The organism is bacterium, assembly GCA_026129405.1.
GTDB lineage: Bacteria > Desulfobacterota > Binatia > DP-6 > DP-6 > JAHCID01.
The window spans coordinates 520001-576940 of the sequence record JAHCID010000003.1; the positions used below are offsets into that span (position 1 = coordinate 520001).

The following is a 56940-nucleotide window of genomic DNA, read 5'->3' on the forward strand; positions in this document are numbered from 1 at the left end:
ACCCTGCACCAAGACCGGGCCGCCATCGGCGACGTCGAACCGCCCGGGCATCTGATGCAGGAACCGGTCGAGCACCTGATCCGGGCGGACGCCGAGGATCGAACGCTCGGGACCGCACATGCCGGCGTCGCTCAAATGGGCGGTGCCTTTCGGCAGGATCGCCTCGTCCGCCGTCTGGACGTGCGTGTGGCTTCCCAAGACCGCTGACACCCTGCCATCGAGGAACCACCCCATGCCGACCTTCTCCGAGGTCGCTTCGCCGTGCATGTCGACGAGGACGACACGCGCCTGCGCCGTGACCTCCTCGAGGATGCCGTCGACCGCGCGGAACGGGCAGTCGGCGGGCGCCATGAACGTACGGCCGATCAAATTGATCACGGCTACCGGCACGCCGCTGCGACGCGATTCGCGCACGACCCAGCCCCGCCCCGGGACGTCGGGGGCGAAGTTGAGCGGTCGCAGGATGCGGGCGTTCTCGCCCATGTACGGAATGATGTCACGATGCTGCCAGATGTGATTGCCGGACGTGACGACGTCGACCCCGGCGTCCTGGAGCTCCTCGGCCCCACGGGCATTGAGCCCCTTGCCGTTCGAGGCATTCTCGCCGTTCGCGACGACGAACTCCACGCCCGCCTCGCTGGTCAGGCGGCGAATGATGCGAGCGATCGCTCGCCGGCCAGGGCGGCCGACGACGTCGCCGAGGAACAGGATACGCATCGTCAGTGGGCGATCTCACTCGCGCGCGTTTCGCGGATCACGGTCACCTTGATCTGCCCCGGATACGCCATTTCCTGCTCGATCCGCTTGGCAATGTCACGCGCCAGCATCGACGTCTGGTCATCCGGCACCGACCCCGGGTCGACGATGATCCGCAGCTCGCGCCCTGCCTGCACCGCGAACGAGCGCTCGACCCCGTGGAACGAATTGCTGATCCGCTCGAGGTCCTCGAGCCGCTTCGCGTAGCTCTCGAGCACCTCGCGCCGCGCCCCGGGGCGCGCGCCCGACAACGCATCCGCCGCGTCGACCAGGGGTGCCAAGATCGTCTCCGCTTTCACCTCCTCGTGGTGCGCCGCGATCGCGTTGACGATCTTCGCGGACTCGCCGTACTTGCGCGCGATCTCGCCGCCGACGATCGCGTGCGAGCCCTCGACCTCGTGCGTGAGCGCCTTGCCGATGTCGTGCAGAAGACCTGCCCGGCGCGCCTGCTTGACGTTGAGCCCCAGCTCCGCCGCCAGGGCACCCGCGATGAAGGCCGTCTCGATCGAGTGCCCGAGGACGTTCTGGGCGTAGCTGTAGCGGTACTTCAGCATGCCGACCAGGCGCACCAGCTCCTGGTGGATGCCGTGGAGTCCGAGCTCGATCACTGCACGCTGCCCCGCCTCGCGAATGCTCTCCTCGAGCTCCTGCTCCGCCTTGCGGACGACTTCCTCGATCCGCCCCGGGTGGATGCGCCCGTCGGAGATGAGACGATCCAACGCCAGCTTCGCCAGCTCACGACGGATGGGGTTGTGGCACGAGATCACCACCGCCTCCGGGGTGTCGTCGATGATGAGATCGACGCCCGTGGCGGCCTCGATGGCGCGGATGTTGCGACCCTCCCGCCCGATGATGCGTCCCTTCATGTCGTCGCTCGGCAGCGCCACGACCTTGACGGTGCGCTCGGCGACGAACTCCCCGGAGAGCCGCTCGATCGCGATCGAGACGATCTTCTTGGCCCTGCGGTCGGCCTCCTCCCGCGCTTCCATCTCGATCTGCCGCACGTACTTCGCGGCTTCGCCCCGCACCTCCTCCGTCATCTGCGTGAGCAGCTGCTCGCGGGCTTCGTCGCGGGTGAGGCCTGCCACCTCTTCGAGCTTCGTACGCAGGCCGTCGGCGAGACGATCGGCCTCGGCCTTGCGCGCCTCGGTCTGCTGCTCGCGGCGTCGGACGCCCTCCTCGCGCTTCTCGATGTCCGCTTCTCGCTGGGAGATCCCCTCCAGGCGCCGATCGATGCCCTGCTCCTTCTGGGCGAGCCGCGCTTCCTGGGCGCTCAGCTCCCGACGTTGCTCCCGCGCCTCGCGTTCCGCCTCGCTGCGCGCCTGCATGAGAACGTCTTTGGCGCCCAGCTCGGCCTCGCGGCGGTGGCCCTCGGCCTCGCGCCGCGCGTCTTCGAGGAGGCGCTGGGCATTCGCCCGCGCGCTGGTCTCTGCCTGCGCGGCTCGCTGCCGGCGCGCGCGATCGAGGGCGAAAGCGACGAGCGCCCCGACGGCGACGCCGGCCACGGCGGCCAGGATCGTCCAGGTGATCATGAATGGGTCTCCTTGCACATGCTCCGCGTGGCTCCGCGTCCCAGCAGGCGGGACTCCGTGACCACGAGATGCATGGGAACGTCCCATCGGTCGGTCGGCAGTGTGGGACGCAGTCGCGCCTCACAGGTCACCCCGATGCGGACAGCACTGGGAAAGGCGGACAGGGCACGATCGTACATCCCGGCGCCGCGCCCGAGGCGTGCGCCGGCCGGATCGAAGGCCACGCCCGGAACGAGGAAGACGACGCCGGCCCCCGACCCAGTCAACCGAGCGCCGCCGGCGGGCTCGAGAAGCCCGTGGCACCCGCTCGGCCTCAGCTCGTGTAGCGCGGCGCTCCGGAACTGGAGCGTCTCGCCATCGAGACACGGCCAGAACATTGCCGGGGCCGCGACGTACCCCAGCGCCGGGCGCAGATCGATCTCCCCGTCGAGGGCCGCATAGGCGACCACGGCCCGCGCTTCGACGACATGCCGCAGGCGCACCAGGCGCTCGCACGCCAAACGCGACACCGCATCCGACACCGCACGGCCCGAAGCTGCCGGACGCGCCTGCAGCGAGCGCCGCAGCGCCCGCTTGCTCTCTCGCTGATCGTCCCCCATCGGCCGGGGTGGCCTCCTGGAGGACGAGGTCGACTGATGGTGCCTAGCGCCCCTCCGGCCGGCAGCGATCCTCGGACGATCGCTGGGCGGCCTTCTCGTGCGTCATACGATCCGCGCCACGTCTCCGTGGTTCGAGTCTGTGTCCTGCACCACCCCGCCCCGTCCCCTGACGTCGGCACCCACCCGCGCCTGCCGCCCGGATGGGATCGGTGTGATTCGTCGTGACCCCACCGGTGACGACGACCGCCCCCCAGCGCGATCCAACCCGGCGAGATCCCGGGCGACTTGTAGTCGATCGTTCCGAAGCCTGCAATGCAGGGACGGGTCAGGAGGGGCGCAGGACGTCGAGCAGCTCGAGAAGGCTGCCGAGACGGGCTCGCACCACCGCCCGCTCGTGCTCCAGCGCCGCGACGCGCTGCCGGAGCTCCCCGCAGACGCGCTCGGCTTCGACGAGGCGCTCGCGGAGCTCCTCGAGCGCCGCCGCCTCGTCCCATCCGGGCGGATCGTCGATGCGGGTCATTGGACGCTCCTACGCCAAGTCGTCCGTAGCGACCAGCCTACCGGCCGTCGGCGCTCCCCAGGACGGCCGCGACGAAGGCGGCGGGATCGAACGGGCGCAGATCGTCTGGCGCTTCGCCGACGCCGATCCAGTGCACCGGCAGGCCGAGCTCGTGGCGTAGCGCCAGGAGGATTCCCCCCCGTGCGGTTCCGTCGAGCTTCGTCAGTGCGACCCCCGTCACCTCCACTGCCTCGCCGAACGTCCGCGCCTGGTTCAGCGCATTCTGGCCGGTGGTGGCATCGAGGACGAGCAACGTTTCGTGCGGAGCGCCGGGCAGCTCCCGAGCGATCACGCGGCGTATCTTCTTGAGCTCGTCCATGAGCGGGGAGCGCGTGTGCAGGCGTCCAGCCGTGTCCACGAGGACGACGTCGATGCCCCGGGCGACGGCGGCACGTATGCCGTCGTAGACCACCGCCGAAGGATCCGCCCCGGCGGCGTGCCGCACCAGGTCGGCGCCGCTGCGCTCGGCCCATACCGTCAGCTGCTCGATCGCCGCCGCCCGGAAGGTATCCGCCGCGACGATCAGGACCTTGCGCCCCTCCTGGGTATGATGGGTGGCGAGCTTGCCGATGGTGGTCGTCTTGCCCACCCCATTGACCCCGACCACCAGCGTCACCCATGGCGTCGCGCTGGGAAGGGGCGCAGGGGCCGTCTCGACGAGCGCCGCGATCTCGCAGCGCAGGAGATCGCGGATCACCGCCGGATCGGCGCTCCCGGCGGCCGCCGCGCGCACGTGCTCGAGCAGCGCCGCGGTCGTCGGCACGCCGACGTCGGCCGCGATGAGCACCTCCTCGAGATCGGCGAGGATCGCCTCGAGCGGACGCGGCCCACGTCCGAGAACCGCATCGATCTGCCCCAGCAACCGCTCCCGGGTCGCGAGGAGCCCGCGTCGCAGGCGTTCCGCACCGCCGAGGGCGGGCGGCGCTGCCTCCGGGGACGACGCGAGTCTCCCGCCCCGGTGCCGCACCAGGATGACGGCGAGCACGACGGCCAGGACGGCGACGCCCGCCGCAACGAGAAGCGTCCCGGTGTCCATGTTCGTCGTCGCGCGACTCAGGCGGCTTCGCTCAGCCGCACCGACACGACCTTGGAGACGCCCGCCTGCTCCATCGTGATGCCGTAGAGCGTGTCGGCGACCTCCATGGTCCGCCGGTTGTGCGTGATCAGCACGAACTGCGACGTCTCGGCCATCTCGTCGACCAGCATGTTGAAGCGGCCGATGTTGGCCTCGTCGAGCGGCGCGTCCACCTCGTCGAGGAGGCAGAACGGCGTCGGACGGATCATGAACAGGGAGAACACGAGCGAGGTCGCCGTGAGCGCCTTCTCGCCGCCGGAGAGCAGGCTCAGGGACTGGAGCTTCTTGCCCGGCAGCTGCACGACGATCTCGACCCCCGCCTCGGCGTCCTCATCCTCCCCCGGCACGAGCTCGAGGCGTGCCTGGCCCTCGGGGAACGCCTTCGGGAAGACCGTCGCCAGCTTGGCGTTGGCGGCGTAGAACGTCTCTTCGAACCGCTGGCGCGATGCGCGGGTCAGCTTGCCGATCGTCTGCCGCAGGTCCTCGAGGGAGTTCTCGAGATCCGCCCGCTGGTTGGCGAGGAAGCCATGCCGCTCCCGTACCTCTTCCAGCTCCGCGAGCGCGCCCGGGTTGACGTCGCCGAGGCGGACGAGGCGCGCGCGCAGCTCGTCCACGCGGGTCGCGTCGGTCTCGACGACCTCGGCCTCGGCGACGACGACGTCGTCGAGCGCTTCCAGCCCGAGGTCCCAGCGCTCCGCCAGGCGCTCGGCAAGCTGCTCGAGGGCGACACGCCGTTCCGCGGCGGCAACCTCACGCTCGCCCCGCGCCGCCCGCACGCTCTCGAGACGCTCGTGCGACGCGCGGCGGTCGAGGTCGTCGGCGGTCATGGCCGCTTCGGCGCGCTCGAGCTCCGCGAGAAGCTCACCGCGCTCGGCGTCGAGCGCCGCAGCACGGCGCTCGGCCTCGGCCCGCCGTGCAGCGGTCTCCTCGGCCTCCGCGGCAGCGCCGGCAGCGCCGGCATCGGCCGCGGCTGCGCTTTCCGCGACCGCCGTGACGCGGCCCGACACTTCACCCAGCGCGCTGCGGACCCGAGCGATCTCGTCCTGTGCCGCGCGATGGCGACCCGCCGCCGCGACCGCCTCGACGGCGCGCTCCGTCCGCACCTGCTCCGCCTGGGTGTAGTCGGCGCGCCAGGTCGTGAGAGCCTCCTGCCGCGAGACGAGATGGGCGCGATGCTCATCGACGGCCGCCACGGCGGCACCGTGGGCGGTGCCGTAAGCCGACAGCTCCTCGGCGACGTGCTCGTCGGTGCCGGCGAGACCGCTCGCTTCGAGCGCGCCGATCTCGAGCTCCGCGGTGATTCGCGCGTGCTCCTCTTCGAGCCGCTCGCGGTCCTTGTCGACGCCCAGCTGCTCCAGGCGCAGCGACTGCAGCCGCTCCTCCTCGGCCGCGAGCGCGCTGCGGACCGCGCTCAGGTCGCCGCGCAGGGTACGCAGCCGGATCTCCGCGTCCTGCACGCGCGCGTCGACGGCGGCGACGGCCGCGTCGAGCTCGCGCAGCTCGCGCGCACGGGCGAGCAACGTCTCCTCGAGCGGGGGCTCGCTGCCGCCGGAGATCGCCCCAAGCGGGTCGATGGCCTCGCCCGCAAGGGTGACGACGGTGGCGGGATGGGCGGCGTCGCGCCACTGGCGGAGCGCGTCGTCGAGGTCGTCGGCGAGCAGCACGCCGCCGAGGAGGCCTTCGGCGAGACCCCAGTGCGCCGGATCGACCTCGATGGCGTCGACCAGGCGACGGCCGGGCGGCACGATCACCGTGGCCCGTCGCTCGGGATCGTTCGGCAGCACGGTCGCGCTGCCGCCGCTGCTCTCCTGGAGCCAACGCACGGCCGCGACGGCGGCGTCGGTATCCGTGACCACGACCTGTCCCAGCCGCGCGCCGAGTGCCGCGGCCACCGCGCGTTCCAGCTCCGCCGGCACCCGCAGGACCCCGGCCAGCAGGGCAGCGCCGCCTTGGGCACGCTCGAGCAGGCTGGCGACGCCGCGCGTACATCCCTCGTAGCGGGTCTGCAGCTCGCGCAGCGAATCGGCGCGCGAACGCAGCTGCGTCAGCTCGCGGCGCTCGCCCTCGAGGATCGTCGCCGCACGCGCCTCGTCCTCGGCGAGCACGCGGCTCCGCTCCGCGTGCTGCGCCCGGGCGGTCTCCGTGGCACGGAGCGCCTCGCTCAGCTCGGCGATGTGCCGGCGCACGTGCTCGCGAGCCGCAGCGTTGTCTTCCAGACGACGGCCCAGCGCGGCCTGCTCTTCCTCGAGCCGCAGACGCTGGCCCGCGATCTCCTCGCGTCGGCGGCGCAGCGCCTCGACGAGGTTGCGTAGCCGCGCCTCTTCGGCCTGTGCCTGCACGACGGCGTCCTTCGCCTCTTCCACGGCCAGCTCGAGCGGCGCCCCGTCGGCCGCGAGCGCGGCCAGGCGCTGCTCCGCGGCGCTGCGGACGCTCTCCGCCATGGCCAGCTCCTCGGTCAGGCGCGCGGCGTCGGCCGAGGCCCTTTCGCCCAGCGCTTCGAGTTGCGTCCGGCGGTCCTCGAGCGCGGCCACCTCCGCCCGAGCGGCCGCCGCACGCTCGGTGAGCTCGCGATACCGTGTGGCGAGGGCGTCGCTGCGTGCCGCCGCTTCGCGCGCGGCGACGCGCTGCTCGGTGAGCTCCGCGTCGACCGCACGCAGCCGCGCCTCGGTCTCCTGCCGCTTCGCACGCGCGACGTCGCTCGCGTCCTGGCTGCGACGCAGCTCCTCGTGCAGCGTCGCCTCCTCCGCCTGGAGCTCGACGATCGCGGAGCCCAGCGCCGTAGCCTCGGCCACCCAGGTCTGACGGCGGGTGGCCATGACGCGGAGATCGAGCTCGCGCAGCTCGCCCTTGATGCGATGGTATTCCTCGGCGCGCCGCGCCTGACGCTGGAGCGACGCCATCTGGCGCTCGAGCTCGGAGAGCACGTCCTGCACGCGGACGAGGTTGTCGCGCGTGCGCTCCATCTTGCGCTCCGCGGCGACCTTGCGGGCGCGGAAGCGCGTCGTGCCCGCGGCCTCCTCGATGAAGAGGCGCATCTCCTCCGGCTTGGCATTGACGAGCTGCTCGACACGACCCTGCTCGATGATCGCGTAGGCCTTCGTGCCGACGCCGGTGCCGAGGAAGAGCTCGGTGATGTCCTTCAGGCGGCACGGTACCCGATTGATGAAGTACTCGGACTCGCCGGAGCGGAAATAGCGCCGGGTGACGAGCACCTCGCTCGCACGCTGGAGCTCCGGCGGAAGCTGCTCGCCGCCACCGACGCCCTCCGCGCGCTCCTCGGCCGCGCGCAAGAGGTCCTCGTCGCTGCGCTCCATGAGCAGCGACACCTCGGCCATGCCGAGCGGGCCGGTGTCGGCGTTGCCCGCGAAGATGACGTCTTCCATCGCGTCGCCGCGGAGGTGCTTCGGGCTCTGCTCGCCGAGCACCCAGCGGATGGCGTCGACGACGTTCGACTTGCCGCAGCCGTTCGGTCCGACGATGGCCGTGACGCCCTGACGAAGCTCGACGACGGTGCGGTCCCGAAACGACTTGAACCCGCTCAGCTCGAGTTGCTTGATCCGCATCCACTTCCCCTCCGCCGCCCGAACCAGGCCGGCGCCCCTCGCGTCAGCGCGAGAGCTCCGTGTTCCAGTACGCTGCATCGACGCCGGAGAGGAACGGCAGCCATTCCTTGTGGCGTCGGAGACTGAAGGCTTCGAGCATGAACGGCGTCCACTGTGGCCGATACGGGAGGCGGATCAGCTTCATCCCCGCCTGCACCGGCGTGCGCCCGCCCTTCACGCGGTTGCAGCGCAGGCAGGAGCAGACGACGTTCTCCCACGTCGACGCCCCGCCCTGCGAGCGCGGCACGACATGATCGAGGTTCAGCTCGGCGCGCGCGAACTGCCGGCCGCAGTACTGGCACTGGTTCTGGTCGCGCGCGTAGATGTTGTACCGGCTGAAGCGGACGTGACGCCGCGGCATCCGGTCGTAGGCGAGGAGCAGGATCACCCGCGGAACCCGGATGGCGCGATCGATGAGCCCGACCGCCTCCTCCTCCGCCGCCAGGTCGGCCCAGCTCTCGAAATCGAACGTCCGATACTGGACGTCCACCGCGTGCGCGACGTCCTGGTAGAGGAGTGACAACGCGCGCCGTACCGAAGTGATGTGCACCGGCATGTACGACCGGTTCAGCACGAGTACCTTGGTGTTCAGGACGGACGTCACGAGCGGCGCGGCGACGCTACACGCGGGTCCCCCGGAAGTCAAAATGTACTAGTCCCGTTCAGGGGTTGCACCGGGCCGCCAGCGCAGGACGGGACGCCGCGCGGCGCGCGTCTCGTCGAGGCGGGCAAGCCGCGTGCGATGCGGAGCGGTGCGCAGCCGCGCCGGGTCGGTGCGCGCCTCCTCGGCGATCGACTCCATCGCTGCGACGAAGGTGTCGAGCGTGGCGAGGCTCTCCGTCTCCGTGGGCTCGATCATGAGCGCGCCCTTCACGACCAGCGGGAAGTAGATGGTCGGCGCGTAGAAGCCGTGATCGAGGAGCCGCTTTGCAACGTCGAGCGTCGTCACCCCCTGCTCGGTGAGCGTGCGATCCGAGAAGACGCACTCGTGCATCGACGGGGTCTCGTACGCGAGGTGGTAGCTCGGGCGCAGGCGCGCACGCAGGTAGTTCGCGTTCAGCACGGCGAGCCGCGTGACGTCGGTCAGCCCGGGCCCGCCCAGGCGTTCGACGTACGCCAGCGCACGCAGGAGGATGCCGAAATTGCCGTAGAAGGAGCGCACGCGGCCGACGCTCTTCGGCGCGTCGTCGCTCCACGCGTAGCCGTCGTCGCGACGGACGAGACGCGGGGTCGGCAGGAACGGCTCGAGGGTCGCCCGGACCGCCACCGGGCCGGCCCCCGGCCCGCCCCCGCCGTGCGGCGTCGAGAACGTCTTGTGCAGGTTGAACTGCATGACGTCGACGCCCATGTCGCCCGGCTTCGCGACCCCGAGCAGCGCGTTCATGTTCGCGCCGTCCATGTAGACGAGGCCGCCGCGCTCGTGAACGACGCGGGCCACGGCCTCGATGTTCTCCTCGAAGAGCCCCAGCGTGTTCGGGTTCGTCACCATGAGGGCGGCAACCGACTCGTCCATCACGACCGCCACGCTCTCGGGCTCGAGGAGACCGCGGGCGTTGACCGGGACCTCCGTCACCTCGTAGCCGCACAGCGCCGAGCTCGCGGGGTTGGTGCCATGCGCGCTCGCGGGAATGAGCACGCGGCGCCGGGCATCGCCGCGATCGACGTGATGGGCGCGCACGAGGAGCATGCCGAGCAGCTCGCCCTGCGCGCCCGCGGCGGGCTGGAGCGAGACGGCGTCGAGCCCGCTCACGGCGCGCAGCGCGTGCTCGAGGGCGTCGATCACGGCGAGCGCACCTTGCGCGAGCGCGTCCGGGACGAGCGGGTGCAGCCTGGCGAAGCCCGGGATGCGCGCGATCTCCTCGTTGACCGCCGGGTTGTACTTCATCGTGCACGAGCCGAGCGGATACAGGGTCGTCGCCGCGCTCAGATTCCACTGCGAGAGACGCACGAAGTGGCGCAGCACCTCGAGCTCACCCACCTCGGGAAAGCCCGCGAGATCGTCCTCGCGGCGCAGCTCGGGCGGCAACCCGAAGGCCGGCCCCTCGCCCTCGCCCGGCACGGCCCATCCCTCGCGCCCGCTCGCGCTGCGTTCGAAGATGAGGGGCTCGTCGAGCAGCATCTCAGCGTCCCCCCGCCGCGCGTGCGCGGCCTTCGCGCCCGAGGACGCGCACGAGCACGTCGACCTGCTCCGGACGATGCACCTCCGTGACGCAGACGAGCAGCGTGCCGTCGAGCTCGGGATACCAGCGTCCGAGCGGGAAGCCGGCGACGAGGCCCTCGTCCGCGGCCACCGACTCCCACCGCGCCGCGACCTCGGGCGCCTCGACGACGAACTCGTTGAAGTACGTGCCGCGGAAGCGCAGCCGCACCCCGGCCGATTCGAGACGCGCGGCGGTCGCATGCGCCGCCTGCCAGTTCGTCTGCGCGAGCCGCCGCAGGCCCTGGCGGCCGAGCATCGACAGGTGCACCGTCACGGCCAGCGAGCAGAGGCCCTGGTTCGTGCAGATGTTCGAGGTCGCGCGTTCGCGCCTGATGTGCTGCTCGCGGGTGGCGAGCGTCAGCGTGTAGCCGCGGCGCCCGTTGGCGTCGACGGTCTCGCCGACGATGCGTCCCGGCATCGCCCGCACGTGGCGCTCGTGGGTCGCGAAGAGTCCCACCCCCGGGCCGCCATACGAAGCCCCGAGGCCGAAGCTCTGCCCCTCGGCCACCGCGATGTCGGCGCCCGCCGACCCGGGCGAGCGCAACATCGCGAGCGCCACGGCTTCCGCGGTCGCGGTGACCACCAGCGCGCCGGCGTCGTGCACGGCGGCCGCTATCGCGGCGACGTCCTCGACGACGCCGAAGACGTTGGGCTGGCCGACGACGACGCACAGGGCATCGGCCCCGAGGCGGTCCCGCAGCTCGGCGGCATCGAGGCGACCGTCGGCCCCGAACGGAACCTCCTCGACGACGAGGTCACCGAGCCCGCGGAGATACGTCGCGATCACCTGACGATAGTGCGGGTGGAGGCTGCGCGCGACGAGGATGCGCCGGCGGTCGCCCTTGAGACGCCGCGCCATCAGCACCGCCTCGGCGGTCCCGGACGCGCCGTCGTACATGCTGGCGTTCGCGACGTCCATGCCGAGGAGCATCGCCGCGAACGTCTGGAACTCGAAGATCGCCTGGAGCGTCCCCTGGCTGACCTCGGGCTGGTACGGCGTATAGGCCGTCGCGAACTCCGAGCGCAGGAGGACCTGGTTGACGACCGCCGGAACGTGGTGCGGATAGGCCCCCGCACCGAGGAACACGGCGGTGGAGGCCGGCACGTTGGTCGCGGCACGCGCCGCAAAGCGGTCGACGAGCTCGGGTTCGCTGAGACCGGGCGGCAGCGCGATGCCCGCGCGCTCGCGCAACCCTGCGGGCACGGCGGTGAGCAGGTCGTCGATGCTGCCGACGCCGATGGCCGCGAGCATGGCCGCGATCTCGTCCGGCGTGTGGGGGACGTAGGGGTTCACGAGCCGTGCTCGCTCGCCACGTGGGCGCGGTAGGCCTCGGCGGCGAGCAACGTCTCGAGCTGCGCGACGTCGGCGAGGCGCAGGCGGATCATCCAGCCCTCGCCGTAGGGGTCGCGGTTCACCGACTCGGGGGCGTCGCGCAGCGCCTCGTTGACGGCGACGACGGTACCGGCCACCGGCGCGAGCAGATCCGAGACCGACTTGTTCGACTCGACGACGCCGAACGCCTGCCCGGGCGTGAGCGCCGTGCCCACCGCCGGCAGCTCCACGAAAACGACGTCGCCGAGCGCCTCCTGCGCGAAGTCGGTGATGCCGACGACGCCTTCGTCCGCCTCGGCGCGCAGCCACTCGTGGTCCTTCGTGTACTTCAATGTCTCAGGGATCTGCATGTCCTGCCTCAGGGCGGGGTCGCCGGTAGAAGGGGCGCGCCACCACGCGCCCGGAATGCCGCCGGCCACGGATCTCCACCGAGATCGAGGTGCCGGTCGCCGCGGCGGATGCCGCTACGTATCCCATGCCGATGAAGCTCCCGAGGGTCGGGGACTTCGTACCGCTGGTGACGGTCCCGACGCGCTCGTCGTCGCGGAACACCGCGTGACCATGCCGGGGAATACCGGGCTCGTCGAGCGCGATCCCGACCAGCCGCCGCGGGACGCCGGCGGCGTCCTGGCGGGCGAGCGCGTCGCGGCCGAGGAAGTCGTCCTTGCCGAGCTTCACCACCCAGCCGAGCGAGGCCTCGAGCGGTGTCGTGGTGGCGTCCATGTCGGTCCCGCAGAGCGGGAGCGCGGCCTCGAGTCGAAGCGTGTCGCGGGCGCCGAGCCCCGCCGCCATGCCGCCGCGGCGTGTGACCGCCGCGTGTACGGCCTCCCAGGCGGCAACCGTGTGCCCGGCGGCGACCACCAGCTCGAAGCCGTCCTCGCCGGTGTAGCCGGTGCGGGACACGAGCATCTCGATGCCGGCGATCCGCGCGGAGCGGATGCCGAACGGCGGCACCTGCGCGAGATCGAGCGCCGTGAGCGTGCCGAGGACCGCCGCGGCCTCCGGACCCTGTAGCGCGAGGAGCCCGGTCCCCGCGCTCTGGTCGCCGACCTCGACGTCATGCCCGGCATGCTCGCGCACCCAGGCGAGGTCGGCGGGTGCGTTCGACGCGTTGACGATCATGAGCCAACGCTCGGGTGCGAGGCGGTAGACGATGAGATCGTCGAGCACCCCACCCTCGGAGTTGCAGAACAGCGTGTACTGCCCCTCACCGTCGCGCAGCCGATCGACGTCGTTCACGCCGAGGCGCTGGCAGAGCGCACGGGCTCCGGGGCCGCGCAACTCGATCTCGCCCATGTGGCTCACGTCGAAGAGGCCGCAGCAGCGGCGCACCGCGTGATGCTCCTCGAGCATCCCCGCGTACGACACCGGCATGTCCCAGCCGGCGAACTCGACGAACCGTGCGCCCAGCGCACGGTGGACGTCGTAGAGCGGCGTGCGGAAGGCCATGCGCGGCTACGCGGCTCCCGTCGCCCGCGTGGCCGCGGTGACGGTGTTGGCGAGCAGCATCGCCACGGTCATCGGCCCGACGCCCCCCGGCACCGGCGTGATGTAGGCGGCGCGCTCGGCGGCCGGCGCGAACTCGACGTCGCCGCACAGCTTGCCGTCGGGCCCGCGGTTGGTTCCGACGTCGATCACCACCGCGCCGGGGCGTATCCAGGCGCCACGCACGAGGCCCGTCTGCCCCGCCGCTGCGATCACCACGTCCGCGCGTCCGATCTCGACGGCGAGATCGCGCGTGCGCGAGTGGCATATCGTGACGGTGGCGTGCTGCTCGAGGAGGAGCATGGCCATCGGCTTGCCGACGAGGACGCTGCGTCCGACCACCACGGCCTGGGCGCCGCGCAACGACACGCCCGTGGTCTCGAGCAGGCGCATCACGCCGAGCGGTGTGCATGGGCGCGGCCCGGGACGTCCTGCCATGAGGAGTCCCTGGTTGACCGGGTGCAGCCCGTCGACGTCCTTCCCCGGGGGGATGAGATCGAGCACCGCCTGGGCGTCGAGGTGCGCCGGCAACGGCAGCTGGACCAGGATACCGTGGACGGCGGGATCGTCGCCCAGCGCACGCACCAGGCGGGCGAGCTCGTCCTGCGTCGTGGTCGCCGCCAGGCGATGGCCGATCGAGCGCATGCCGACCTCGACGCAGGCCTTCTGCTTCATGCCGACGTAGACCCCGGAGGCCGGGTCGTCGCCGACCAGGACCGTCGCCAGGCCCGGCTGGATCCCCCCAGCGACCAGGCGCGCGACCTGCTCCCGGATTCCGCTCCGGACCTCCGCTGCCACCGCCTTGCCGTCGATCGTGTGACCCACCCGCGTGTCCCGGGGCCTTTTAACGAAGCGGGCGCGGCCGAGGCAAGGCAGGGAATCGTCTGCTACACTCGCCGCATGATCGTCGGCGTGCCGCGCGAGGTGAAGGACGAGGAGAGCCGGGTCGCCTTGACGCCGAGCGGAGTCGGGGCGCTGGTCGCACACGGGCACACGGTGCTCGTCGAGTACGGCGCCGGCGTGGGATCGAGCCTGCCGGACGCGCTCTACCGCGATGCGGGCGCGCAGATGGTCGACGCGCTCGGCGTCTGGAGCCAGGCCGAGATGGTGCTGAAGGTGAAGGAGCCGGTCCCGGGGGAATTCGCGCTGCTCCGGCGCGATCAGATCCTCTTCACCTATCTCCACCTGGCCGCCAATCCGGAGCTCACGCGCGTGCTCGTCGAGCGTGGCGTACGCGCCCTCGCCTACGAGACGCTCCAGCTCGCCGACGGCTCGCTCCCGCTGCTCGCGCCGATGAGCGAGGTCGCAGGACGGCTCGCCGTCCAGGTGGGTGCGTGGTGTCTCCAGGCGCAGAACGGCGGGCGCGGCGTGCTGCTCTCCGGCGCGTCGGGCGTGCGGCCGGCGCGCGTCGTGATCCTGGGGGCGGGAATCGCGGGGATGAACGCCTGCCAGGTCGCCGTCGGCGTCGGTGCGCAGGTGTCGATCCTCGACATCGACCCGGCCAAGCTGCGCTACGTCCACGACATCCTCGGCGGCCACGTGACGACGGTGATGTCGAACCGCGCCAACGTCGAAGAGGAGGTCCGGGCCGCGGATCTCGTCATCGGTGCCGTGCTGATCCCGGGGGCGCTCGCGCCGCGCCTCGTCTCGCGCGCACTGATCGCCGCGATGCGGCCGGGGGCGGCGTTCGTCGACGTCGCCATCGATCAGGGCGGGTGCGCGGAGACCTCGCGCCCCACCTCGCACGCGCGGCCGACCTACGTCGTCGATGGGGTGGTGCACTACTGCGTCACCAACATGCCCGGCATCGTGCCGCACACCTCGACCTACGCGCTCACCAACGCCACGCTGTCCTATGCGCTCGAGATCGCCGACCACGGGCTGGCCGATGCGCTGCGCCGTCGTCCCGCCCTGGTGCCGGCCTGCAACGTCCTGGGTGGACGCGTGACGCATCCGGGCGTCGCAGCGGCCATCGCGGTCGAGCCCGTCGAGGCGCTGTCAGTGGTTTGACAGGCGGACGCGGCGCCACCGCGAGGCGCTTGGTTTGCCTGTGGAACAGGCTTCCGGTCACAATCGCACCAGCACGGGAGGACGAGCTCGATGCTGGCGACCGACTCGCTGACCAGCCTGTTTCGCGATCTGGTACGTGCCGCCATGGCGACGCAGCAGGTCGAGTCGTCGGAAACCACCGAGTTCTATCTGGTGCAGCTGCTCCAGGCGTTCACACGCCCGGATCGACCGGACCTGCTCGACCCGCCGCTCGCCATCGCCTACCTCGACGCGCTCCAAGCCCCGGCGTGGCAGCGCTACGGCAAGCTGCGCCGAGTGGGCGACACCGCCCTGTTCGTCACCGGCGTCTTCGTCGACAGCCTCGAGCGGAGCACGGTGGGCGCCGGCTACTACGAGGCGCTCGGGCGCAACGCCTATGCCCGCCTCTCGGCGGAGCCGAGCCACGGGGGCCTGGCGGAGTCCTTCGAAGAGCTCGCGGACCGCTTCCCGGAGTTCGTCCGCGTGTTCGCGGAGATCAGCGAGCAGGAGCTGTTTCGCCGCGACCAGGACACCGTGCGCGTCTACCGGCGTTGGCTCAGCGGGCGTAGCGAGCGCGACCGGGCCATTCTCGTCCGCCGCGGCCTGATCCCCTACGCGCCGCCGGCGAACCAGCGGCACTGACGCCGCCCTACGATCGCGCTAGGAGGCGTGGCTCGCGATCTGCTCGACGGCTGCGATCGCCTCGGCCGGCACGGCCTTCGCGTTGCGCGCGATCACGATCGTGAAGAGGGAGCGGCGCGAGGTCTTCCACTGCCGCTCGACGTGCAGCGCGCGGCGGTCGAGGACGTCGGGCAATCGCAGCGTGGTCCAGCCGAGCTTGCGGAACAGCGGATCGACGGAACGCTGGAGCTTCGCCACCAGCGGATGTGGGCTCCGGAAGTGGTTGATGATGACGATCAGCCCACCCGGGCGGCAAACCCGCTGCGCCTCCATCAGCATGCGAACCGGGTCGGGGACGACGCTGATCACGTGGAAGGCCATCACGTAGTCGAAGCTGTCGTCCGGAAACGTGAGGTCGAGCGCATTGCCCTGCTCCAACGAGACGTGGCGCCAGCCGTTGCGGTTCACCCGATCCTGCGCGCGCTCGAGCATCTCCGGCGCCAGGTCGATGCCCGTCACCTGGCAGTGCGACGGATAGGCGTCCAGCGACAGGCCGGTTCCCACGCCGAGCTCGAGGACCCGGGCGCCGGGCTCGATCTTCAGGGAGCGCACCACCCGCGCGATGCGCGGATAGAAGACGCGGCCGAAGAACATGTCGTAGAGATGCGAGAACTCGTAATAGACGGCGCTCTCGTGGGGCTGCGTATTGGCCACGGTCATGCGATTCCCCATGTCACGTGCGTTCCCGATGGGAACACCTCCCGCTACATCGGCGCGTCATACGAAGGACGCGCACCCGGGACGTGGATCATGCCGCGGTCGTGCCCCGCAGCTCTCGCTTGAACGATGCGATCTCGTGGCGACGGAAACGCCACTGACGCCCGCGCTTGAAGGCCGGCAGGACACTCTTGCGCGCCAGCTCGTTCACGGTGTCCGGGCTGAGATCGAGGATCTCCGCGACCTCCTTGCTGTTCAACAGCATGTCGTCCTTGTCGAACATGGGCCGATCACCGTGCGACCGATTGGATCGGCGTTTGTGCTATCAGGGGCCTCTTGCGCCGTCAAGAAACTACCGTTTTATTCGGGATTTCGGGTGCTTGCACCTCCTCAGGGCGCAGCCCGGCAAGGCGCGTCTCGACCCCCCCCGGGGTCGCCCGGACCGCGTACAGGACGTCGAAACGCTCGTCCGGTGCGACTTCCAGGATGCTGGATCCGGTGGCCACGGCACGCACCGTGCGCCCGTCCTGGCGCAGACGCAGCCGCTGATAGGGGCGCATCGGATCCCCCGCGAGGCGCGCGCCGTCGACGCGAACCCCACGCGCGAGAAACAGCGGTTCGGGATTGCCGATGCCGTACGGCTCGAGACGGCGCATGGCGAGAGCGAGCCCCGGCGTGAGCGTCGCGAGCGGCACCTCGGCGTCGTACGTGCGCTCGCCGTGCGCGTGGACGGTCGGCGGCGTCGTACCGCGCCAGCGGGCGAATGCGACCTCGGCCGCCGCCGCCGCGCGCTCCGCCGCGTCCGTCGCCGGCGCGGCGACCAGTCGAGCGAGTGCGTCCAGCCCGCCCGCCCGCCAGACCGCGTCGAGACGCGGCACGACGCGCAGAGCGACACGATTGGCGCTCGGGTACGGGACGTCAGCCGTGGCGCACAACGCGCGCAGGCCAGGTCGACGAGACAGCGCCGGCATGCCGACGGCGACGATGGTGCGATGCTCGTCGCGCATCGACACCGGCGGCGTCTCGGCGAGCACGGCGAGGGCAAGGAGATCGAGCGCGCGACGCGCATCCGGCATGACGTCCGCGGGTCCGATACGTCGCACACGCGCGAGGAGGTAGAGGGTCGCGGTCGCGGTTCCCGCTCCGGCCGGCAGACCGCTGTCGGCGCCGTGCGGACGCCAGGTCACCGGCGACGTCCCAGTGCCGTCGACATGCCAGGCGTCCGGCCCGAGCCTGAGCCGCGCTGCGCCGCGGGCTTCGGGAAGGCACGCGCGCATCGCCATCGCGGCGAGCCCGCAGGCGACCGGCGCGGCGTCCGCGACCGCGATCGCGAGCCCGGCGGCGAGGGCCGCGCCGACGGCACGGGCGAAGGCGTCCAGCGCACCCGCCGCCGCCGGCGGGCGCAGCCCGCGCGCGAGTGACGGCTCGAGGAACGCGATCGCGGCCTCGGCCTCCGCGACCTCGCGCTGCCAGAGCAGCTCGGCGAGCAACCCGCCGTGGGCATACCGGCGCGCGAGCGCGCGCACCAGCTCGGCGGGCACCGGCTCCGGCCGGCGCGGCGCCCACGGCGGCGGGACGTCGGGGCGGCGCATCGCCGCCCCTCGCTCACGCCGCCTTCGCCCGACCGCGCTCCATGAACAGCACGAGCGGCGAGGCGATGTAGATCGTCGAATAGGTGCCCGCGATGAATCCCACGAGCAGCGCGAAGGCGAAGCTGTGGATGACGTCGCCGCCGAACAGGAAGAGGGCGGCAACGACCAGCACGGCGGTGGTGTTCGTGATGATCGTGCGCGAGAGCGTTTCGTTGATGGACGTGTTGACGATCGTGCGCAGGTCGTCCTTGCGCATGAGACGCATGTTCTCGCGGATGCGATCCGAGATGATCACGGTGTCGTTCACCGAGAAGCCGACGATCGTGAGCAACGCCGCGACCGTCGTGAGATCGATCTCCATGTTCGCGAGAGACAGGGCGCCGATCGTGAACAACACGTCGTGTGCGAGGGCCACGGCCGCGCCGATGCCGAAGCGCAGATCGAAGCGGAAGGCAATGTAGATGCCCATCATGATCGTCGCCACGAGCACGGCCAGACCCGCGTCGCGCCACAGTGCCTTGCCTACCTTCGGCCCGACGGTCTCGATCCGCAGCGTCTCGTAGGTGCCCTCGCCGAACTTCTTGGCGAGCCCATCCTTGATGGTGTTCGCCGTAACCTCGCCGGCCGTTTCGTCGCCCTCCTCCCCCTGGGCACGGATCTGGAACTCGTGTCCCTCGGAGCCGACGTCCTGGACGCTGATCCCCCGCAACCCCGCCGCATCGAGCGCGTCACGCACGTCGCCGATGGCCGTCGTCTTCTCGAAGCGCACTTGCACCATCGTGCCGCCCTCGAAGTCGATCCCGTAGTTGAGCCCGCGCCACCACACCGACACCAACCCGACGAGGATGAAGACGACGGATACCATCGTCATCATCGGCGCCTGCTTCACGAAGTCGATGCCCGGGTTGGCCGGGATCAGCGTGAAGAACTTGGGCGGCGTCGCGGCCGGCCGCTCACCCGACGTGGGACGCGGCGCCGCCGTGCCCGGCTTCGTAGCCTTCATACGCTCACCGTGGCGAGGCGACGGCGACTCGCGAGCCAATCGTAGATGACGCGGGTGGCGAACACGGCCGTTGCGAGCGTGGTGATGATGCCGAGGCAGAGCGTCACCGCGAATCCGCGCACGGGGCCGGTTCCGAACTGGAAGAGGATCGCGCCCGAAAGGAACGTCGTGACGTTGCTGTCGAGGATCGCGCTCCAGGCGCGCTCGTAGCCCGCGTCGATCGCGGCGCGCGGGCTCTTCCCGACCGTGAGCTCCTCGCGGATGCGCTCGAGGATCAGCACGTTGGCGTCCACCGCCATGCCGACCGTGAGCACGATGCCCGCGATGCCCGGCAGGGTCAGCGTGAACCCGAAAGCCGCGAACGCGCCGAGCAGGAGAAGGACGTTGAGCAGCAAGGCCAGGTCGGCGATCACCCCGCCGCCGCGATAGTAGAGCAGCATGAACGCGATGATGATGAAGCTGCCGACGGCGAAGGAGAGCGAACCCTGGCGGATCGAATCCTTGCCCAGCGACGGGCCGACGGTGCGCTCCTCGAGGAGCTTCAGGGGCGCGGGGAGCGCGCCGTTGCGCAGCACGTTGGCGAGATCCTGCGCCTCGGTGAAGGTGAAGCGCCCGGTGATCTGGCCCTGCCCGCCGGTGATCGGCTCGCGGATCTCGGGCGCCGACTGCACGAAGCCGTCGAGGACGATGGCGAGGCGGCGACGCACGTTCTTCGTCGTCGCGTCGCCGAACAGCCTGGCGCCGCGGTTGTCGAGGACGAAGTCCACCGCCATGCCTTCGGTGGCGCTGCCGGGCCGCACGCTGGCATCGGAGATGACGTCGCCGGTCATGATCGGCCGTTTCTCGACCAGGTACTGGGTACGACCGCCGCGGTCGCCGAGCCCCGGCAGCACCTGGACGCCAGGCCCCGGGGCCTGCACCGTGCCCGCCTGCGGCCCCTCGGCGAGCAGCTTGAACTCCAGCTGCGCAGTGCGGCCGATCAGCTCCTTGGCGCGCTGTGGATCCTGGATGCCGGGCAGCTGGACCACGATCTCGTCGGACCCCTGCGTCTGCAGCGTCGGCTCCGTGACCCCGAACTGGTCGATGCGGTTGCGCATGATGTCGACCGCCTGCTCGACGACGCCCTGCCGGATGCGCACGATCTCGCGCTGCGACAGCTCGAGCGAGAGATCCGCCGCGTCGGAGCCGGCCGGTTCGGTCACCGTCAGCGACGGGAAGCGATCCTCGACGATCTTGCGTGCCTCGGCGCGGCGACTGCGGTCCGCGAGGCGGATCTGGATCGTGCGACCGCTGCGATCGACGGTGAACGCTCCGACCTTGGCGTCGCGCAGCTCGCGCTCGAGGTCGCGGCTCATGCGATCGACCGTGTTGTCGATCGCCTGCTCGATCTCGACCTGGTACAGGAGATGGGTGCCGCCCTGGAGGTCGAGGCCGAGACGGATCGGCTGCTTCCACGGCCACCACTCCGGCGGCGTCGCGAAGGTCGGCACGAGCACGACCAACGACCCCACGAGCGCGGCCACGAACAGCAGGCCGCGATATCCGACCGACGCCATCTACGCCTTCTCCTTGTCCCGCGTCTCGCCCGCGCCGTCGGCGCCGACGACGGTCTGGATCGCCGTCTTCTCGAAGAGGACCTGCACCTTCGGAGCGATCTCCACCGTGACGGTGCGCTCCGCCACCGCCATGACGCGGCCGTGCATTCCGGAGCCCATGATCACCTGATCGTTGCGCTTCACGCCGCCGACGAGCTGCTCGTGCTCCTTCCGCCGCCGCTGCTCCGGGCGCAGCAGGACGAAATAGAAGATCGCCACCATCAGCAGGATGAAGCCGATGTTGTAGATGGCGGGCGGCCCCGCCGATTCGGCGCCGGTCTGGGCCCACGCGACGGCGACCATCATGACGCCCACGCTCCTGCGGCGGCCACGGAACGGGTCGGGAAGGTCCCGGCGTCGAGGTCCGCGCGAATCGTGCGCATCAGCTCGAGGTAGAAGTGGAGGTTGTGGAGGGTCGCCAGCTGGGCACCGAGCATCTCCTTCGCCATGGCCAGGTGGCGGAGCGCCCCGCGGCTGAAGTGGCGGCACGTGTAGCACGTGCACGCAGGGTCGACCGGCGCCCCGTCCTGGGCGTGCCGGGCGTTGCGGATCATGAGCTTGCCGTCGCGCGTGAAGAGCATCCCGTTGCGTCCGTTGCGAGTGGGCAGGACGCAATCGAACAGGTCATAGCCCATGCCCACAGAGGTGAGCAAATCCCGCGGTGTCCCCATGCCCATGAGATAGCGTGGACGATCCGGCGGCAGGAGGCGAGCACTGGCCGCGGCGATGCGTCGGGTTTCCTCCGGAGGCTCGCCGACCGAGAGACCACCCACGGCATAGCCGTCGAACCCGAGCCCCACGAGGTCGGCGGCGCTCTCCGCGCGGCGCGCGACGTCGAACCCGCCCTGCACGATGCCGAACAGCGCCATGTCCGGGCGTCGGCGGGCGGCGAGCCCCCGCGCGGCCCACGCGGTGGTGCGGGCCAGGGCGGCGGCGACGCGGGCCGGCCCGGCGTCGCCAGCGACACACTCGTCGAGCGACATCGCGACGTCGACGCCGAGGTCCTCCTGCACCCGGATCACGTCCTCGGGGCGGAGGAAGCCCTTGCTGCCGTCGACGTGGGAGCGGAAGTGCACGCCGTCGTCGACCACCTTCACGAGCCCGGTCAGGCTGAAGATCTGATAGCCGCCGCTGTCGGTGAGGATCGGGCCGGGCCACCCGAGCAGGCCGTGCACGCCGCCGAGCGCACGCACCACGTCGACGCCGGGACGCTGGGCCAGATGGTACGCGTTGGAGAGGATCATTCCGGCCCCCAGCTCCGCGAGCTGCGCGGGCGTCACGCCCTTCACGGAGCCGTGCGTCGCCACGGGCATGAACGCCGGGGTCTCGACCGGGCCGTGGGCCGTGAGGAGCCGGCCGCGTCGCGCGCCGCCGGGCGCGGTACCGAGGAGGACGAAGGACGGAACGGTCACGCGATCAACATCGCATCGCCGTAGCTGTAGAAGCGATAGCGGCGCTCGACGGCCTCGGCATAGGCGGCGTGGAGGGCGTCCCAGCCGGTGAACGCGGCGACCAGCGCGAGCAGCGGTGTCCGCGGCAGATGGAAGTTGGTGAGGAGCGCGTCGACGACCCGCAGCGTGTGGCCAGGGCGAACGAAGAGGTCCGCGCTTCCCTCGCCTGCGGCCAGCGGTCCCCGCGCCGCGGCCGACTCGAGCGCCCGTACGGTCGTCGTGCCCACGGCGACGACGCGCCCGCCGGCCGCGCGTGTCACGGCGATGCGTGCGACCGTGTCGCCCGGAAGCTCATACCGCTCGGGCTCCATCGCGAAGCCGTCGAGATCGCCGTCCCGGATCGGCAGGAAGGTGCCGGGGCCGACGTGGAGCGTCAGCGCCGCGTGCCCGACGCCGCGCACCGCGAGCGCCGCCAGGAGGTCGGGCGTCAGGTGGAGCCCGGCGGTGGGCGCCGCGATGGCCCCCGGCACGCGCGCGAAGGTGGTCTGGTAGCGCTCCCGATCGGTCGTCGTCGGACCGTCGGGCCGACGGATGTAGGGCGGCAGCGGCAACTCGCCCACGCGGTCGAGCCACGCGTGCACGGGTTCGTCGAGGTCGAGCCGCACGCGCCAGCGTCCGCCGCCGTGCGCCGCGAGCCAGGTCCCGGTGCCGTCCGCGAAGTGCACCGTCTCACCGACGCGCGGCGTGCCCCGCACGATCGCATCCCAGACCGCCGGGCCGTCGGCCTCGGCGAGGAGCAGGAGCTCGAGCCGACCGCCGCTGGGGCGCCGCGCCCGCAGGCGCGCCGGCACGACCCGGGCTTCGTTCAGCACGAGGAGATCGCCCTCCCGAAGCAGGGTGGGCAACGCGGCCACGGTGTGGTGGCCGCGTATGGTGCCGGTGCGGGCCAGGTGCAGGAGTCGCGCCGCCGTGCGTTCGGCCGCGGGCTCCTGCGCGATCAGCTCGGGCGGCAGCGCGTAGTCGAGATCCGCGAGTCTCATGCGCTCCCGTCGCCGCGGGTGCGTGCTGCGTCGAGCAGCGGCCGCAGCAGATCGATCGGCACGGGGAAGACGGTCGTCGAGTTGTTCTCCGTGGCGATCTCGGAGAGCGTCTGGAGGTAGCGCAGCTGAAGCGTGATCGGCTCCTTGGCCATCACGGAGGCCGCCTCGAGCAGCCGCTGCGACGCCTGGAACTCGCCTTCCGCGGCGATCACCTTGGCACGGCGCTCGCGCTCGGCTTCGGCCTGCTTCGCCATCGCGCGGCGCATCTCCTCCGGCAGGTCGATGTGCTTCAAGGCCACCTGCACGACCTTGATACCCCAGGGCCCGGTCTGCTGATCGATGATGCTCTGGAGGTGGGTGTTGATCTTCTCGCGCTCGCTCAGCAGCTCGTCGAGCTCCGCCTCGCCGCAGACGCTGCGCAGCGTGGTCTGCGCGTTCTGCGACGTCGCGAAGAGGAAGTTCTCGACCTCGATCACCGACCGGCCCGGATCGATGACGCGGAAGTAGAGGACCGCATTCACCTTCACCGACACGTTGTCGCGCGTGATCACGTCCTGCGACGGGACGTCCATGGTGATCGTGCGCAGATCGGTGCGCTGCGCGGACTCGATCACGGGGAGAACGTAGGTGATGCCCGGCCCGCGCACGCCACTGAAGCGGCCGAGACGGAAGACCACGAGGCGCTCGTACTCGCGAACGATCTTGATCGACGAGACGAGCACGAAAACGAGGAAGAGGATCGGCAGGTACGAGCTGATCATCGCGTTCTCCCGGATCAGGTGGTGGCCGTCCCGACGGGACGGACGTGGAGGACGAGGCCGTCGATACCGGTGACCTCGATCGGGGTGCCGGGCTCGATCGGGACGTCGCTACGAGCGCTCCAGTACTCGCCGGCCACGAGCACCATGCCCTGCGGCGCGAGCCGCTGGCGCACCTCACCGTGCAGGCCCAGCATCCCTTCGCTGCCGGTCGTGGGCTTGCGAAACTGCGTGCGCACCACGAGCAGGCTCACGATCAGCATGAGCGCACCGACCGTCCCGGCCACGCTCACGATCAGGCTCCGCGCGACGGCGACCCCGCCCCCGCCCTCCGTGTCGAAGAGGAACAGCGACCCGAGCACGAGCGCCACGAGACCGCCGACGGCGAGCGCGCCGAAGGTCGGCACGAACGCCTCGGCGACGAGCAGCACGACGCCGAGCAGGAGGAGCGCGAGCGCGCCGTAGTTCACGGGCAACACCTGGAGCGCCGTCAGCGCGAGCAGCAGGCAGATCGCCCCGGCGACGCCGGGCAGGCCGAAGCCGGGATGCGTCAGCTCGACGTAGAGCCCCACCAGCCCCGCCATGAGGAGGAGATAGGCGAGATTCGGGTCGGCGAGGACGTTGAGCACCCGCTGCGCCAGCCGCATCTCGTAGTCGTGCACGCGCGGCTGACCGTCGGCGTCGAGGACCATGTCGAGGGCCAGCTTGGTCTGCACCCCGGCGACCTCGACCGTCTTGCCCTCGGCCCAGCGCACGATGGCGCCGAGGTCCTTCGCGACCAGATCGACGACGTGGATCTTGGCCGCCTCGTCGGCGGTGATCGAGACGCTCTCGCGCACCGCCTTCACCGCCCACTCGACGTTGCGGCCGCGCTGGCGCGCGATCGCCTCGCTGAACGAGGCCGTGAAGTTCTCGACCTTCTCGCCCATCGCGCCCGGGATGTCCTCGCCCTGCCCGCCCACGGGATGCGCGGCGCCGATGCTCGTGCCGGGTGCCATCGCCGCGACGTGTGCCGCCATGGTGACGAAGACGCCGGCCGAACCGGCGCCGGCCCCGCTCGGCGCGACCCACACGATCACCGGAAGCGGCGCCCCGAGCAGCGCCTTCACGATCGTGCGCGCCGATTGCAGAAGGCCGCCCGGCGTATCGAGCTGGACGACGAGCGCCGGCGCGCCCTCGCGCACGGCACGCGCGATCGACTCGTCGAGGAACGCGGCCACGGCGGGATTGATCGAGCCGTCGACGACGATTCGCGCCAGTGCGGGCGATCCGAGCGACGGTGCCGATTCGGGTGGCGGCTGCGTCGCGGCGCGTCCCGCGAGCCCGAGCGCCAGCGCGCCCACCAGCAGCGGAAGGACGCGCCTCATCGCCGTGCGGGCACGGGAAGGCCGAGGACGGCCATCACCTGCTGGATGTCCTCCCACACGAGACGCTTGTCGCCGGGCGTGCGGAGCAGATACGCGGGGTGGAGCGTCGGCATCACCCGGATGCCGTGGTAGTCGTACCACCGGCCGCGCATGCGTGTGATCGGGGTCTTGTCGCGCAGCAGCGTCTGGGCCGCGAACTTCCCGAGCGCCACGATCACCTCCGGCTTGATGATCTCGAGCTGACGCAGCAGGAACGGCTCGCAGGACTCGACCTCGTCGGGCTCCGGGTTGCGGTTCTGCGGCGGGCGGCACTTGATGACGTTGCAGATGTATACGTCCTCGCGCCGTAGCTGCATGCCCTTCGTGATGATCTCCGTGAGCAGCTGCCCGGCGCGACCGACGAAGGGCTCGCCGCGCGCGTCCTCGTCGGCCCCGGGACCCTCGCCGACGAAGACGAGGCGGGCGCTCGGGTTGCCGACGCCGAAGACGAGGTTCGTCCGACAGGGGGCCAGCTTGCAGCGCCGGCAGTCGCCGATCGCGGCACGGAGGGCCTCGAGGTCCCCCGCCTGGGCAACGCCCTGTGGTGCGAAGAGCTCGTACGCCCGTTCGGCGACGACCTTCGCCGGCGCGGGCGCACCCGCCGTAGCCTCGCCGGCGGGGTCCGTTGCCTCCACCGACGCCTCTGCAGCCGCCGCCTGCGGCGTCGGCGCGTGCGCATCCGCCATTTCCGCCCGGCGCGGCAGGCCGAGCGCGCCGAGCGAGCGCTGGTGGACGAGGTGGGCGCGCAGCGCGGCCAGCGTCTCCTGGAGGGAACCTTGAGAGGTCGCGCCGGCCGTCGTAGACTCCGTGGACATGTGGCTGCTCGGCCTGATCGCCTTCGTCCTGTGCGTCTGGCCGGATGAAGCACTGGCGTGGGGTCCGGTGACGCACCTCACGCACGGTTCGCAAGTCCTCGCGAACCTTAGCAGCGCCTCCGGAGCCCTGCAAGAAATCCTGCGGCCGGAGCGCTTCGCGTACCTCTACGGCTGCGTCGCCGCCGACATCATCCACGCCAAGAAGTACACGCGCAGCCTCTACACGCACTGCCACTGCTGGCCGGTCGGCTGGCAGATCGTCGAGGCGGCGTCGAACGACCGCGAGACCGCCTTCGCATACGGCTACCTCTCGCACCTCGCCGCCGACGTCTACTCGCACAACCACTTCGTACCGGTGCAGCTCGTCGTCAGCTTCGAGGCGCGGGCGCTGCGCCACATCTACTGGGAGGCACGCTTCGACGCCGCCCAGGCGCGCGACCGCTGGCGCCTCATGCGCCAGGTGTTCGCGCATCCCTTTCCCGATCTCGACCGCCTCGTCGAGCGTGTGGTCGAGCGCACCTTGTTCTCGTTCCGCACCAACAAACGCATCTTCGACTCGCTGATGGCGCTGCAGCAGCTCGAGCAGTGGCAGGAGATGGTCCGCGGCCTCGGCGAGCGCTCGCGCTACCCGCTGCCGGCGTCGGAAGTCGATCGCTTCAACGGGCTCTGCGTCACGGCGATCGAGGACCTGCTGCTGAACGGCCGCGACAGCGCCTGCCAGGCCGCCGATCCCACCGGGCGCGACGCTCTGGCGCGCGCCGATGCCCTGCGCCGCAAGCTGCGGCAGCTGAAGCGCATCGGACAGATGCCCGGCAGCATCGCCGCCGAGCTGCGCGCCCTCAAGACCGACGTCGCCTAGCGCGGCTGCGGAGCCGCGGCGCCCGCCGTGACGCCACCCAGTCGAGGATGCGACCGGCGACCTCGTCCTTCGCGAGCACGGGCAGTGCGACGTCGCCGCCGGCGGCGTCGAAGAGATGGACGACGTTGGTGTCGCTGCCGAAGCCGGCGCCGGGCGCAGTGACGTCGTTGCCCACGATGAGATCGAGGCGCTTGCTGCGCAGCTTCCGCCGGGCCTCGGCCGCGAGGTGCTGCGTCTCGGCGGCGAAGCCGACGACGATCCGGCGTCCCTTGCGCGCCGCGAGCGAGGTGAGGATGTCGCGCGTGCGTGCGAGAGGGAGCGTCAACGCGGTGTCGGCCTTCTTCATCTTCTGCGCCGCCGGGCGTGCCGGCGCGTAGTCGGCCACGGCCGCGGCCATGACCAGCACGGTCGCGCGTGGCCAGGCCGCGTCGAGCGCCTCGGCCATCTCGCGGGCGCTCTCGACGTGCACGCAGGTGACGCCGGGCGGGGGCGGCAGCGCCGTAGGCCCGGCGACGAGCGTGACGGTCGCGCCGCGCCGCCGCGCGACGCGCGCGAGCGCGAAGCCCATCTTCCCGCTCGAATGGTTGGACAGGTAGCGCACCGGGTCGACGGCCTCGCGCGTCGGCCCGGCCGACACCAGCACGTGCTCGCCGGCGAGGTCCTGCGGGGTGAGCGCGACGTGGACCGCCTCGACCACCGCGGCCGGCTCGGCGAGCCGCCCGGCGCCTTCCCAGCCGCAGGCGAGCATCCCGCTGCCGGGGCCGACGACGTGCACGCCGCGCGCGCGCAGCCGCTCCACGTTCTCGCGCGTGGCCGGGTGCTCCCACATGTTGACGTTCATCGCGGGTGCGACCACGACCGGCGCGCGCGTCGCGAGCAGCACGGTACCGAGGAGGTCGTCGGCGATGCCGTGCGTCGCCTTGGCGATGGCGTTCGCGGTGGCGGGCGCGATCAGCACGACGTCGGCCTCGTCGGCCAGCCGGATGTGGCCGATCTGCGATTCCTGGCCGAGGTCGAAGGTATCGGTGGCGACGGGATGGCCGCTGAGCGTCTGGAGCGTCAGCGGTGTCACGAACTCGCGCGCACCCGCGGTCATGATGACCCGGGTCTCCGCCCCGGCCTGCACGAGGAGACGAACGACCTCGCACGCCTTGTAGCAGGCGATGCCGCCCGTGAGCGCAACCATGACGCGGCGCCCGCTGAGGCTCACGGCGCCCGCTCCAGGCCCGGCTCGCCGGGCTGCTGCGCGGCCAGCTCGCGGAGCGAGAGGTTCTCCCGCGCGAGACAGACGGCGCCGAGCCCGACGTTGATGCTCATCTGGAGGACCCACGTGAGCAGCGAATAGCCGACGGCGACGTCCTCGGAGACGTGGAACAGTCCGAGCGCCAGCACGCAGCCGTACTGCCAGGTGCCAACGAAGCCCGGCCCCTGCGGCAGGAAGACGGCCGCGGCGACGACGACGAGCGAGGCGAGCGCGGCGGGCAGGAGCGGCGCATCGATGCCGAGCGCGAGGAGGCAGATGAGAAAGGAGCAGCCGTTCGCCGCCCAGACGAGCGCCGACATCGCGAGGATCGCGACCACCGAGCGCACCGAGCCGAGGCTGCCGAGCGCGCCCAGCACCTCGAGCGCGAGCGGCCGCAGACGGCGCGAGGGTCCGTCGGGCAGGCGCGCCAGGAGCGCGTCGACGAGGCGCTCCACCCGGTTGCGGAAGGCCTGCACGAGGACCAGCGCGACGAGGACGCCGGCCGCTCCCATACCCGCGAGCAGCGCCAGGCGCGCCATCCACTCCGGCAGGGGATACACGAGCGAGAGCGCCAGGAAGCAGAACAGGACGAGCATCATGTCGAACAGCCGCTCGAGGACGACGCTCGACAGCGTCGGCGCGAAGCCGAGCCCGGTGCGCCGGGCGAGCAAGGCGGGACGCACGAATTCGCCGAGGCGCAACGGCAACACGGCGCTCGCCATGAACCCGATCGCAGTGGCGGAGAAGGCGGGGCCGATCGCCACGCGTCCGAGCGGCGCGAGGAGCAGCAGCCACCGCCGCGCGCGCAACCACAGCGCGGTCACGCCGATGCCGACGCCGACTCCGAGCCAGCCGAGCTCCGCGCCGGCGAGGATGCGGCCCACCGCGGCCCAGTCGGTTCCGCGGGTGGCGAGCCACAGGCAGGCGGCAGAGACGCCGATGCCGAGGGTCAGGCGCAGAGCGTTTCGCAGGCGGGCCTCCGGGTGCGCGGCATTATCGCCCGCGCTCCTCCGGGACGAAAGCAGCGGCGCGTCCCCGCCACAGCCCCAGCCCGGCCGTCGCAGCGCCGGCCGCGAGCAGCAGCCAGGCGGTGCCCTGCCAGCTCGAGTCGAGGCGCAGGCCGAAGCCGAGCATCAGCAGGAGGAAGCCGACCGGTCGCAGGACGCCGGGTGCGATCACGAACGACCCCTCGCGCCGCGCAGGGCGCGGACGCCGTCGCGCGTGCGTTCGACCGCCGTCCAGAGCGAGATCGCGGCCAGCATCACGAGCGCGAGGCGCAGTACCCAATGTCGCGGCGGCCCACCGCCGACGAGGCAGCCGAGATGCGCGACGAGGCCCGAGACGAACGCGCCGAAGCCGAGGAGCACGTAGCGCTCGGGACGTTGCGCGCGGCCGCTCAGCAGCGCGATGCCGAGCCCCTCCGCACGCGCACGAGCGTAGCTCACCATCTGTGAGCCGAAGGCCGCGAGTGCGACCACCAGCAGCATCGGATCGTCGCGGAAGTAGGCGCCGAGGCCGACGAAGGTGGCGAACTCGGCCCACCGATCGACGACCGAGTCGAGAAAGGCGCCGCGTGCGGATGCGGTGCCGGCCCGCCGGGCCAATCCGCCGTCGAGGATGTCGAGCGTCCCCGCCAGGATCACGAGCCAGCCGCCCAGGAAGAGGGCGCCGCCGGCGAAGGCGACTCCGGCGAGCACGCTGACGCCGAGCTGCCCCCAGGTGAGCTGATCCGGCGTGACGCCGCGGCTCGCGAGCCCCGCTTCGAGCGGGGCCAGGAGACCGCGGTACCAGGCCCGCACCTGCGGACCGATGAGGGGTGCGCTGCCGCCCTGCTCCGCGTCGGCCACCGCCGTGCGCCGGATGGCCCGCACCGCGAGGACGATCGTGCCGCCGATCACCAGCACGGCGAGCGCGGCCGTCCCCGGCCGGCACTCCGGCATCGTGCTCAGCGTTCGGACTCGCCGCGCAGGAAGCGCTCGACCGCGTCGCGCGCCTCGTCGTCCGGAAACTGCCGCGGCGGGTGCTTCATCAGGTACGACGACACGCTCGTGAGCGGCCCGCCGATCCCGCGGTCGCGCGCGAGCTGACAGCAGCGGATCGCGTCGATCACGACGCCCGCCGAGTTCGGGCTGTCCTGAACGGACAGGCGCAGCTCGATCTCGATCGGCGCGTTGCCGAAGCCGCGGCCTTCCATCCGCAGGAAGCACACCTTGTTGTCGCCCTGCCACGGCACGTAGTCGCTCGGGCCGATGTGGATGCGCTCGCGCGGCAGTGCCTGCGGCAGCACGCTCTGGACCGCTTCGGTCTTCGACACGCGCTTCGCCCCGGTGCGGTCGTGCGCGAGCATGTTGAGGAAGTCGGTGTTGCCGCCGAAGTTGAGCTGATACGTGCGGTCGAGCACGACGCCGCGGTCGGCGAACAGCTTGGCGAGCGTGCGGTGCACGATGGTGGCGCCCACCTGCGACTTCACGTCGTCGCCGACCGCGGGGATGCCGCGTCGCTCGAACTCGGCCCCCCACTGCGGGTCGGACACGATGAAGGCCGGGATGCAGTTCACGAGCGAGACGCCCGTCTCGAGGCAGGCGCGCGCGTAGTGCTCCGTCGCCTGCTGGCTGCCGACGGGAAGGTAGCTGACCAGCACCTCGGCGCCCGTGCGGCGCAACGTCTCCGCGACGTCGACCGGTCGCCGCTCGGCCGGCAGGAAGGTCTCGTCCGGCGGGTAGTCGCCCATGTGGGGCGCGATCCCGTCGAGGACCGGACCCATCTCGACGGTGACGTTCGACGACGGCAGCTTCGGCCAGAGCGTGCGCGTGTTGTTCGGCGCGGCGAACGCCGCCACGTCGAGCGGCTGGCCGACCTTGCGGCGGTCGACGTCGAAGGCGCAGACCACCTCGAGGTCGCTCGGTCGATAGCCGCCGATCACCTCGTGCATCAAGCCGATCGGCGGCTCGCCCGGATCGCGGTCGGCGGCGCGGTAGAACTCGATGCCCTGGAGGAGACTGCTCGCGCAGTTGCCTACGCCAACGATGCCGACGGGGATCCTTCCCATGCTCCTCGCTCGCGCGGGCAACGATGGGACCCGTCGCGCTGCGCCGCATATAACGATCGGGCGTAGCGCTGTAAATGCCGGACGAGGCTACTTCTTGCGGAAGCGCGAGGGGAACTCGGCACCGAACTCCTGATCTGGATGGATGGCTCGCGCCTTGGCGAGGAGCTGCTCCTCGCTCTCGACATCCTTCGGGTTCGGAACGCAGCAATCGACCGGACACACGGCGGCGCACTGCTCCTGATCGAAGAAGCCGACGCACTCGGTGCACTTCTCGGGGACGATGTAGTACGTGTCCTGCGCGAGCGCAGGATGCGACTGCCCCTCCCGCTCCCACTGCGCGCCGCCCTCGTAGATCGCCGTGTTCGGGCACTCGGGCTCGCAGGCGCCGCAGTTGATGCACTCTTCCGTGATCATGGTCGACATGACCCCGGCAGGCTACAACGCACCTCCGGCGATGACAACCAACGCGAGGCGTCGCGCCCGCTCCAGCGGCTCAGCCGTCGACGCCGCGGGTGGCCGCCGGCGCCATCTTCCGGGCTGCCGCGACGACGCGCGACGCCAGTCCGCGGAAGGCCAGCGACACCGGATGCTCGGGCTCGGCGACCGTGATGGGAACGCCGCGATCGCCGCCCGCCCGCACCGCCGGCTCGATCGGGATCTGGGCCAGGAGCGGGATGCCGAAATGGGTCGCCAGCCGCGTCCCGCCGCCCGCGCCGAAGAGGGCGTCCTCGGTGCCGCACGACGGGCAGACGTAGCCGGCCATGTTCTCGACGACGCCGAGGACGGGCGTGCTCACCTGGCCGAACATCGCGACGCCGCGTCCGACGTCGAGCAGTGAGACGTCCTGCGGCGTCGTCACCACGACGGCCCCCGTGACCGGGACCTGCTGCACGAGCGACAGCACGGCGTCGCCCGTGCCCGGCGGCAGGTCGACGACGAGGAACTCGGCCGGGCCCCAATCGACGTCGTGCAGGAACTGCCGCACGATCCCCATCACGACGGGCCCCCGCCAGATGACGGGAGACTGCTCCTCGAGGAACATCGCCATCGAGACGACGCGCACGCCGTGACGCGCCGGCGGGATGAGGCGCTTCTCGCGCGTCATGGTCGGCCGCTCGTCGAGCCCGAACATCATGGCGGCGCTGGGCCCATAGACGTCGACGTCGACGAGTCCCACGCCGCGCGCCTCGCGCGCGAGCGCCACGGCCAGATTGGCGGCGACCGTGGACTTGCCGACGCCGCCCTTCCCGCTCGCGACCGCGATCACGTGGGTGACCCCGGGAAGCGGCGCGCGGGCCGCGAACGGATCGCGCCCGCGTCCGGCCTCGCTCCCGGCGAGCTCCACGCGTACGGCGCGCACGCCCGGCAGCGCGCCGACGGCACGCTCCACCTCGGCGACGAGGCGCGCGCGGACGTCTGGCTTGTCGGTCCCGGGACGCAGGGCGACGTCGACCGTGCCGTCGGCGACGCGCACGTCGGTCACCATCCCGAGGGTGACGATGTCGCGGCGGAAGCCCGGGAACGGGACGCCGCGCAACGCCGCGCGCACGCCGTCGATCGCGGGCAGGGTCATCGCGCGGACGGTAGCGGCGGCCGGCGACGGATGCAACGCACGCGCCGCCCGGATCGCACCGGCGTCCGACGCCCGGGCTCGCCTTGACTTTGTCGCGGCGTTCTCGTTGATTCCGCCCGTGTCGTCACGAAGCGGTCCGCGCGTCGCCGTGCCGTCCGTCGACGTGCTGCCGGCCGCCGTGACCGCGGACTTGGCGCGCGTCGAGGAACGGGTCGCGGCCGAGCTCGTCTCGCGCGAGCCGCGCCTCCAGTCGATCGCCGCCCACCTCGTCCAGGCCGGCGGCAAGCGGGTCCGCCCGCTCGTGATCCTCCTCGTGCACCACGCCCTCGCCGGCGACGCCCGCGCGCGACGCGAGGACGCGATCGAGGCCGCGGTCGCGCTCGAGCTCATCCACTCGGCGACGCTGCTCCACGACGACATCATCGACGGCGGCGAGACGCGGCGCGGCCGCCCGTCGGCCCTCAAGACCTTCGGCCTGGCGGACACCCTCGTCGCCGGCGACTTCCTCTTCTGTCGCGCGTTCGCGCTGTGCGCCCGGTTCGAGGCCGAGGTGGTGCGCTGGGCCGCCGACGCCTGCGTCAGCCTCACCGAGGGCGAGATCATGCAGGGGCGCCTGCGCCACGATCCCGCCGTCACGGAGGCCGACTACGACGAGATCATCGAGCGCAAGACGGCCTCGCTGTTCGCCGTCGGCGCCAAGACCGCGGCTCATCTCGCCGGCGGGTCGCCGGCGATGGTGGCGGCGATGGAGGCCTGCGGCCGTCACGTCGGTCTGGCGTTCCAGATGCAGGACGACCTGCTCGACGTCGCGGGCCACACCGCGGTGACCGGGAAGCCGCGCGGCATCGACCTGCGGGACGGCAACCCGTCGCTGCCGGTGGTGCTCACGTTGGCGCGCGATCCCGGGTTCCACGCGCTGTTCGCGCGTCGCTCGCCTTCGGCCGCGGACGTCGAGGACGGGCTCGCGCGCATCGATCGCGCCGGGGTCCTCGGCATCGTCGCCGACCGCGCCCGCGCGCAGCTCGCTGCGGCGCTCGCCGCGATCGAGCGCCTGCCCCCGTCCGCGGCTCGGGGCGCCCTCGTCGACCTCGCGCGTGGCATGGACGAGCGCACGGCCTGAGCGCTGCGCGTTCGTTGACTTCGCCGGACCCGCCGCCGAAGATGCGGCGATGCCCCGGGATGGCTTCGATCGCGAGATCGATTATCTGCGCATCTCGCTGACGGACCGGTGCAACCTGCGCTGCGTCTACTGCATGCCGCTCGGGCCCCTGCGCTTCCTTCCCCCCGGCGAGCTCCTGACGGCGGCCGAGATCGAAGCCGTCGTGCGGGCCGCCGTCGCCGTCGGCTTCCGCAAGTTCCGCTTCACCGGCGGAGAGCCGACGCTACGGGCCGACCTGGTCGAGATCGTGGCGCGCACGGCCGCCGTCCCGGGCGTCGGCGATCTCGCGATGACGACCAACGCCGTGCTGCTCGCCGAGCTGGCGGCGCCGCTCGCGGCGGCGGGGCTCCGCCGGGTCAACGTACACCTCGACGCGCTCGATCCCGAGCGACTGACGCGCGTGATGCGCTGGGGCCGCTTCGCCGACGTCTGGCGCGGCATCGAGGCGGCCGAGGCCGCCGGGCTGCGCCCCATGAAGCTGAACACCGTCGTCGTCCGCGGCTTCAACGAAGACGACGTCGTGCCGCTCGCGACGCTGACGCGCACGCGCGACTGGCACGTCCGCTTCATCGAGACCATGCCCCTCGGGGGCGACGAGCCGTCGCGCCTGGCGCGCACGCACCTCGTCCCGAGCGCGACGGTACGCGCGCGCATCATCGCGGCGCTCGGCCCGCTGGAGCCCCTGCCCACCCGGCACCCCAGCGACGAGTCGCGCAACTACCGGCTCGCCGGCGCGCCCGGCGTCGTCGGCTTCATCAGCCCGGTCAGCGAGCCGTACTGCGGCAGCTGCAACCGCATGCGGCTCACCGCCGAAGGCCGCTTCCACCTCTGCCTCCTCAACGACGACGCCCTCGACGTGCGTGCCGCGCTCCGCGCCGGCGCGGACGACGAGGCGATCGGCCGTATCCTGCTCACCGCCGTCGCCGGCAAGCCCACCGGCCATCGGCTCGACCTCGGCCGCTCCACCGCGGAGCGCCAGATGTTCCAGATCGGGGGATGAATCGCGCATGACGATCGCAGGTCTCGACGACGCCACCGCCGCGCTGTCCGGTGCGGTGCTCGGACCGCGCGAGCTCGAGGCCGCGCTCGGCTTCGATCCGCTCGCCGTGCTCACGCCGGAGGAGCGCGCCGCCGTCGGCCGCCTGCCCTTCACGGCGGCGGACTGGGAGACGGCGCGTGCGGAGGGCGAGATGCTCGTCCTGCGCGTGCCGCGCGCCCCGGACGGCGCCCTCACGATGCTGCGGCTCGCCGAGCGTCTCGGCGGCGGCTTCGATCCGAAGGTCCACAAGGGCGTCGGCTATGCGCTGCGCGACGAATGGACGATCGACATCCAGGCGTTCGCCACCGAGGACACCGCGCCCGCCGGCTGGTACCTCGTCCGCCGCGCACCGCTCGGGGCGACGTGCAACCGGCCCTATCGCGAGCAGGATGCGGTGCTGGAGACGCTCGGCGCGACCCGCCCCGGCATCCCACGCCGCCGCAGCGCCGTCGAGGTCGCCTTCGACACGCTCTGCTGGGCGAAGGTGCGCGGCGAGCGTCTCCTCGAGGGCACGTGGGACTGGACGCGCAGCGCGAGCAGCGACCAGGGCTATGCGGCGCTCGGGGAGCACGGCGCCGGCGGGCTCGGCGTGATCGCGTACTCGCGCGCCGTGCGCTTCGGCACCCTCGGCGTCTGCCCGCAGCGTTGATCGCGGGTTTGCGGACCGGCGACGGGCTCTGGTAGGCCGACCCCGTGTACTTCGTCACCATGAAGACGCCGGGGTACTGCCTCTTCAGCACGACGCCGAGCGAGCGCTTCGCGATCGGTCTGCTCGACGATCAGCAGCGCGTGCACATGCTGGCCCGCAAGGCGGACGGCTGGGCCGTCGTGCACGACTGGCCGGTGGGCGAGCACTCGCATACCGACCTGATGCTCCGTCTCGGCGACGTGCCGGAGCCGGAGACGGTCGAGGAGCTGGCCAGGCTCGCCACCGGGGCCTGACGGGTGCCCGACGCGCTGGAGGGCATCCGCGTCCTCGACGTCGGCGGCGGCGTGGCGGCCGGCTACGCCACGAAGCTGCTCGCGGATATGGGTGCCGACGTCGTCAAGGTGGAAGCGCCGGGGGGCGATCCGACCCGGGGCCGCGGGCCGTTCCCCAAGGGCCAGCCCGATCCGGAGGCCAGCGGCCTCTTCCTCTACCTCAACACCAACAAGCGCGGCGCCGTCGTCGATCTCGCCGCCGCGTCCGGGCAACGCACGCTCGAGCGGCTGGCCGGCTGGGCCGATCTCCTCGTGCACGACGTGCATCCCACCGCGATGGCGGCGCACGGGCTCGACTGGGAGCGCCTGCACGCGGCCAACCCACGGCTCGTCATGACCTCGATCGCCCCGTTCGGCCTCACGGGGCCGCGCGCCACCTGGAAGGCGACCGATCTCGTCCTGTGGAACGCGGGCGGGGTCGCGACCCTGAACGGCGATCCGCAGCATCCCGAGCTGCCGCCGCTGAAGGCGTTCGGCGACCAGGCCGCGTTCCAGGCCGGCCTCAACGCCGCGATCCCGTCGCTGGCCGCGCTCTTCGCGCGCCTCGGCTCCGGCGTCGGCGAGCACGTCGAGGTGTCGGCGCAGGAGGCGGTGGCCGCAATCCTCGAGCTCACGTTCGAGTTCTGGCCCTACTGCGGGCTGGTTGCGTCGCGGCTCGGCGCCAAGCCCATCCAGCCGCTCTGCTTCATGGAGTGCCGCGACGGCTGGATCTTCGTCTGCTGCGTCGAGGAGCATCAGTGGAAGCAGTTCGTCGAGATCATGGGCAACCCGGAGTGGGCCCAGATGGATATCTTCGAGACACGCATCGCCCGCGGGGCGAACTTCGACGCGCTCCAGATATTCCTCCAGGAGTGGTGCGCGACGCAGTCGGTGCAGGAGCTCTACGAGGCCGCGCAGGCGCACCGCGTGCCGTTCGCGCCGGTGTCGACGATGGGCGACCTCGTCGCGTCGCCGCACCTGAAGACGCGCGGCTTCTTCGCCACGCTCGCCCATCCGACCGCGGGTGAGATCACCATGCCGGGCGCGCCGTACCGGCTGTCGGCGACGCCCTGGCGCATCCGCCGTCCCGCACCGACGCTCGGCCAGCACACGGCGGGGGTGCTGGCGATGGTCGGCGTCGACGCGAGCGACGCGGGGGCCGGGGCATGACCAGGCGCGCACCGCTCGAGGGCATCCGTGTCGCCGACTTCACCTGGGTGTGGGCCGGCCCCCACTGCACCCTCCAGCTCGCGCACCTCGGCGCCGAGGTGATCCGGGTCGAGAGCGCGACGCGGCTGTGCGTCACGCGGCTGCTGCCGCCCTATGCGAAGTTCGAGCCGGGCCCGAACCGCAGCGGCTACTTCAACCAGTACAACCAGGGCAAGAAGAGCCTCACGCTCGACCTGAAGCGTCCCGAGGCGCTCGCCGTGGCGAAGCGGCTCTGCGCGGCGAGCGACGTGGTGGTCGAGAACTTCGCCGCCGGCGTGATGGACCGGATGGGGCTGGGTTGGGACGTCCTGCACGGCCTGCGTCGCGACCTCGTCATGATCGCGCTCTCCGGCTACGGCGCGACGGGCCCCGAGTCGACCAACGTCTCCTACGGGCCTGCGCAGGTGCCGCTCTCGGGGATGTCGTCGGTGACCGGCTATCGGGGCCATCCGCCGATGCACGTCGGCGTCTCCTACGGCGACCCGACCGGCGGGCTGCACGGGGCGGTTGCCGTACTGGCCGCCCTGCTGCATCGCGCCCGCACCGGCCAGGGCCAGTACATCGACCTCTCCCAGTGGGAGACCTCGATGGCCGTGCTGCCCGAGGCGCTCATGCGCTTCACGATGACGGGCGCGGCGCCGGAGCGCGACGGCAATCGTGATCCGCACATGGCGCCCCACGGCGTGTGGCAGGCCGCGGGCGACGAGCAGCGCTGGGTCGCGATCGCCGTCGAGGACGACGCCGGCTTCGCGCGCCTCGCCACGCTGATGGGCCAGCCGCAGCTCGCACGCGACCCGCGCTTCGTCACGCTCGCCGCGCGCAAGCGCCACGAGGAGGCTCTCGAGGAGCTGGTCGCGGCGTGGGCCGCGGGCGAGGACGCCGACGCGCTGGTGGAACGCCTCCAGGGCGCCGGCATCGCCGCCTTCGTGTCGGCGCGCAACCGCGATCTGGCCGAGGACCCGCATCTGCGCGAGCGCGGCTTCCCGGTGACGCTCGAGCACCCCGAGGTCGGAGCGATGATGCATCTCGGCGTACCGTGGCGCATGTCGGCGAGCGACAGCCGCGTGCGCCGCGCCGCCCCCTGCCTCGGGCAGGATACCGACCAGGTGCTGCGCGACGTCTGCGGCTACGGCGACGACGAGATCGCCGCCATGCGCACCGCCGGCACCCTGGCCTGACGCCGGCGCGGCCTGCGGCCGTCAGCCGGCGAGCTCGGAGTGCGGCGTGCGGAAGCCGTCGCGCAGCAGGCGCGGGATCGCCGCCCGCTCGCGCAGGCCGATCAGCACCGCCAGCACGAGGTACACGACGGAGACGCCGATGCGCTCGGCGCCGTGCCAGTCCTCGGGCACCATCGCGCCCAGCAGGAACTGTCCCCAGAAGAGACCGAAGAGCAGCAGCGCCTCGACCAGGGAGATCGAGAGCGAGAGCAGGATCGCCACCGCGAAGACGGACTGCGCCGACGTGAGCAGCAGCTCCTCGCGCTGGCGCGGCTCGACCGGCAGCCCGTCGAACGAGCCGGACGCGAGCGCGAACACCACCGGCAGCGTGCCGACGAGCAGCGTCCACTGGTTCACCTTCGACGACACCAGCGTCCCGAGACCGGCGCTCGTATTGAGGCGCCAGGCATAGAGCCCGGCGACGAGCAGCTCCGGCGCCTCGGAGGCCAGCGGTGCGAGCCACTGCACGAGCACGAACTCGCTGATCCCGATCTCGCGCCCCGTCGCGACCAGTGCCTCGGCGAAGTGCTCCGCGACGAGCAGGATCACCGCCGCGGCGAACACGAACAGGACCGCGACCGCCGTCCGCCGCGCGCGCGGGCCGAAGGTGCCGATATAGCGCGCAGGCCCGATCAGGTGCGGCTCGGCCGCCGGCGCCGACGACAGCCGGATCGTGTAGGCGACGAAGATGCCGACCAGGACCAGCGCATCGAGCAGGGTCACCGTCGACTTCATCGGCAGCGTCAGCGAGTACATCGTCGCGACCGCGAGATAGCTCAGCTCCACCGACTGCGAGCGCTCGAGCGCGACGGCGTGAAACGGTATGCGGCGCTGCCGATGGCGCCACCAGGCGATGAAGATGACCATCGACCAGCCGATGCCGATGAGAAGGCGATTGGCACCGGTCATGTTCGCCAGCGCGAGCGAGCATGGCGACTCGACGACCGCGTCCGGTGCGCGGCAGGCAGACCCGAACTCGGCGACGGCATGTCCCGCCTTCCAGGCGAAGACCATGTCGACGGCGTACTCGGGCAGCACCGCGATGAAGGCCAGCGCCGCGATGGCGAGCCCGGCGGAGACGTCGAGCTGCGCGACCTCGGCCGCCCACGCGAGCATGAAGGCCGCACCGACGATCGCGATGCCGAAGAGCACGGCCTGCGTGACCTGGGACAGCTCCGGATGCGTCAGCCGCACGACGATGCCGGGCAGCGTCGCCAGGACGGCGAGGGCCAGCGACAGGCGCTGGCGGGCGGGATGGACGTCCGAGAGGTCGCCGGCCACGCTCGTCATCGGGCGCGCCGATTATCAGATCGTTGCGGGTCCGCAAGCGGTTTCATGCAGCCGCGTCTCGCGCGCGACGGCGGAAGGAAGCGTCCGCGTCGTTTTCGTTGTCAAGGAACCGGCGGAACGGTACACCGACGCCCGCATGCGTGCGGTGGATCTGCTCCGTCCCGAGGACATCGTCCTCGACCCGCCGTGGCGCAGCTTCCAGGACACGGTCGCCGGCCTGGTCGACGTCCTCGTTCGGGCCGGCTCACTGCCCGCGGCGGCAGCCCCGGACGCGGTGCGTGCCGTGCTGGCGCGCGAGCGCGAAGCCTCGACGGCCGTCCTCGACGTCGGCGTGGCGGTGCCGCACGCCCGCCTGGCGGGCCTCGCCGCGCCCATGATCGCCATGGCGGTGGCGTCCCGCGGACTCTACGAGGCCGTGCCGACCGTGCCGATCCGGGTGGTGGCCATGGTGCTGTCGCCGCCCGCGGCCCTCGACGACCACCTGCGCATCCTCGGTGGCCTCGCCACCCTGCTGCGCTCCCCCGAGCTGCGGGGCGAGCTCCAGGCCTCGGGCAGCGCCGAGCGCGCCCTCACCGCGCTCGGCCGCCACGCGCGTTCGGCCCCCTGAAAGCCGTTCGCCGCACTGCGCCATCGTTGCCGGCGGAGCGGGTGCCGGCTACGATGCGAACGTGGTGCTGACCCAGGTTTTGGGCGCCGCACGCAGCGCGCTCGACACGGTCGAGTCCTGCGGCGCGGCCGTCGGCCGGTTCGTCCGGGATCGGCTGGAGCCGCTCCTCGGCGGCCTGGTCGGACGGATGCTCGGCGGACCCTGGAGCGCGCTACGCCGCTCGACGCCCCCTCCCGCCGATGCCGCACGCGATCGCGTCGAGGAGTCCAAGTTCTGGCTCGGACCGGCCGTCCGCGGCGAGCCGGCGGTCGGGCCGTCGAGCGGCGAGCACGGCGAGCTGCCGCGGGCGTACGGGCGTGACCGGTGCGTGCTGCTGCCGCGCGATCCGTGGTGGCTGTTCGCCTTCTGGGAGGTCACGCCCACAACGCGGGTGGCGGCGCTGCGCGCGCTGGCGGCGGAAGCCGAGGGTGCGGTCGAGGTGCTGCGGGTCTTCGAGCGGCCGCTCGGCGGTGCCGAGCGGCTGGCCTTCGACGTCGAGCTGACACCGGGAGCCGACCGCTGGTACGTCCCGCTCGGACGTCCCGGCGGCGCCTGGGTGGTCGAGCTCGGTCTGCGCACCGCGCGTGGTCGCTTCGTACCGCTCGTGCGCTCGAATCCCGCCGTCGCTCCCGCGGCAGCGGCCTCCGAGCAGACCGAGGTCGAGTGGGTGACGGTGCGCGCACAGGGCGGCCCGGATCCGGCGGCGACGGCGTGGTCGGGGCAGCGCGTCGCCGAGCCCGACGTGCGCAGCCTGCTCGACGCGGGCAAAAGCCGTTCCAGCGAGGCCGTTCCCGCCCGCTGACGCGGTCTCCGGGGCTTCACGATGGTGCAGGGACGCATCGCCTTCCTGCTGCACGCCCATCTGCCCTGGGTGCGGCATCCGGACCAGGAGGACTTCCTCGAGGAGCGCTGGCTCTTCGAGGCGATCACCGAATCGTACCTGCCCCTGCTGGGGATCCTCGACGGCCTCGACGCCGACGGCGTGCCGGTGCGGCTCGGGCTGTCGCTCAGCCCGACGCTCCTCGGCATGCTCTCCGACCGCCTCCTGCGGGCGCGCTACCTGCGTCACCTCGATCGCCTGGTCGAGCTGGCCGAGAAGGAGGAGCGCCGGACGCGCGACTCGTTCCCGTTCCATCGCTGTGCCGAGCGCTATCTCGAGCGCTTCGTCGCCGCGCGCACACAGTTCCTCGATCGCTGGCAGCAGGACCTCGTCGGCGCCTTCCGCGGCTTCCAGGAGCGCGGGCTCGTCGAGATACTGACCACGGCTGCCACCCACGGGCTCCTGCCCCTGCTGGCGTCCTGCCCCGGGGCGGTCCGCGCGCAGATCGAGGTCGCCGTCGCCGAGTACCGGCGATTCTTCGGCCGGTCGCCGGCCGGCTTCTGGCTTCCCGAGTGCGCCTTCGCCCCGGAGCTCGAGGACGACCTCGCCCGGGCGGGGGTGCGCTGGACGGTCGTCGACACGCACGGGATCACCCACGCAACGCCGCGGCCGGTGTACGGCGTCTACGCGCCGATCGCGTGTCCGTCCGGGCTCGCGGTCTTCGGGCGCGACCCCGAGAGCTCGCGACAGGTCTGGAGCGTCGAAGCGGGCTACCCGGGTGATCCCTGGTACCGCGACTTCTATCGCGACATCGGCTTCGACCTGCCCGAGGACTACCTGCGCCCGTACCTACCCCCCAGCGGCCGCGTACACACGGGGCTCAAGTACCATCGCATCACCGGCGCGACCGACGCCAAGGAGCCCTACGAGCCGGATCGTGCGCGCGAACGCGTGGCGGAGCACGCGGCGCACTTCGTCGAGGCTCGCCGGGTCCAGATCGAGGAGCTGGCGGGCGCGATGGACCGTCCGCCCATCGTCGTCTGCCCGTACGACGCCGAGCTCTTCGGCCACTGGTGGTTCGAGGGGCCGCTGTGGCTCGATCAGGTCCTGCGCCGGTTCGCGGTCACGCCCGGCCTCGAGATGGTGACGCCGGGCGACGATCTGGCACGCAGCCCGGTCATGCAGCGCGCGACGCCCGCGGCGAGCACGTGGGGGTGGAAGGGGCATCACGAGGTCTGGCTGGCGCGCCAGAACGACTGGATATACCCGCACCTGCACGCCACCGCGGAGCGGCTGCAGGCGCTCGTGCGACGGCTTCCCCGTCCGGACGAGCGTACCCGCCGCGCCCTCGCGCAGGCGACGCGCGAGCTGCTGCTGGCGCAGGCGAGCGACTGGGCCTTCATGCTCTCCCGCGAGACGACGACGGAGTACGCCGTGCGCCGCACGCGTGAGAGCCTGCTGCGGTGCCAGCGTCTCTGCGCACAGATCGAGCGCGACGCGATCGACGAGCTCGATCTCGCGGCGCTCGAGGATCACGACAACCTGTTCCCCGCGCTCGACCCGCGCCTGCTCGCCTGATTGCGCGCAACTCCCCTTGTCAGCACCGGGGGCATCCCCTACAGTCCCGAGGCGGGATGTCCACCGCGCTCGTGGCGCTCCTGCTCCTTCCGCTGGCGCTCGCGCTCGTGGTGGGGCTCGTGTTGCTGCTGGCGCAGCCGCTGTTCGCCCCGCTGCTCGGCGGCGTCGAGCGTGCCCGCCTCCGGCGCACCGCCGCACGCGTGGCGCGCGGCGACGCCTATCGGCGCGACGGGCAGGTCGATCTCGCGCTGCGCGAGTACGAGGCCGGGTTCTGTCTCGTCATCGTACGCGCCGATCCGCGGCTGGCCGACGAGATCGTGCGCCATCACACCGGCCTCCTCTCCCGCCTGCTCACCGTCGCCGACGCGGCGCCCGGGCAGCGCGTGCGTCTGCTGGCGCTGGCCAAGGTCGATCGCCTGCTCGACCGGCGCGCGGAGATGCAGCGGGCGCATCTCCAGCTGCGGCATCGCTCGCTCCGCGACGGCCGCCGCATCCAGCTCGAGCGCGAGCTGCGCCGCAACGCGCGCGACACCCGCGCCGCCATCCGCGAGCTCATCGCCGACATCCAGGTGCTCACGGCGCGCCGGGTAGCGGTGCAATAGCCGGCCGGATCGCCTTCCTGCGGCCCGGTTTCTTTTCTTCGCCGTCCCGTCCCGGCAGCACCGCGACGTGCAGGCGGCGGTGGGCAGCCCCGGGCGACGGCCTGCCGCCGGCCGCGCGCCGCGCCATCACCCGACCCTTCCGCCGCGCCTCCGGGCCGCTATAGTGGGGAGTCCGGTCATGCGTCACCCCGACACGTCCCCACCGTCGATCAGCATCGTCGGTGCACGCGAGCACAACCTGAAGGGGATCGACGTCCGCATCCCCGTCGGCCGGCTGACGGTCGTGACCGGCGTCTCCGGATCCGGGAAATCGTCGCTGGCGTTCGACGTGCTCTACGCCGAGGGCCAGCGGCGCTACGTCGAGAGCTTCTCGACGTACGCCCGCCAGTTCCTCGACCGCATGGAGCGTCCCCAGGTCGAGCGCATCGACGGCATCCTGCCCGCGATCGCGATCGATCAGAGCCGTCCGGTGAAGACCTCGCGCTCCACCGTCGGCACCATGACCGAGCTGCACGACTACCTGAAGCTGCTGTTCGCGCGCGCGGGGGTGCCGTACTGCCGGCAGTGCGGCACACCGATCCGCTGCGACACGGCCGAAGGCGCGGCGGCGACGCTGCTCGCGGCGCATGCCGAGGAGCGTGCGCTCGTCACCTTCCCCATCGCCGTGCCCGCAGGCCTGCCGTGGACCGACGCGCGCCAGGGGCTGCTGGCAGCGGGCTTCCTGCGCGTGCTCGTCGGCGGCGCACCGGTGGCGCTCGACGACCTGGCGACGGCGCCGGACGGCGGCGCCCTCACCGTGGTGCAGGACCGCCTGCGCCTGCGTGCGGGCGAGCGCGGACGACTCGTCGAGTCGCTCGAGCAGGCGTTCCGGCACGGGCGCGGCGAGGCGGCGGTGGTGCTGCCGGACGACGGCGGCCGGCGCCTGCCGTTCTCGAGCGCCCTCGCCTGCGCGCAGTGCGGCGTCACGGTCCGGCCGCCGGTGCCCAATCTCTTCTCCTTCAACAGCCCGCTCGGCGCCTGCGAGACCTGCCGCGGCTTCGGGCGCGTCATCGATCTCGACCTCGATCTCGTCGTGCCCGATCCGCGGCGCGCGCTCGCCGACGATGCGATCAAGCCGTGGTCGACGAAGTCGACGGCCTGGGAGCGGGCGGAGCTCCTCAAGTTCTGCAAACGCCGCGGCATCCCGACCGACGTGGCGTGGGAGGGCCTCGACGAGGCGCACCGCCAGGCCGTGCTCGACGGCGACCGCAAGCGCGAGGGCAAGTTCTTCGGCGTGCGGCGCTGGTTCAAGTGGCTCGAAGGCCGCACCTACAAGATGCACGTGCGCGTGTTCCTCGCACGCTATCGCAGCTACGTCCTCTGCGCCGCCTGCGAGGGGACGCGGCTCAAGCCCGAGGCGCTCGGCTTCCGCGTCGGCGGCTACACGATCGCGGACCTGAACCGCCTGCCGATCGGGGCAGCGGAGCGGGTCCTCGCGGCGTTGACGCTGGGCCCGGGCGTCGCCGGCGCGGTCGCCGATCTCGTGCTCGGCGAGGTGCGGAGCCGGCTGCGCTACCTCGTCGAGGTCGGGCTCGAGTACCTGACGCTCGATCGCCAGTCGCGCACGCTGTCGGGCGGCGAGTTGGAGCGGGTCGATCTGACCACCGCCGTGGGATCGTCGCTGGTGAACACGCTCTACGTGCTCGACGAGCCGTCGATCGGCCTCCATCCGCGCGACACCGAGCGGCTCGTACGGCTCCTCCATCGCCTGCGCGATCAGGGCAACACGGTGGTGGTCGTCGAGCACGACCCGGCGATCATCCGCGCCGCGGACCACGTGCTCGACCTCGGCCCCGGCGCCGGCGAGCGCGGCGGACAGGTGTGCTGGGACGGGCCGGCGGCGGAGCTCGGCAGCGCGCGCGGCTCGCTCACGGCCGACTACGTATCGGGGCGGCGGACGATCCCCGTACCGGCGAAGCGCCGGCGCCCCATCCCCGGGCTGTCGCTCGGCATCCGCGGGGCCGCAGCCCACAACCTGAAGCAGATCGACGTCGACCTGCCGCTCGCCTGCTTCGTCGCCGTCACCGGGGTCTCGGGCTCGGGCAAATCGACGCTCGTCGAGGAGGTGCTCTACCGCGGACTCAGGAAGCGGCTGGGGCAGCCCGTCGGCGTGCCGGGGACGTGCCGCGCCCTCGAGGGCGCGGAGCGGATCGCCGAGGTCATCCTCGTCGACCAGAGCGCGATCGGCTCGAGCCCGCGCGCGAACGCCGCGACCTACCTGCGCGCCTGGGATGGTATCCGGCAGGCGTTCGCGCGCACCGAAGAGGCGCGGCTGCGCGGCTACGGTCCGGCCACGTTCTCGTTCAACGTCCCCGGTGGGCGCTGCGAGACGTGCGCGGGCGACGGCGTCGAGCGCATCGAGATGCAGTTCCTGTCCGACGTCTACGTGCCCTGCGCCGAGTGCAACGGTGCGCGCTTCCAGCCCGACGTGCTCGAGGTGCGCTGGCAGGGCCGCACGATCCGGGACGTCCTCGCGCTCACCGTGCGCGAGGCCCTCGACGCCTTCATCGAGCTGCCCGACGTGCGCGCGCGGCTCGCGCCGCTGGCCGACGTCGGCCTCGACTACCTGCGCCTCGGCCAGCCGCTCTCGACGCTCTCGGGCGGCGAGGCGCAGCGTGTGAAGCTGGCGGCGCAGCTCGGGCGCGAGGCCAAGCCGCACACCGTCTTCGTCTTCGACGAACCGACGACGGGGCTCCATCCGGCCGACGTCGCCCGCCTGCTCGGCTGCTTCACCGGCCTCGTCGCACGCGGACATTCGCTGGTCGTGATCGAGCACAACGTCGACGTCATCAAGTGCGCCGACTGGGTGATCGAGCTCGGCCCGGAGGGCGGCGACGCGGGCGGACACGTCGTCGCGATCGGGCCGCCGGAGACCATCGCGGCGACGCCGGGCTCACCCACCGGCCGCTTCCTGCGCGCCGCCCTCGGCGCCGACGGGACCGCGGTCGCCGCCGACGCGCGCCCGGTGTGGAGCGCCCCCCCCGCCCCCGCCGGCATCCGCATCGTCGGCGCGCGCGAGCACAACCTGCGCGACGTCAGCCTCGAGCTGCCCCGCGACCGGCTCATCGTGCTGACGGGGCTCTCCGGCTCGGGCAAGTCGTCGCTCGCCTTCGACGTGCTCTACGCAGAGGGACAGCGACGCTACATCGACAGCCTCTCGGCGTACGCGCGCCAGTTCCTGCGCGTCATGGCGAAGCCCGAGGTCGATCTCCTCGAAGGCCTGCCGCCGACGGTGGCGATCGAGCAGCGGCTCTCGCGCGGCGGCCGCACGTCGACCGTCGCCACGGTGACGGAGGTCGCCCACTATCTGCGGCTCCTGTTCGCCAAGCTCGGCGTCCAGCACTGCCCGACGTGCGACGAGCCCATCCGCCCGCAGACGCGCCGCCAGATCCTCGATCGGCTGCGTCGCGAGCTGGGCGGCGCCAGCGTCGACCTGCTGGCCCCCGTCGTCCGCGGCCGCAAGGGCTATCACAAGGAGGTACTCGCGGCCGCACGCAAGCTGCGGCTGCGCGAGGCGCGCGTCGACGGCGCCCGCGTCCGGCTCGCCGACACGACGCTGCTCGACCGCTATCGCGAGCACGACATCGACCTCGTCGTCGCCGCCGACGTCGCGGTGCGCGGCGACGGCTTCGAGGACGCCCTCGCGCGGACGCTGCGACTGGGGAGCGGCGCCGTCGCCGTCGTCGGCGACGGCGCCGAGCGGCTGTTCTCCGAGCGCGCCTTCTGCGCCCGCTGCGGCGTCGGCTTTCCCCCGCTCGACCCGCGCCTCTTTTCGTTCAACAGCCGGCAGGGCGCCTGCCCGGACTGCCACGGCGCCGGCGTGCGCGACCAGCCCGATCCGGCGACCATGCTCGATCCCGCGCGCAGCCTCGCCGACGGCGCCGTGCTCGCCCTCGCCGACGAGGGGCGCAAGGCGGAGCGCCGGCGTCTGCTGCGCGGGCTCGGGGCGGCGGGCGTCCGACTCGACGTCCCGGTCGCGCGTCTCGGCGCGCGCCAGCGGCGCGTGCTCGAGGAGCAGCTCGCAGCGACCGTGACCCGGTTGGCCGAGACCGAGCCGGAGGCGTTCGGCGCGTTCCTGCGCGAGACGCCCTGCCCCGCTTGCGCCGGGACCCGGCTGCACCCGCAGGCCCGAGCGGTCCGGCTCGGCGGACACGGCATCGCCGACCTGCTCGCGTTGCCCATCGCCGAGGCGAGCCGCGCCGTCGCCGGGCTGCGTTTTCCCGCCCGCGAGCGGCCCGTCGCCGATCCGGCGCTGCGCGAGATCGCGCCCCGGCTCGCGTTTCTCCTGCGCGTCGGTCTCGGCTACCTCCAGCTCGACCGGCGCGCCGACACCCTGTCGGGCGGCGAGGCCCAGCGCATCCGGCTCGCCGCCCAGCTGGGCTCGAACCTGCGCGGCGTCTGCTACGTGCTCGACGAGCCGACCATCGGCCTGCACGCACGCGACAACGAGATGCTGCTCGACGCGCTCGACGAGCTACGCACGCGCGGCAACACGGTGGTCGTGGTCGAGCACGACGAGGCGACGATCCGGCGCGCCGACCTCGTCGTCGACATGGGGCCGGGCGCCGGCACCCACGGCGGACGCGTCGTCGCCGTGGCGACGCCGGAGCGGCTGCCGCAGGTGGCGAGCTCGGTGACCGGTCGCTACCTCGCCGGTCCCCGCGTGCGGGTCGCGCCCGCACGGCCCCTCGACGCGCGCACCTGGCTGACGGTCGAGGGCGCCACCGAGCACAACCTGCGCGACGTGAGCGTGCGGCTGCCGCTCGGCGCATGGACCTGCGTCACCGGCGTGTCGGGCTCGGGGAAGTCGACGCTCGTACGCGACGTCCTCTTCCGCGGCGTCCGCCGTGCGCTCGGCGCGCCGGTGGGACGCGTGGGAGCGCATCGCACGCTCGAGGGCGCGACGGCGCTCACCCGCGCGGTCGAGGTCGACCAGGCCCCGATCGGCCGCACGCCGCGCTCCACCCCAGCCTCGTACGTCGGGCTCTACGACGAGATCCGGCGTCTCTTCGCGATGGTCCCGGAGGCCCGCCTGCGCGGCTACGGGGCGGGCCGGTTCTCGTTCAACGTCGCGGGCGGGCGGTGCGAGGCCTGCGCGGGACAGGGCCGAGTGCGGCTCGAGATGAGCTTTCTACCCGACGTCTACGTCGGATGCGACGCCTGCGGCGGCCGGCGCTTCACCGACGAGACGCTGACGATCCGCTACGGCGGACGTACGATCGCGGACGTGCTCGACATGACGATCGAGGACGCCGCCGAGCTCTTCGCGCCGCACGCCGCCGTCGCGCGCGGTCTCCGCGTCCTCGCCGACATCGGCCTCGGCTATCTGACGCTCGGACAGCCGAGCAACACGCTCTCGGGCGGCGAGGCGCAGCGGATCAAGCTCGCCTACGAGCTCGCCAAGGACTCGCACGGGCAAACGCTCTACGTGCTCGACGAGCCGACGACCGGGTTGCACTTCGCCGACACGGAACGCCTGGTGGCGGTGCTCCACCGCCTGGTCGATCGCGGCAACACCATCGTGACCATCGAGCACAACCTCGACATCATCAAAGAGGCCGACTGGATCGTCGATCTCGGCCCCGAGGGCGGGCGGGGCGGCGGGACGGTGGTGGCGGCGGGTACTCCGGCGCAGGTCGCCGCGATCCCGGGCTCCCACACCGGCCGCTTCCTGCGCGAGTTCCTCGGCGCCTCGGCCGCCTGAGCTCCTGTGCCGCGGCCCGCCGGCGGCGCTCAGCAGAGCTGGCGGACGGCCTCCACGACCGGTGCCCACCCGGCCGTTTCGGGCTCGATCAGCTCGAAGTGTCCGACGCCGTCGAGCGACACCAACGAGGCCTGATCGCCGCGGGCAACGGCGACGGCCTGGTAGTCGAGGCTCATCTGGGCAGGCACCACGCGGTCGTTCCGACCGTGCAGCAGGACCTGCGGCACGCCGAGCGGCAGCAGCGCGGCGGGCGACGCGGTGTCGTAGCGCTGCGGGACCTCGTCGGGCCTGCCGCCCAACAGCTTGCCGACGACGTCGAACCCCAGGTCCCACGCCTGTCGCAGGTCGACGAGACCGGCGAGCGACACGGCCCCCTGTACCCGGATGGCGCGGCGATCGCGCAGCTCACCTTCGCGGATCCAGCGGCGCCCGGCCCCCCACAGCGCGAGTTGGCCGCCGGCCGAGTGCCCGAGGGTGACGAGGCGGCGGAGGTCGATGGGCTGACGCCGCGCCATCGCGCGCAGCTGGTCGAGCCCGGCGCCGACGTCGAGGAACGTGCCGGGCCATCCTCCCCCCGGATCGCCGAGGCAGCGGTACTCGAGGTTCCAGGTGGCATACCCCTGGTAGGTGAGCGCCTCGCACGCGGCGGTCATGACGTCGAGCCCCTGCGCCGACGACCAGAAGCCGCCGTGGATCACGACGACCACGGGCGCGCGGGTGCCGCGGGTGGAGGGAAGGCGCAGATCCCCGAACTGCTGCGGCTGCTTGCCGTAGGCGATGCGCTCGAACGGCAGCGTCGCGCTGATCGGCTTCGGAGGCTCCTGGGGCGGGGGCGATGGGTTCGCGGTCGCGCGGGCGCCCGGACGACACCCTCCGAGCAGCGCCAGCCCGGCGCCGCCGGCCGCGCCCCGCAGCAAGGCGCGTCTGGTCAGATGCACGGCCGCCGGTGATAAGCCAGGGAGACGGGTAGCCGCAACTCGCAGAGCGCAAACTCGACGGCTCGCGTCGCATCCCGGATTCCAGAAGCCGTGCATCGGCGCACGCCCATCGGCAGAGGCGTCCGCTCCACGGACACTGCGGCCCGATGAACGGGCCGTGGCTCAGTCGCCTTTCGCTTCGAACGCCGATTCACCGACGGAATCGTTCGCGTTCTACCTGGCCGACGCGCATGCGACGCGCACGTTCTCCGGGTTGCGCCCGGGCTCGGGCAGTGCGGCCCTCCTGGTGACGTTCTATACAACCATCCACCGTTTCCCTTGCGTTCATGCACGAAGGCCGCGATGATGCCGCGCCCGCTCCGTCCGAAAACCCCCGTGGGAACATGAAGTTCCCCGGGCATGTCGATTGCTCCGGCCGGCAGCGTGCGGATTTTTCTCCGGAAGGGGCCTCTCATGCGGATCCAGCGGACTCTCCTGCCTTCGCTCGCGGCGGCGATCATGCTGCTGTCGCCGGCGCTGGCAGCGGCGCAGAGCACGAGCATTGCGGACTACGTGCTGCTTGCGCGGACGTCGCTACGCGCAAAGGCGCTCAAGTTGCTCTCGGGCGACGCTGCCGTCACCGCGGGAACGCTGATAACCCGCAACGAGCTCGCCGCAGCGAACTCCACCATCGCCGGCCCCGCGGTGAGGATGGACAAGAAGTCGAAGTGCGCCGCGCTGTACGCGAACACCGCCATGGGAGCCGGCGCCAACTGCGGCCCGGCGCAGGCCTTCAGCGCGCCCTTCGCCGATCTCGCCACGGCCTGCGACTTCCCCCCGTCGTTCCCGGCCTGCAACCCGGGCGCGCCGGTGGTCGTATTGAACGGGAAGACGACGGTGCTGCCTCCCGGCGTGTACGGCGAGCTCCAGGTGGCGGGCGGCTCGGGTGGCCCGGCCATCGTCGAGCTGAACGGGACCTACACGTTCTGCGGCGTGCGCGTGGCGCGCAACGGCGTCATCCGTTTCGCGGGCCCCTCGACGATGAACGTCAGGGACTCGCTGCTCCTCAGCACGTCCGCGGATCTGGTGCCGAAGTCGCCCGCGGTCGCGGCCCAGGACGTGCACGTCTTCGTCCGCGGCCGCAGCGTGCGCTTCTCGCGCCTCGCTCAGGTCGGTGCGCTCGTCTGTGCTCCGGAAGCGCGTCTGAGCGCCGGCAGCGGTGCCACCCTCGAGGGCCGCTTCGTCGCCGACTCGATCCGCCTGCGACAGAACAAGGTCGCCACCTCGGGAACGTCTGCGACGACCACGACCACCACGATCGCCACGACCACCACCACGACCACCACGATCGCGACGACCACCACGACGACCACGTCGTCGACGACCTCCACCCTCCCCGGCTCGGTCTGCGGCAACGGCATCCTCGAAGTCGGTGAGGAATGCGATACAAACGACTTCGGCAGCGCCACCTGTCCCGGCGGCTCCGTCGCCGGCGCCCTCCTCACCTGCACCGAGGGCTGCACCATCGACTTCTCGGGCTGCCCGGCGGTGACGACCACCACCACGATCGCGCCGAGCACGACGACCACGACGATCGACCCGGAGTCGACGACCACGACCACGACGCTGCCGGACGAGACCACGACGACGACCACGCAGGTCGAGCCCACGACCACGACCACCACGCTCGAGCCGCCCCCGACCACGACGACGACGCTCCAGCCGGTCTGCGGCAACGGCGTTCTCGAGGCCGGTGAGGAATGCGACACCGACGACTTCGGCAGCGCCACCTGTCCCGGCGGCTCCGTCGCCGGCGCCCTCCTCACCTGCACGGAGGGCTGCACCATCGACTTCTCGGGCTGCCCGGGCGTGACGACCACCACGCTCGACCAGGGCACCACCACCACGACCACCACGCTGCCGGACGAGACCACGACGACCACCGTCACGCCGTCGACGACGACCACCACCACGGTGCCGACGAGCTGCGGCAACGGCGTCATCGATCAGGGTGAGGAGTGCGACGGGACCGAGTTCGGCGACGCCGCCTGCCCCGGGAGCTCGGTGGCGGGCGCGTTCCTCACCTGCACGGGTAGCTGCACGATCGATTTCAGCGGATGCCCGGGGGCGTCGACGACCACGACGACGCTCGAGACCACCACGACCACGCTGGCCACGACCACGACGACGACCACGCTCAGCCCCGGCTCGACCACCACGACGACGATCCCGGGCACCTGCGGGGACGGCACCGTCGATCCGGGTGAGCAGTGCGACGACGGCAACACCACGCCGTGCGACGGCTGCTCCGCGACCTGCCAGATCGAGGAGGTCGGCAACGGCGTCGTCGAATGCGACGAGGAGTGCGACGACGGCAACACCGTCGACTGCGACGGCTGCAGCAGCACGGGCACCATCGAGGGCTGCGGCAACAACGTCGCCGAGTGCGGCGAGGTGTGCGACGGCACCGACCTGAACGGCGGGACCTGCCCCGGGTCGCCGACCGGCGCCCTCCTCTGCAACGAGGACTGCTCGGGCTTCGACACCTCGCGGTGCACCTCGATCGGCGAAGAGGACTGCACGAACTGCATCGACGACAACGGCGACGGCCTCGTCGACTTCGAGGACCCGCAGTGCTGCTCGGCGCCGAACGCCTTCATCAGCACCGTCCGCAAGGGCAAGCTGAAGCCGCGCAAGAACGGCCGCAGCTTCCTCCGCCTGCGCGAGGTGCTCGATCAGAGCGGTGGCCTGCAGCTGAAGCCCATGAGCGAGCAGGTGACGCTCCAGATCCGGCAGGGCGACAATCAGCTGCTCTGCGCCCGCGTTCCTGCTGGACTGCTCATGAAGAAGGGGAAGTGGTGGAAGTTCTGGGCGAAGCGCAGCGCGAAGAAGCAGATCGTCCAGACCCAGGCCCAGGGCATCCAGGACATGGCGATCCGCATCCGGAAGAATGGCAAGGTACGCTTCAAAGCGTTCGGCCGCCGCGTGATGATGACGACGCCGCCCTCGGGCAATCTCGAGATCACGGTCGGCTTCACCGACCCGACGATCGGCAACGCCTCGAACCGCTGCTCGCGGGTAACCCAGCCGTTCGTGAACAAGGGCACCAAGGGCGCGATCAAAGCCGTGCGCCCCTGAGAACCTCGTCGATCACCGGGCTCGCGGGCCGAGTCGGCCCGCGAGCACCGGCGCTCCCATCCGATCCCGCACGACCTGCACCGACAGGCGTGCGGGATCGCCGTTCAGGGGCACGGTGACGCGAGCCTGACCGCCCGCCCCGCGTACGAGGGGAACCGAAGCGCGCGTCTGCCCGGCCTCGTCGCGCAGCTCCACGCGATAGCCTTCCCCGTCAGGCAGCGGCGGGAGGGCCAGCGCGAAGACGAGCAGGCGATCGCCGCCGACCCGCCAGACACCATGGCCGCGCACGTCACGGTACGGCGGCACGGGCTCGAGGGCCGCGATCCGCGCGTCCGGTGCGGCCAGCGCCCGCCCCGCCTCGGTCGCGATCCGGTCTCCCGGGAGTGCCTCGGACCGCGCACGGGGTGGCGCGGCCGTCGCCTCGGTGGGGCGCGTCCGACCGGCCAGCAGCTCGGCCTCGAGCTGCGCAGCCCGCGCGGCGAGAGCCGCGTGCTGCACGCGCGTCGCCGCCGCGTCGGCGCGGGTGCCGGCCAGCTCGGCCTCGACTCGTACCAGGCGCACCACCAGCGCATCGAAGCGAGCTCGTTCCTCCTGCGCCGCCTCGCCTGCGTGACGCACTGCCCACGCACCGCCTCCCAGGGCTGCCAGCACGGCGGCGCCGGCAGCCGCCCGGCGCAGCCGGGTGCTCGAGCCGCCGGCCGCGGCGGCGACGCGCCCCGAGCGTCCGAACGCGAGGCGCAGGCACTCGGCGCATCCGCTGGCCAGATGCCGCCGGATGACCTCGACGTCCTCCGGACACAGCCGCCCCGTGACATACGCGGGCAGCCGCTCCCGGAGCACGTCGTGGGTCACGTCGGCGACCGCCGGTGCCGTTCGGCGAGCCGTCGCAGCCGCGCCGCGGTGGCCGCCGCGAGCTCGTCGGTGGGATCGTCGACCGCCCAGGGCATGCGATAGCTCCAGTTCGTGTCCTGGACGGTCGAAGGAACGTTGATGCGCTCGCCGCCGCCGTACGCATCGGGCAGCGGCAACAGGACGAGCGCCGAGCGGCTGGCGTAGAGGACGTCCAGCAGCGCCTCGTGGATCGCCGGCGTAAACGCAGCGCCGCGACCATCGAGCCCGTGCAGTCCGGGGATCTGCGTCAGGGCCTCGCGCTCGTCGGGACTCAGCTCGTGCTCCCACCAGGTGCGCAGCGTCGAGGTGTCGTGGGTGCCGGACGTGCCGACGGAGCACACGGGCCACGCCGCGGGATCGCGGAAACGACCGTCGTCCCGCTCCCAGCGCAGGACGCGGAAGCCCGGCAGACCGAGGTCGTGCAGCGAGGCGCGCACGAAGTCGGGGATACTGCCAAGATCCTCGACCAGGAGATCGGCGTCGCCGGCGACCTGCATCGCGAGCCGCAGCAGGTCCTCGCCCTGCGCCCGCTGGGCACCCTCGTCGTGGGGAACGAACCCCGGGGCGCCGTCGCGCGGGATCTCCCACAGGCGGTAGTAGCCGACGACGTGATCGATGCGCCCACCGTCGAACAGCTCGACGAGCCGTCGCACACGCGACGCCCACCAGGCGTGCCCGCCCTCGGCCATGACGTCCCGCCGCATCGCCGGCAGCCCCCAGTCCTGGCCCTCCGGATCGAAGTAGTCGGGCGGCGCGCCGACCGTGGCGTCGAGGCGGAACGCGCGCTGGTCTGCCCACACGTCGGCGCTGTCGGCCGCGACCATGAACGGCACGTCGCCTAGGAGGCGCACGCCCGCGGCCCGCGCCGCACCGCGGGCCGCCCCCCACTGCTCTTCGGCCACCCACTGCACCCAGGCCTGGAAGGCGACCGTCTGGTCGAGGCTCGTGCGCAGATCGGCGAGCGCGGTGGGGTCGGCGGCAGCGAGGCGCTCGGGCCAGGCCGTCCAGGCCGCCTCACCATGCGCCCCGCGCAGGGCGCGGTAGAGCGCATAGGGCTCGAGCCACTCGGCGTGGGCGACGCGAAACGCTGCGAAGGCCGCCGTCCGCGCAGCGTCTGCCCGGCGACCGAAGCGCTCGAACGCGAGGCGCAGGCCGGCCTGCTTGAGGGCGCGGACGCGCTCGTAGGCGATCGTCCCGGCGTCCCGCACCGCGGCGATCCCCGCTCGGAGCTCGGCCGGCAAGCCGTCGGCCATCTCGGGTAGCTGATCGACGGCCACATAGACGGGGTCGATGGCGAACGAGCTGAGGCCGCCGTACGGACTGCGCTCGCCCGGCGGCACCTCGAAGATGGGCAGCAGCTGCACGGCCGCGACGTGCGCCGACTCCATCCAGCGGATCAGACCGGGCAGGTCGCCGATGTCGCCCATCCCCCAGTCGCGTCCGCTACGCAGGCTGAACAGCGGCAATACGATGCCGGCATCGCGGCGCTCCGCAAACCCGTTCACCCGAACCCTCGTCCCCAGGTCATGTCCCCCCGAGGTAGCACGGGCACGGAAACGCCCCAAGCCGGAACGGAACGCGTCGCACGCTCGTAGGGGCCTGTCCCCGGCACGTCGGGCGCGCTAGCCTTCGCACCGATGATGCCGAAGCGCGCGTGGATCGTGCTCGTCGCCGCGGCGCTACTGCCCGCCTGTCGGCTGGGAACCCTGCCCGCCGGACCGCTCGGGTGCGTCGCGCAGGACGCGGAGGACCACTCGGTGCGCTGCGCCGCGCTCGCCGACGCGTATCCCGGCGACGGCTGCACCTGCGTCGATGCCATCACCCGCGCGGCCTACCGTGGACGCGTGCAGCAGACGCAGTGACGATCGACACCGCGCTGCTTGGCCCGCGAGGCCCAGAAACGAAAAACCGGTCCGCCCGACGTCCCTTGGGCAGGACCGGTCCTTCACGACCGTGCTGACGGTATCGAGAGCGGGTGACCGGGGTCGAACCGGCGACCTTGTGCTTGGCAAGCACACGCTCTAGCCAACTGAGCTACACCCGCGCGAAGGACGGTTGATACCGGGGGGGCCCCAGGGAGTCAACCGCGCGCGGGGTCAGTAGAGCGGGACGCGGCGCAGGACGCGAACATAGTAATCGACCGCCGACCAGACGGCGAGCACGAGCGCGACCCAGAGGAGGACCATGCCGGCGGCGTGGAAGTCGACGCGCAGGCCGGTGCCCGGGATCGCGTACTCGTAATGCAGCAGCAGACCTTCCAGCGCGAACATCTGGAAGATCATCTTGTACTTGCCGAGTTCCTCGGCCGGCACGACGACGCCGCTGGCGGAGGCGAGGCTGCGCAGCCCAGTCACCGCCAGCTCGCGTAGCGCGATGACTGCCGCCATCCACGCCGGCACGCGGGGCTCCGGCGACATACCCGCCAGCATGATGAGCACGCCGACGACGATCAGCTTGTCCGCGAGCGGGTCGAGGAACTTGCCGAGGGCGGTGGTGATGCCGTTGCGGCGCGCGATCCAGCCGTCGAGGAAATCCGTGATGCAGGCGGTGAAGAAGATGAAGCCCGCGAGCGCGCTCGGACCGGGACCGGGCCAGAGCAAGACGACGATGACGATCGGGACGAGCGCGATGCGGAAGAGGCTCAGGAGATTCGGGAGCGTCGTGACCTGCGCTCCCCGCGCCGCGAGATCAACGACGGGCGTAGACACGGCCGGCCTCGCGCATGTAGCCGACCCGATAGCGCAGCACGCGTGCCAGGTACTCGCGAGTCTCCTGGATCGCCGGCACACCGCCGGCCGCCTCGACGCGCGCGTGGCCGGCGTTGTACGCCGCCACGGCCAGCGGAATGTTGCCGCCGTAGCGATCGAGGAGCATGCGCAGGTGGCGCACGCCGCCTTCGA

The 56940-nt window shown here is 72.0% G+C and carries 52 protein-coding genes and 1 tRNA gene (2 of these 53 only partly in view); 16 read left to right on the forward strand and 37 right to left on the reverse strand.

Annotated elements, in window-relative coordinates; all coding sequences use genetic code 11:
• From KIT14_14980 to folD, 12 genes are all read right to left on the reverse strand, one after another.
• Positions 1 to 717, reverse strand: partial view of a TIGR00282 family metallophosphoesterase gene (locus KIT14_14980; protein MCW5891825.1) — the 5' portion only. The gene continues 75 nt to the left of window position 1, outside the view; 717 of the gene's 792 nt are visible here — the first part of the coding sequence; its start codon is at positions 715 to 717; its stop codon lies beyond the left edge, outside the window.
• Positions 718 to 719: 2 nt separating this feature from the next.
• A complete protein-coding gene (rny, locus tag KIT14_14985; protein MCW5891826.1) occupies positions 720 to 2288 on the reverse strand; it encodes a ribonuclease Y in 1569 nt (522 codons plus the stop codon).
• Complete coding sequence (locus KIT14_14990; protein MCW5891827.1) at positions 2285 to 2887, reverse strand: 5-formyltetrahydrofolate cyclo-ligase; 603 nt, start codon at positions 2885 to 2887, stop codon at positions 2285 to 2287. The genes rny and KIT14_14990 overlap by 4 nt, the downstream gene beginning before the upstream one ends.
• Before the next feature lie 325 nt (positions 2888 to 3212).
• On the reverse strand, positions 3213 to 3407 hold the full coding sequence (locus tag KIT14_14995; GenBank protein MCW5891828.1) for a hypothetical protein: 195 nt from the start codon (positions 3405 to 3407) through the stop codon (positions 3213 to 3215).
• A gap of 37 nt (positions 3408 to 3444) precedes the next feature.
• Positions 3445 to 4482 (reverse strand): signal recognition particle-docking protein FtsY, encoded by a 1038-nt coding sequence (gene ftsY, locus KIT14_15000; GenBank protein ID MCW5891829.1) that lies wholly within the window; start codon positions 4480 to 4482, stop codon positions 3445 to 3447.
• 17 nt (positions 4483 to 4499) lie between these two features.
• The gene (gene smc, locus KIT14_15005; protein MCW5891830.1) at positions 4500 to 8084 is read right to left on the reverse strand and encodes a chromosome segregation protein SMC; all 3585 of its coding nucleotides are present in this window, start codon (positions 8082 to 8084) and stop codon (positions 4500 to 4502) included.
• Between the two features lie 43 nt (positions 8085 to 8127).
• Positions 8128 to 8679: an HNH endonuclease gene (locus KIT14_15010; protein MCW5891831.1), complete on the reverse strand. Its 552-nt coding sequence runs from the start codon at positions 8677 to 8679 to the stop codon at positions 8128 to 8130.
• A gap of 96 nt (positions 8680 to 8775) precedes the next feature.
• Positions 8776 to 10242: an aminomethyl-transferring glycine dehydrogenase subunit GcvPB gene (gene gcvPB, locus KIT14_15015; protein MCW5891832.1), complete on the reverse strand. Its 1467-nt coding sequence runs from the start codon at positions 10240 to 10242 to the stop codon at positions 8776 to 8778.
• A 1-nt stretch (position 10243) separates the two neighbouring features.
• Positions 10244 to 11575 (reverse strand): aminomethyl-transferring glycine dehydrogenase subunit GcvPA, encoded by a 1332-nt coding sequence (gcvPA, locus tag KIT14_15020; protein MCW5891833.1) that lies wholly within the window; start codon positions 11573 to 11575, stop codon positions 10244 to 10246.
• A 38-nt stretch (positions 11576 to 11613) separates the two neighbouring features.
• Positions 11614 to 12006, reverse strand: coding sequence for a glycine cleavage system protein GcvH (gene gcvH / locus KIT14_15025; protein MCW5891834.1), 393 nt, complete (start codon positions 12004 to 12006; stop codon positions 11614 to 11616).
• The gene (gene gcvT / locus KIT14_15030; GenBank protein ID MCW5891835.1) at positions 11993 to 13105 is read right to left on the reverse strand and encodes a glycine cleavage system aminomethyltransferase GcvT; all 1113 of its coding nucleotides are present in this window, start codon (positions 13103 to 13105) and stop codon (positions 11993 to 11995) included. The genes gcvH and gcvT overlap by 14 nt, the downstream gene beginning before the upstream one ends.
• Positions 13106 to 13111: 6 nt before the next feature.
• Complete coding sequence (folD, locus tag KIT14_15035; GenBank protein ID MCW5891836.1) at positions 13112 to 13966, reverse strand: bifunctional methylenetetrahydrofolate dehydrogenase/methenyltetrahydrofolate cyclohydrolase FolD; 855 nt, start codon at positions 13964 to 13966, stop codon at positions 13112 to 13114.
• Positions 13967 to 14041: 75 nt separating this feature from the next.
• Here folD and ald point away from each other — a divergent pair, with 75 nt between their 5' ends.
• Entirely contained in the window at positions 14042 to 15151 is a 1110-nt protein-coding gene (ald, locus tag KIT14_15040; protein MCW5891837.1) for an alanine dehydrogenase, read from the forward strand.
• Positions 15152 to 15241: 90 nt separating this feature from the next.
• On the forward strand, positions 15242 to 15811 hold the full coding sequence (locus KIT14_15045; protein ID MCW5891838.1) for a hypothetical protein: 570 nt from the start codon (positions 15242 to 15244) through the stop codon (positions 15809 to 15811).
• A gap of 18 nt (positions 15812 to 15829) precedes the next feature.
• Here the strand turns inward: KIT14_15045 and KIT14_15050 are convergent, their stop codons facing one another.
• From KIT14_15050 to KIT14_15100, 11 genes are all read right to left on the reverse strand, one after another.
• Positions 15830 to 16510 carry a methyltransferase domain-containing protein gene (locus KIT14_15050; protein ID MCW5891839.1) on the reverse strand — a complete coding sequence of 227 codons (681 nt, stop codon included), beginning with the start codon at positions 16508 to 16510 and terminating at the stop codon, positions 15830 to 15832.
• A gap of 88 nt (positions 16511 to 16598) precedes the next feature.
• A complete protein-coding gene (locus tag KIT14_15055) occupies positions 16599 to 16772 on the reverse strand; it encodes a helix-turn-helix domain-containing protein (GenBank protein MCW5891840.1) in 174 nt (57 codons plus the stop codon).
• A 79-nt stretch (positions 16773 to 16851) separates the two neighbouring features.
• Positions 16852 to 17790, reverse strand: coding sequence for a hypothetical protein (locus KIT14_15060; protein ID MCW5891841.1), 939 nt, complete (start codon positions 17788 to 17790; stop codon positions 16852 to 16854).
• 322 nt (positions 17791 to 18112) lie between these two features.
• Positions 18113 to 19102 (reverse strand): protein translocase subunit SecF, encoded by a 990-nt coding sequence (gene secF / locus KIT14_15065; protein MCW5891842.1) that lies wholly within the window; start codon positions 19100 to 19102, stop codon positions 18113 to 18115.
• Positions 19099 to 20658: a protein translocase subunit SecD gene (gene secD, locus KIT14_15070; GenBank protein MCW5891843.1), complete on the reverse strand. Its 1560-nt coding sequence runs from the start codon at positions 20656 to 20658 to the stop codon at positions 19099 to 19101. Before secD ends, secF begins: the two co-directional genes overlap by 4 nt.
• Positions 20659 to 21000 (reverse strand): preprotein translocase subunit YajC, encoded by a 342-nt coding sequence (gene yajC / locus KIT14_15075; GenBank protein ID MCW5891844.1) that lies wholly within the window; start codon positions 20998 to 21000, stop codon positions 20659 to 20661.
• Positions 21000 to 22109 (reverse strand): tRNA guanosine(34) transglycosylase Tgt, encoded by a 1110-nt coding sequence (gene tgt, locus KIT14_15080; GenBank protein ID MCW5891845.1) that lies wholly within the window; start codon positions 22107 to 22109, stop codon positions 21000 to 21002. The genes yajC and tgt overlap by 1 nt, the downstream gene beginning before the upstream one ends.
• On the reverse strand, positions 22106 to 23128 hold the full coding sequence (queA, locus tag KIT14_15085) for a tRNA preQ1(34) S-adenosylmethionine ribosyltransferase-isomerase QueA (GenBank protein ID MCW5891846.1): 1023 nt from the start codon (positions 23126 to 23128) through the stop codon (positions 22106 to 22108). Before queA ends, tgt begins: the two co-directional genes overlap by 4 nt.
• A complete protein-coding gene (locus KIT14_15090; protein MCW5891847.1) occupies positions 23125 to 23889 on the reverse strand; it encodes a slipin family protein in 765 nt (254 codons plus the stop codon). The genes queA and KIT14_15090 overlap by 4 nt, the downstream gene beginning before the upstream one ends.
• A gap of 14 nt (positions 23890 to 23903) precedes the next feature.
• Positions 23904 to 25253: a nodulation protein NfeD gene (locus KIT14_15095; GenBank protein ID MCW5891848.1), complete on the reverse strand. Its 1350-nt coding sequence runs from the start codon at positions 25251 to 25253 to the stop codon at positions 23904 to 23906.
• Positions 25250 to 25978 (reverse strand): uracil-DNA glycosylase, encoded by a 729-nt coding sequence (locus KIT14_15100; GenBank protein MCW5891849.1) that lies wholly within the window; start codon positions 25976 to 25978, stop codon positions 25250 to 25252. The genes KIT14_15095 and KIT14_15100 overlap by 4 nt, the downstream gene beginning before the upstream one ends.
• Before the next feature lie 127 nt (positions 25979 to 26105).
• On the opposite strand from KIT14_15100, the gene KIT14_15105 reads away from it, so the two are divergent.
• Positions 26106 to 26966, forward strand: a complete 861-nt coding sequence (locus KIT14_15105; protein ID MCW5891850.1) for a zinc dependent phospholipase C family protein — start codon at positions 26106 to 26108, stop codon at positions 26964 to 26966.
• On the opposite strand, the gene coaBC is transcribed toward KIT14_15105, so the two are convergent.
• From coaBC to KIT14_15140, 7 genes are all read right to left on the reverse strand, one after another.
• On the reverse strand, positions 26947 to 28152 hold the full coding sequence (gene coaBC / locus KIT14_15110) for a bifunctional phosphopantothenoylcysteine decarboxylase/phosphopantothenate--cysteine ligase CoaBC (protein MCW5891851.1): 1206 nt from the start codon (positions 28150 to 28152) through the stop codon (positions 26947 to 26949). The genes KIT14_15105 and coaBC overlap by 20 nt on opposite strands.
• A gap of 20 nt (positions 28153 to 28172) precedes the next feature.
• A complete protein-coding gene (locus KIT14_15115; GenBank protein MCW5891852.1) occupies positions 28173 to 29273 on the reverse strand; it encodes a flippase-like domain-containing protein in 1101 nt (366 codons plus the stop codon).
• Positions 29203 to 29388, reverse strand: a complete 186-nt coding sequence (locus KIT14_15120) for a hypothetical protein (GenBank protein ID MCW5891853.1) — start codon at positions 29386 to 29388, stop codon at positions 29203 to 29205. The genes KIT14_15115 and KIT14_15120 overlap by 71 nt, the downstream gene beginning before the upstream one ends.
• Positions 29385 to 30149: a CDP-alcohol phosphatidyltransferase family protein gene (locus KIT14_15125; protein MCW5891854.1), complete on the reverse strand. Its 765-nt coding sequence runs from the start codon at positions 30147 to 30149 to the stop codon at positions 29385 to 29387. The genes KIT14_15120 and KIT14_15125 overlap by 4 nt, the downstream gene beginning before the upstream one ends.
• Positions 30150 to 30154: 5 nt before the next feature.
• Positions 30155 to 31258, reverse strand: coding sequence for an inositol-3-phosphate synthase (locus tag KIT14_15130; GenBank protein MCW5891855.1), 1104 nt, complete (start codon positions 31256 to 31258; stop codon positions 30155 to 30157).
• An 87-nt stretch (positions 31259 to 31345) separates the two neighbouring features.
• Positions 31346 to 31681: a YfhL family 4Fe-4S dicluster ferredoxin gene (locus KIT14_15135; GenBank protein MCW5891856.1), complete on the reverse strand. Its 336-nt coding sequence runs from the start codon at positions 31679 to 31681 to the stop codon at positions 31346 to 31348.
• Positions 31682 to 31751: 70 nt separating this feature from the next.
• The gene (locus KIT14_15140; GenBank protein MCW5891857.1) at positions 31752 to 32831 is read right to left on the reverse strand and encodes an Mrp/NBP35 family ATP-binding protein; all 1080 of its coding nucleotides are present in this window, start codon (positions 32829 to 32831) and stop codon (positions 31752 to 31754) included.
• Positions 32832 to 32949: 118 nt separating this feature from the next.
• On the opposite strand from KIT14_15140, the gene KIT14_15145 reads away from it, so the two are divergent.
• From KIT14_15145 to KIT14_15170, 6 genes are read left to right on the forward strand one after another with little or no spacing between them, the layout of a single operon-like run.
• A complete protein-coding gene (locus tag KIT14_15145) occupies positions 32950 to 33951 on the forward strand; it encodes a polyprenyl synthetase family protein (GenBank protein MCW5891858.1) in 1002 nt (333 codons plus the stop codon).
• Between the two features lie 49 nt (positions 33952 to 34000).
• Positions 34001 to 34990 carry a GTP 3',8-cyclase MoaA gene (moaA, locus tag KIT14_15150; protein ID MCW5891859.1) on the forward strand — a complete coding sequence of 330 codons (990 nt, stop codon included), beginning with the start codon at positions 34001 to 34003 and terminating at the stop codon, positions 34988 to 34990.
• A 7-nt stretch (positions 34991 to 34997) separates the two neighbouring features.
• A complete protein-coding gene (locus KIT14_15155; GenBank protein ID MCW5891860.1) occupies positions 34998 to 35678 on the forward strand; it encodes a hypothetical protein in 681 nt (226 codons plus the stop codon).
• 44 nt (positions 35679 to 35722) lie between these two features.
• Entirely contained in the window at positions 35723 to 35971 is a 249-nt protein-coding gene (locus KIT14_15160) for a hypothetical protein (protein MCW5891861.1), read from the forward strand.
• Positions 35972 to 35974: 3 nt separating this feature from the next.
• Positions 35975 to 37159 carry a CoA transferase gene (locus KIT14_15165; protein MCW5891862.1) on the forward strand — a complete coding sequence of 395 codons (1185 nt, stop codon included), beginning with the start codon at positions 35975 to 35977 and terminating at the stop codon, positions 37157 to 37159.
• A complete protein-coding gene (locus KIT14_15170; protein MCW5891863.1) occupies positions 37156 to 38376 on the forward strand; it encodes a CoA transferase in 1221 nt (406 codons plus the stop codon). The genes KIT14_15165 and KIT14_15170 overlap by 4 nt, the downstream gene beginning before the upstream one ends.
• 21 nt (positions 38377 to 38397) lie before the next feature.
• On the opposite strand, the gene KIT14_15175 is transcribed toward KIT14_15170, so the two are convergent.
• Positions 38398 to 39705: a sodium:proton exchanger gene (locus KIT14_15175; protein MCW5891864.1), complete on the reverse strand. Its 1308-nt coding sequence runs from the start codon at positions 39703 to 39705 to the stop codon at positions 38398 to 38400.
• A 136-nt stretch (positions 39706 to 39841) separates the two neighbouring features.
• On the opposite strand from KIT14_15175, the gene KIT14_15180 reads away from it, so the two are divergent.
• The 5 genes from KIT14_15180 (at position 39842) to uvrA (ending at position 49094) form a co-directional block, all read left to right on the forward strand.
• Positions 39842 to 40312: a PTS sugar transporter subunit IIA gene (locus KIT14_15180; protein ID MCW5891865.1), complete on the forward strand. Its 471-nt coding sequence runs from the start codon at positions 39842 to 39844 to the stop codon at positions 40310 to 40312.
• A 61-nt stretch (positions 40313 to 40373) separates the two neighbouring features.
• Positions 40374 to 41153, forward strand: a complete 780-nt coding sequence (locus KIT14_15185; GenBank protein ID MCW5891866.1) for a DUF4912 domain-containing protein — start codon at positions 40374 to 40376, stop codon at positions 41151 to 41153.
• A 21-nt stretch (positions 41154 to 41174) separates the two neighbouring features.
• Positions 41175 to 42749, forward strand: coding sequence for a DUF1957 domain-containing protein (locus KIT14_15190; GenBank protein ID MCW5891867.1), 1575 nt, complete (start codon positions 41175 to 41177; stop codon positions 42747 to 42749).
• Between the two features lie 56 nt (positions 42750 to 42805).
• Positions 42806 to 43351, forward strand: coding sequence for a hypothetical protein (locus tag KIT14_15195; GenBank protein ID MCW5891868.1), 546 nt, complete (start codon positions 42806 to 42808; stop codon positions 43349 to 43351).
• 178 nt (positions 43352 to 43529) lie between these two features.
• Positions 43530 to 49094, forward strand: coding sequence for an excinuclease ABC subunit UvrA (gene uvrA, locus KIT14_15200; GenBank protein MCW5891869.1), 5565 nt, complete (start codon positions 43530 to 43532; stop codon positions 49092 to 49094).
• 29 nt (positions 49095 to 49123) lie between these two features.
• On the opposite strand, the gene KIT14_15205 is transcribed toward uvrA, so the two are convergent.
• Complete coding sequence (locus tag KIT14_15205; GenBank protein ID MCW5891870.1) at positions 49124 to 50128, reverse strand: alpha/beta hydrolase; 1005 nt, start codon at positions 50126 to 50128, stop codon at positions 49124 to 49126.
• A gap of 357 nt (positions 50129 to 50485) precedes the next feature.
• On the opposite strand from KIT14_15205, the gene KIT14_15210 reads away from it, so the two are divergent.
• Positions 50486 to 53149 (forward strand): DUF4215 domain-containing protein, encoded by a 2664-nt coding sequence (locus tag KIT14_15210; GenBank protein ID MCW5891871.1) that lies wholly within the window; start codon positions 50486 to 50488, stop codon positions 53147 to 53149.
• Between the two features lie 12 nt (positions 53150 to 53161).
• Here KIT14_15210 and KIT14_15215 read toward each other — a convergent pair whose 3' ends face one another.
• Together KIT14_15215 and malQ are read right to left on the reverse strand one after the other, a co-directional pair.
• Positions 53162 to 54001 (reverse strand): zf-HC2 domain-containing protein, encoded by an 840-nt coding sequence (locus KIT14_15215; GenBank protein ID MCW5891872.1) that lies wholly within the window; start codon positions 53999 to 54001, stop codon positions 53162 to 53164.
• On the reverse strand, positions 53998 to 55545 hold the full coding sequence (malQ, locus tag KIT14_15220) for a 4-alpha-glucanotransferase (GenBank protein ID MCW5891873.1): 1548 nt from the start codon (positions 55543 to 55545) through the stop codon (positions 53998 to 54000). The genes KIT14_15215 and malQ overlap by 4 nt, the downstream gene beginning before the upstream one ends.
• A 132-nt stretch (positions 55546 to 55677) precedes the next feature.
• Between malQ and KIT14_15225 the strand changes: the two genes are divergently transcribed.
• The gene (locus KIT14_15225) at positions 55678 to 55902 is read left to right on the forward strand and encodes a hypothetical protein (GenBank protein ID MCW5891874.1); all 225 of its coding nucleotides are present in this window, start codon (positions 55678 to 55680) and stop codon (positions 55900 to 55902) included.
• A 108-nt stretch (positions 55903 to 56010) separates the two neighbouring features.
• Here the strand turns inward: KIT14_15225 and KIT14_15230 are convergent.
• From KIT14_15230 to KIT14_15240, 3 genes are all read right to left on the reverse strand, one after another.
• Positions 56011 to 56084 (reverse strand) — tRNA-Gly (locus tag KIT14_15230).
• Positions 56085 to 56136: 52 nt separating this feature from the next.
• Positions 56137 to 56748, reverse strand: a complete 612-nt coding sequence (gene pgsA / locus KIT14_15235; protein MCW5891875.1) for a CDP-diacylglycerol--glycerol-3-phosphate 3-phosphatidyltransferase — start codon at positions 56746 to 56748, stop codon at positions 56137 to 56139.
• On the reverse strand, positions 56729 to 56940 hold the end of the coding sequence (locus tag KIT14_15240; GenBank protein MCW5891876.1) for a lytic transglycosylase domain-containing protein. The gene runs 433 nt beyond the window's last position; 212 of the gene's 645 nt are visible here — the last part of the coding sequence; its start codon lies off the right edge, out of view; its stop codon occupies positions 56729 to 56731. Before KIT14_15240 ends, pgsA begins: the two co-directional genes overlap by 20 nt.

Bases quoted from the DNA above. Each gene is read 5' to 3' on its own strand.
- ald (MCW5891837.1), top strand. From the start codon at position 14,042: ATGATCGTCGGCGTGCCGCGCGAGGTGAAGGACGAGGAGAGCCGGGTC.
- coaBC (MCW5891851.1), bottom strand. From the start codon at position 28,152: ATGGTTGCGCTCACGGGCGGCATCGCCTGCTACAAGGCGTGCGAGGTC.
- KIT14_15125 (MCW5891854.1), bottom strand. From the start codon at position 30,149: ATGCCGGAGTGCCGGCCGGGGACGGCCGCGCTCGCCGTGCTGGTGATC.
- gcvT (MCW5891835.1), bottom strand. From the start codon at position 13,105: ATGGCCTTCCGCACGCCGCTCTACGACGTCCACCGTGCGCTGGGCGCA.
- KIT14_15045 (MCW5891838.1), top strand. From the start codon at position 15,242: ATGCTGGCGACCGACTCGCTGACCAGCCTGTTTCGCGATCTGGTACGT.
- KIT14_15205 (MCW5891870.1), bottom strand. From the start codon at position 50,128: ATGCACGGCTTCTGGAATCCGGGATGCGACGCGAGCCGTCGAGTTTGC.
- KIT14_15130 (MCW5891855.1), bottom strand. From the start codon at position 31,258: ATGGGAAGGATCCCCGTCGGCATCGTTGGCGTAGGCAACTGCGCGAGC.
- KIT14_15105 (MCW5891850.1), top strand. From the start codon at position 26,106: ATGTGGCTGCTCGGCCTGATCGCCTTCGTCCTGTGCGTCTGGCCGGAT.
- KIT14_15175 (MCW5891864.1), bottom strand. From the start codon at position 39,705: ATGACGAGCGTGGCCGGCGACCTCTCGGACGTCCATCCCGCCCGCCAG.
- gcvPA (MCW5891833.1), bottom strand. From the start codon at position 11,575: ATGCTCGCGGCCATCGGCGTCGGCAGCATCGACGACCTGCTCACCGCC.
- KIT14_15135 (MCW5891856.1), bottom strand. From the start codon at position 31,681: ATGTCGACCATGATCACGGAAGAGTGCATCAACTGCGGCGCCTGCGAG.
- KIT14_15090 (MCW5891847.1), bottom strand. From the start codon at position 23,889: ATGATCAGCTCGTACCTGCCGATCCTCTTCCTCGTTTTCGTGCTCGTC.
- KIT14_15010 (MCW5891831.1), bottom strand. From the start codon at position 8,679: ATGCCGGTGCACATCACTTCGGTACGGCGCGCGTTGTCACTCCTCTAC.
- KIT14_15210 (MCW5891871.1), top strand. From the start codon at position 50,486: ATGCGGATCCAGCGGACTCTCCTGCCTTCGCTCGCGGCGGCGATCATG.
- KIT14_15155 (MCW5891860.1), top strand. From the start codon at position 34,998: ATGACGATCGCAGGTCTCGACGACGCCACCGCCGCGCTGTCCGGTGCG.
- yajC (MCW5891844.1), bottom strand. From the start codon at position 21,000: ATGGTCGCCGTCGCGTGGGCCCAGACCGGCGCCGAATCGGCGGGGCCG.
- KIT14_15140 (MCW5891857.1), bottom strand. From the start codon at position 32,831: ATGACCCTGCCCGCGATCGACGGCGTGCGCGCGGCGTTGCGCGGCGTC.
- secD (MCW5891843.1), bottom strand. From the start codon at position 20,658: ATGGCGTCGGTCGGATATCGCGGCCTGCTGTTCGTGGCCGCGCTCGTG.
- queA (MCW5891846.1), bottom strand. From the start codon at position 23,128: ATGAGACTCGCGGATCTCGACTACGCGCTGCCGCCCGAGCTGATCGCG.
- KIT14_15100 (MCW5891849.1), bottom strand. From the start codon at position 25,978: ATGGCGGATGCGCACGCGCCGACGCCGCAGGCGGCGGCTGCAGAGGCG.
- KIT14_15225 (MCW5891874.1), top strand. From the start codon at position 55,678: ATGATGCCGAAGCGCGCGTGGATCGTGCTCGTCGCCGCGGCGCTACTG.
- ftsY (MCW5891829.1), bottom strand. From the start codon at position 4,482: ATGGACACCGGGACGCTTCTCGTTGCGGCGGGCGTCGCCGTCCTGGCC.
- KIT14_15180 (MCW5891865.1), top strand. From the start codon at position 39,842: ATGCGTGCGGTGGATCTGCTCCGTCCCGAGGACATCGTCCTCGACCCG.
- gcvPB (MCW5891832.1), bottom strand. From the start codon at position 10,242: ATGCTGCTCGACGAGCCCCTCATCTTCGAACGCAGCGCGAGCGGGCGC.
- KIT14_14990 (MCW5891827.1), bottom strand. From the start codon at position 2,887: ATGGGGGACGATCAGCGAGAGAGCAAGCGGGCGCTGCGGCGCTCGCTG.
- KIT14_15060 (MCW5891841.1), bottom strand. From the start codon at position 17,790: ATGGCGATGCGCGCGTGCCTTCCCGAAGCCCGCGGCGCAGCGCGGCTC.
- KIT14_15055 (MCW5891840.1), bottom strand. From the start codon at position 16,772: ATGCTGTTGAACAGCAAGGAGGTCGCGGAGATCCTCGATCTCAGCCCG.
- moaA (MCW5891859.1), top strand. From the start codon at position 34,001: ATGCCCCGGGATGGCTTCGATCGCGAGATCGATTATCTGCGCATCTCG.
- secF (MCW5891842.1), bottom strand. From the start codon at position 19,102: ATGAAGGCTACGAAGCCGGGCACGGCGGCGCCGCGTCCCACGTCGGGT.
- KIT14_15050 (MCW5891839.1), bottom strand. From the start codon at position 16,510: ATGACCGTGGCCAATACGCAGCCCCACGAGAGCGCCGTCTATTACGAG.
- gcvH (MCW5891834.1), bottom strand. From the start codon at position 12,006: ATGCAGATCCCTGAGACATTGAAGTACACGAAGGACCACGAGTGGCTG.
- KIT14_15170 (MCW5891863.1), top strand. From the start codon at position 37,156: ATGACCAGGCGCGCACCGCTCGAGGGCATCCGTGTCGCCGACTTCACC.
- KIT14_15095 (MCW5891848.1), bottom strand. From the start codon at position 25,253: ATGAGGCGCGTCCTTCCGCTGCTGGTGGGCGCGCTGGCGCTCGGGCTC.
- KIT14_15190 (MCW5891867.1), top strand. From the start codon at position 41,175: ATGGTGCAGGGACGCATCGCCTTCCTGCTGCACGCCCATCTGCCCTGG.
- uvrA (MCW5891869.1), top strand. From the start codon at position 43,530: ATGCGTCACCCCGACACGTCCCCACCGTCGATCAGCATCGTCGGTGCA.
- rny (MCW5891826.1), bottom strand. From the start codon at position 2,288: ATGATCACCTGGACGATCCTGGCCGCCGTGGCCGGCGTCGCCGTCGGG.
- smc (MCW5891830.1), bottom strand. From the start codon at position 8,084: ATGCGGATCAAGCAACTCGAGCTGAGCGGGTTCAAGTCGTTTCGGGAC.
- KIT14_15195 (MCW5891868.1), top strand. From the start codon at position 42,806: ATGTCCACCGCGCTCGTGGCGCTCCTGCTCCTTCCGCTGGCGCTCGCG.
- KIT14_14995 (MCW5891828.1), bottom strand. From the start codon at position 3,407: ATGACCCGCATCGACGATCCGCCCGGATGGGACGAGGCGGCGGCGCTC.